This window comes from Enterobacter sp. PL_is379 (assembly GCF_055817355.1).
Map to the genome: position 1 here is coordinate 1 of NZ_JBVPGT010000027.1, position 57,671 is coordinate 57,671.

A 57,671-nucleotide genomic window follows, 5' to 3' on the forward strand; every position below is an offset into this window, starting at 1 on the left:
AGCAAAAAGCCTGCTTTAAAAGCAGGCTTTTCAAATTTGGCTCCTCTGACTGGACTCGAACCAGTGACATACGGATTAACAGTCCGCCGTTCTACCGACTGAACTACAGAGGAATCGTGTGAACGGGGCGCATATTATCGACCTGCGTTCACCTTGTCAAAGGGTGGATCGCCGCCTTTCGATCGTTTGCTGACAAAATCGGCAAAGTGATGTTTTTGGCAGCGGAATGCACCGTCATGGTGCGGGTATACCCCTAATGGGGCAGATCATAAACTGCTGTTTCGGTAATTAAATCCCCCTCTGTAATTAGGATTCCTTATTTTCAGACGCTTAGCGAACAATTCAGACCGCCTGGTAAAAGTGGCATTCATATTGCAAAACCTGTTCAACAACGACAGCCGGTTCCGGCACAGCATTTCGAACAGGGGGCAAAATGAACTTAAGACGACTGAAATACTTCGTAAAAATCGTCGATATCGGCAGCCTGACTCAAGCGGCAGAAGTGCTGCATATCGCGCAGCCTGCGCTGAGCCAGCAGGTGGCTACTCTGGAAGGCGAGATGGATCAGCAATTGTTGATCCGCACCAAACGCGGCGTCACGCCAACGGAAGCCGGTAAGATCCTGTATACCCATGCGCGCACCATTCTTCGCCAGTGTGAACAGGCACAGCTGGCGGTGAATAACGTGGGCCAGACCCTGAGCGGGCACGTTTCTATCGGTCTGGCGCCGGGAACGGCCGCGTCCTCTATTACCATGCCGCTACTGCAGGCCGTTCGCGCTGAGCTGCCTGAAGTGCTGGTATACCTGCATGAAAACAGCGGTTCCGTACTGAATGACAAACTGCTCAGCGGCCAGCTGGATATGGCGGTCCTTTACGATCGCTCCCCGGTCGCCGGCATCACCAGCCAGCCGCTGCTGAAAGAAGATCTCTACCTCGTGGGCACCCGCGACTGCCCGGGCCAGAGCGTCGACCTTGCCGCCGTGGCAGAGATGAACCTCTATCTGCCGCGCGACTACAGCGCCGTGCGCGTACGCGTGGATGAAGCGTTCTCCCTGCGCCGTCTGACGGCCAAAATCATCGGCGAAATCGACTCGATCTCCACGCTGACCGCAGCCATTGCCAGCGGCATGGGGGTGACCGTTCTGCCGGAATCCGCAGCCCGCTCGCTGTGCAGTGCGGCAAACGGCTGGATGGCGCGGATCACCACGCCTTCGATGAGCCTGCCGCTGTCGCTGAACATGTCTGCACGCGGTTCGCTGTCGCCACAGGCGCAGGCGGTAAAAGAGATTTTGATGTCGCTGGTCAGCAAGCCATCGCTTGAGAACCGTGAACTCCAGCTCGTGAGCTGATATTCCATAAAAGAATAAGATGCTGGTTTTTATTATTTGTTCTGCAGCTCGGCTGACTCTAACAATAGAGCTATGTCAGATGCGCCGGAGTGAATCGTGAATTTCCAGCAACTTAAAATTATCCGTGAGGCGGCCAGGCGGGACTACAACCTGACCGAGGTCGCCAATATGCTTTATACCTCTCAGTCCGGCGTCAGCCGCCATATCCGCGAGCTGGAAGAGGAACTGGGCATAGAGATCTTTATCCGTCGCGGCAAGCGGCTGCTCGGCATGACGGAGCCGGGTAAGGCTTTGCTCACCATTGCAGAGCGGATCCTCAACGAGGCCAGCAACGTGCGTCGTCTGGCGGATCTCTTCACCAATGACGCCTCGGGCGTGCTCACCATTGCCACCACCCACACCCAGGCGCGCTACAGCCTGCCGCCGGTGATTAAAGCGTTCCGCGAACTTTTCCCTGACGTCCGTCTGGAGCTCATCCAGGGCACGCCGCAGGAAATTGAAGTGCTGCTGCAAAACGGTGGGGCGGATATCGGCATTGCCAGCGAACGCCTGAGCAACGACCCGCTGCTGGTGGCTTTCCCCTGGTTCCGCTGGTACCACAGCTTATTACTTCCGGTCGATCATCCGCTGAATCAGGTCTCTCCCCTGACGCTGGAAGACGTTGCCAAATGGCCGTTGATCACATACCGCCAGGGCATAACCGGACGTTCGCGCATAGACGAGGCCTTCAACCGCAAAGGGCTAACGCCGGACGTGGTGCTGAGCGCGCAGGATTCTGATGTGATTAAAACCTACGTCGAGCTGGGTCTGGGCATTGGCCTGGTGGCGGAACAGTCCAGCGGAGAACGCGAGGACGGGAACCTGGTGCGTCTTGATACGCGTCATTTGTTTGATGCCAATACCGTATGGCTTGGCCTGAAGCGCGGGCAGCTGCAGCGCAACTATGTGTGGCGCTTTATCGAGCTGTGCAATGCCGGGCTGTCGGTGGATGAGATTAAACGCCAGGTGATGGAGCCGGAAGAAGTAGCGATTGATTATCAGATTTAAGTGTTGGTTTGCCCGGTGGCGAGTGCTTACCGGGCTCATCACTTAGCTGAAAGGGTATTTTCTGAAGACCGCCTGTGATTCGAATGATTCGGCAAACGCCTGAATCTCTCTAAAATCCGCTGCGTTAACGACGTGCGGGATCATCGACTGAATAAACGTCCAGACCACAGTGCTCGTGACGGCAACCTGATCGGGAGTTGCAGTCGCCGGACGCGTCTCCAGTAAGGCATTCCATTCCCTGCAGGCCGCCAGCAGCTGAATTGTAATGCGCTCGACCCATAAGGCGTGCTGTTTTTCCGCCGGACGCTGGTTGTGCTCATACACATTTTGCACCGCTTTTTCAGCGGCGGCGAGGATAAAGCCCAGCGCCTGAAGATCCTTTGCCAGCGCATCCGGCGCGACGGGCAGGAGTTTCCGCTCGGGGGCAGCCTGAGCCTCAAAATAGTTCAGTATCAGCGAGGAGTCCATCAGCCGTATTCCGTTATCCAGAACCAGCGTCGGGGCTTTTACCGCGGGGTTGATCCGGGAGAACGCGTCGAAGGTGCTAAAGACTGACAGCGGCTGGCTTTCAAACTCAACGCCATAAAGCTCAAGGGAGATCGCCACGCGCCGTACATAAGGTGAATCCATCATGCCAACAAGCTTAATCATCGTTCCCGTTTTCCTGTCTCTGTGAAATAACGCGTCATTGAAGAGGATGACCAGACATTACAATACAATTTGCATGGCGAATATCTTCAGTATCTTACCGTAAAGGTTAGTATTACTGACATATGGTCAGGTTGCCGCTGTATATCCAGCGCAGATAAGGAAGTGCTTTCATGTCGGATTTTCCACCCATTGCCAGTTTGCGAAGCTTTGAAGCCGTCGCCCGTCTCGGCAGCGTGACGCTGGCGGCGAAAGAACTCCACGTTACCCATTCCGCTATCAGTCAGCAGATCAAAACGCTGGAGGAGATGGTGGGCGTAAAGCTGTTTATCCGTCAGGGGCGAGGAGTGCAGATCAACGAAGAAGGGCGGCTCTATGCCTTACAGGTACGCGAGGCGTTGAACCATATTGCGGATGCCACCCGGCTCGTACAGGTGAAGCCGAGAAAGCAGGAGCTGACGCTGGCGATGGTGCCGTCATTTGGATGCCACTGGTTATTACCGCGTCTGGCTCGTTTTCGGGCGAAATATCCGCTTATTACCCTGCGGATCAAGGCCAGCCTGACGGTCACCAGCCTGCTGCAGGAAGGGATAGACATCGCGATACGGATGGGGCAGGGGAACTGGGAAGGGAGTGAAAGCCATTACCTTTTTTCCGATGAGCTTATTGTGGTGGCCGCACCGGGCTTTAACGGGGGCGTGCTGCCCGCTACGCCAGCGGAGATTGCAAAGAGTCATATTATTTTCTCTATGGAGTCGTGGAAAACGTGGTGCATGAATGCGGGTCTTGAGAAAGAGATCGTGCCTGACGGTTTATGCATTAACGACTCCAATATCATTATCGAAGCCGTTCGACTCGGGAAAGGTATCGCGCTGGAGCGCCGCTCTCTGGTTCAGGATGCCATCACCCGAGGTGAACTGGTCCAGCTAACCTCCATCACCGCACCTTATCCCTGGCCTTACTGGTTGGTAACGGCGCAGTCAACGGAGGCGAAGCCGGAGGTGACACTCTTTAAGGCATGGCTGGAGGAGGAAGTGGCGGCCTGGCGGCGAGCGGTGAGTGCTGTGGAAAGTAACCAACCCTAATGAGCGAATCAGGGGCTGGGAGGGAGTGACTTATTATTGGAATTAGGGACATGCTTCTGCATCAATTCAACGATCCAATCAATAAAAACGCGCAGTCTGGCGTTGACATGGCGGTTAGGCGGAAATGCCAGGTACAGGGGCATTGGCTTAATCCGCCATGGTTCAAATAGCGGAATCAAGGAGCCACAGGCCTGATGTGCTTCCGCCATATAGACGGGTAGCGCAATCACGCCTAACCCGGCTAATCCAGCTTCGAGGTAAGCATTGCCATCATCCACGGCAAGTACATAGTTGCCCGTGATTTCAATATGTTCATTCTCACCGTGCAGTACCAGAGGATCAATCTTACCGGTGCGTGAGGACAAGAATCCCACTATGCGATGGTCGGTGTTTTCCAGCTCTCGCGGATGCGCAGGGGTGCCGAGGCGTTCCACATAGCTCGGTGCGACGTAAACACCGATTTGCAAATCGCCGACATGGCGTGCGATCAGGGACTGGTCGTTGATTTCGCCACCGCGCAGGACGCAATCCACATTGTCGCCGATCAGATCCACCACCCGGTCGCTCACGCCCATGTCGAACTGGATATCAGGGTAGCGTGCATGAAAAGCCGGTAGCGCGGGCACCAGAACAAAGCGGGCAAGAGGAGTGGGCACATCTATCCGCAGGCGTCCCCTGGGGGTCATCGTCGCACTGGAGAGGCTGTTTTCAGCATCCTCCATGTCCGCCAGCAGACGGATTACGCGCTCGTAGTAGACCGCGCCATCAGGAGTCACACCGAGCCTGCGGGTAGTGCGATGGAGCAGCCTGACGCGCAGGCGTGCTTCCAGCTGCTGAATAAGCTGCGTCACCGTGGTTTTGCTCATATGAAGCGTCTGGGCAGCCTTTGTGAAACTGCCTGCCTCCACCACGCGAGCAAAGGCGCGCATCGCATCGAAACGATCCATCCCTTGTCCTCTCTTTTCACCAATTGTTTGGATATTACAAACAATGATGGACAAAGTCGCTTGTTTATCCGTCCGATGTGGCACCTGTAAAGTGCCTTTATATTCACCGGGCAGATTTCGCCCTATTGCAAAGGTACAAACATGACAACACGCGAAGCCGTTTTTCCCTTCGGACGCCAGGCGCTCTATGAGCGCAATCGGTATTCACCCGCCATTAAATCTAACGGCTTCCTGTTTGTTTCGGGGCAGGTGGGTAGCCGGGAGGATGGTTCGCCTGAAGAGGATCTCAACGCGCAGGTCCGGCTGGCATTCGATAACCTTAATGCTGTTCTGACGGCTGCGGGCTGCACGTTCAGTGACGTGGTTGACGTGACCCTCTTTGTCGTCGATCCCGAGTCAAACCTCGACGCTATCTGGAGTATCCTGCCAGAATATTGGGGGGAAGCGCCTTACCCTACGTTGACGGGGATCGGCGTGACGTGGCTGTACGGATTCCAGTTTGAGATTAAGGTGATTGCCCGGCTGCCCACGAGTCATGATAAGACAGAGGTAAATCGATGAAAGCAGCGGTTTATGATGTGGAAGGCGCTCCCGGCGTCCTGCGATATATCGATGTCCCGGATCCGGTCGCAGGGCCTGACGACGTCCTGATTTCTGTCGAGGCTATCTCGATTGAAGGGGGAGATTTGATCAACCGCCGCTCAACTCCGCCGCCTGGCCCTTCATGGGTCGTCGGCTACGCGGCCGCGGGCACAGTGGTTGCTGTCGGATCGAAAGTCCGTAGCCGTAAGGTTGGAGACAGAGTGGCTGCTTTTAGCATGCAGGGATCGCATGCGGAACGTTGGGCTGTGCCGGCGGAACGTACCTAGCTTATACCGGATGGGGTGGATGCAGCAGACGCGGCGGTGGTACCGATCTCTTTTGGAACCGCGCATCATTGCCTTTTCACACGAGGGATGCTCCGGCATGGAGAAACCGTCCTGATTCAGGCAGCGGCGGGGGGCGTGGGGCTCGCGGCCGTTCAGCTTGCCTCACAAGCAGGCGCGACGGTCATCGCCGTGGCAAGCGGAACGCAGCGAATAAACCGGCTGCTGGAACTTGGCGCCGATCACGTTGTGGATCGTGCAAAGAATAACGTTGTGGACAGTGTCCGACAGTTCACCCATGGCACCGGTGTTAACCTCGCCATCGATCCGGTAGGGACGACGTTGCCAGCTTCGCTTTCTGCACTCGCTCCGGAAGGACGTCTCGTCTTCGTCGGTAATGCGGGCGGCGGTAGCCTGACCGTCGACCTGTGGCCGCCAATGCAGTCTAACCAGACGCTCATGGGGGTATTTATGGGGCCTCTTTTTGAAAGGCCTGGCGTTCGGACAAGCGTGGACGACATGTTGCAGGCTGTGGCTGCAGGGCACATCAGGGTTGTCATTGACCGTGTCTTCCCCCTGGCTAACGCCGCCGCGGCCCATGAATACGCTGAGACAGCGAAACCGCTTGGTCGTATCGTTATGAGGCCATGAACGGGGGACCTCATCATGACTTCGTAATTCTTTTGATGTGGAGGAGAAAAATAAAAAAGCCTGCTTCAAAAGCAGGCTTTTCAAATTTGTCTCATCAGACTGGGAGCATTCAATGAGTCTGTTATTCCAGCCGCAACCTCTCCCTAAGCTCCCTCACCAGCGATGCATCATCCAGCTCTGCACTGATCTCATGACGAATCGCATTAGTGAACTGTTTACTGCGCTCGCAGCTATGGTGATAACCATGAGATAGCCAGTTCCAACTCCCGAGAACAATGTAGCGGCCATCGATCATCATTACCTTTTCATGTGTCCCTTCCGTCAACCGGATAATATTCTCTTTTCCTAGTTGTTCGCGGTACTCGGCAACCAGAGTCTCATCATTATCTTCCGCACGATCCATGCACTGGTGATAGTAGCCGTAATAAACTTTAACCCTGACACCACGCCGCTGCGTGGCTACCAACTGCGCCAGCTCCGGCCTCTGATAATTCTTACCTCCTCGACGGATCCACGGAGCGATGATAACCAGCTCCTGTTCACACTGGCTGGCCAGAGCGCTAAATGCGGCAATATGTTCGCAGTCGCGATAATAACGCTGTAGACGGGGAGTCTGGCTTAGACTGGCAAAATTCGGATGCTGGCTACCCTGTTCAAGCAGGAAGCTTTCGGCAACGCTATCTGCAAGGACTTTCAGGTATCCACCTGCTTGCCGCAATCGATGATGGTTACCTACGACGATAAATTGCTGCTTTGCGCGTGAAACCACGACATTCAGCATGTTTGGTGCGTCGTTTTGAAAATTCGGATTATCAAGAGGATGAAAAATAACCGGACTATAAATGATGACCTCAAAGCCTACGCCCTGAAACTGATGCACTGTACCAATGCAGTTTTTCTGCCAGTGATTCATTCGTTGCGCAAGACGTTTAATCAACAATGACTTCTGATTGCTATAGGGAGTGACGATACCAACATCGGCAGTCAGATCGTAACCAGCTTCTTCCAGCTTATCCAGCAATAGCTCGATAGCATCAACTTCATCCAGATTAGTGTTAACCATATCGCCTTTCTGGCCTTCTACGCTGTAGAACATCAAATGATGCCCGCCTGATTTCTCAAACGCGCTGGCAATACGGCTGGAAGGGGGGGCAGTTTCCACGCTGACGCCATGGTAGTTCGCCAGTCGGATGAAAAGGTCGGCAATAGGTTGCTGGCACCGGCGATGCTCATCGAGAATGATGCCATTACCCGTATCGTCTACCTTGCCGGAAAGCGTACCAGCAGCACGGTGCCAGCCCGTGACGCTTGCAGGTGAAACACGCTCATACAACGTATTGTTGCTGGCGAAATGACGCTCACGCAACTGTGTTTGCATGTTTTCTGACAGGTTTCTAATGGGTTCAATTTGCAGAGGATCGCCAACAATCATCGCTTTCTCACTGCGACTCAAAAGGGGCACAAGGGATTCAAGCGAAATCATGCCCGCTTCGTCGCACAGTGCCAGGTGCCATGGTTTATGCCCCTTGAGTTCATCGAGCTTACGATAACCAGCAACCTTCCACGCGGAAACCAGCGTGGTCGCCATTACCGGATATACAAGAGACAGTGCGCGATAGAAATCATCTAGCTTATCCAGCCAGCGATAGTAGCCCGCACTGCGACGCTTACTCATCAGGGCCCGCCAGTGAGTAAGCACCTCTTCAAGCTCAATTTTCCGTTTCAGTTGTTCCTGCCAGAGATAACCGATAGCGGCTTCGAACATTTCCCGGTGTTGCCTGATAAAGCGTTTACGCAAAATGTCGCACCAGTTACCTTCCGGATAACGCTGTTGATACTGTACCGTTAGCTGTTGCGCCCGGATGACCTGACGCCATTGTGCCTGCAATTCTTCTACTTCAGTATTAAGAGTCAGCAGGTCAACTTCCTGTTGAGCTTCGGGTTCCGCATGCAGGAGCAGCGCCAGTAGCGCCAGGCTATCTACCTGCTGTGAAAGCATTTCCCCAGCATCAGCCAGAGCAGCCAGCTGACGATGGGGAAGGGAAGAAAGCCTGAATTTGAGAAAGTCCTCCGGTGCAGCCAGGCTCATCTGTTGCAACCTTGCTGGATATTTCCTCTCGAAAAAACGAGCCAGATAACGCTTTATCCCTTTACGCGGATAGTCGCGGTAATGCAGCTCCAGGGCTGGGCGTAGCGGTGAATCCATCCAGCTAAGTATCTGCTCCAGACTATGCTGCTGCGGCCATGTCGCCTGCAACGTCTGGTAAATTCTGCTGGCCTGTAGACGCTGCGTTTTTATCTCCCTAATTTCCTGCAGGCGCTGTTCTAACTGACAGGCTAAGGTATCCAGGTCGTCGGGGTGATGAAGCGAAACATCAATTCCGAGTACCTGTGCATGAGCGGCGAGCGAGGGAATTTTTTCCATGAAACGAGCTGGTAGCTCTTTTGCTAGTTGGGTGTCCAGACCACAATCCACAACAGATTGTATCGCTACTGCCTTTTCATTCAGATACGCCCGGTAACAAGCGTTCATCTCGTCACGATGCTTGAGTAAAACCGCTAAAAAATCGTGCTGCTGCTGTTGGTCATAGCTTTCCTGTCGCCAACGACCAATCAGTTTCTCAAGCCGGGTAAGCTCATGCTGAACCTGTTCGTTCGAGCCGCTATGAAACCATAACCAGTCTAGATCCTCAGTTGCAGGGTCACTGCGCAGATCGTCAATGATATTCTCCACCGCTTTTATTGCCGTGGACGTGACCAGCATGCCGAAATTCTGGTCCTTTCCATCAGCAATCGCCAGTGCTCTGGCAACCAGTCGTTGTGCGATGAGTGACTTGAATAGCGTGGTTTTACCCGTACCAGGCGCACCTTGTACAGCAACCAGGCGCTCATCCTGATTAATCGCCTGTATTGCCGCCATCTGCCCATGGCCCAGAGGATATTGTGTTTCAAACAAACCGCCAGTCACCACTTCGTGAATATGTGGGGCCTTCTCGTCACTATGGATATAGCTGAGATACTGCTCCAGTAACGGGAAATCACCAACTGCGTTATTACACAGCCAGGTGAAATCTTCCGCATCACGCTTGAGGTTGTAATCCTCATTATGCAGCGGAGCCACCAGGGCATTAAACGCAGTTTCCAGCCCCTGATATTTACTGTTTGATTGTTGAGTGCCCCATTTCTGAAGAGCCTTAAACGCCTCAAGGAACGTGTCATATTTACATCCCGTGAGCGCGCTAACGATACTCATCATATGACGGTTTTCACCGAGCTCATCCAGTTGAATACCAAACATTTCGCGAAAAGCGAAGGGGAATGCGCTAACAAGTTGTCCATCTTTGACGGGAACTAGCAGAGTGTTTTCGTTCTGTTCAAAAAATGATTTGGGGAGGGGGAAAGAGAACAGCGGAAGGTATTTTACATTGGCCTTACCTCGCTCGTTTTCGATACAGCGCAGTACCGGAAAAAGCAGGTTAACAGGCTCAATATGGGTAATTCTACCCTTTTCGTCATATTCGACGAAACGCTGGCGCCAGTAGTTGCGCATTTCAGGCGTAACACGGAGTATTACCCCGCTCTGGTTTTCTTCACAGTTATTTATACCGAGCATGAGTTGTTGGTGCTCATGCACCTTGCTGGCCGGTATTTTACTCTTTTCTGCGCCACTGAATTTCACATAATCATGCCACGCAGAAAGGATATCCTTAGACGAGTGTTGCATCATGCTAAAAGAACCTTAACCTGAGTATCTCCCTGAAATTAATGGTTAGAGAATAACACAGAGGCAGATATTTTAACCCTACCAAAGGGGGCATCTTCGTATGGAAATACAATATGAGTAACAGCGGCTAATATGTTTTCCAGTTTTACTGAGAGGAATTAGCGTTCAAACAACTGGAACGCATTCTTATGGTGCTGCAAATGAAGGGTCTGCCTAACGAGAGGCTATCTTGAGCTAGCGTGGGAATAATGAAAAGCAAAAAGCCTGCTTTAAAAGCAGGCTTTTCAAATTTGGCTCCTCTGACTGGACTCGAACCAGTGACATACGGATTAACAGTCCGCCGTTCTACCGACTGAACTACAGAGGAATCGTGTGAACGAGGCGCATAGTAGCGACCTCGGTACGCCTTGTCAAAGGGTGAAAACGCACTTTTCGTTCGTTTGCCGACAATTTCAGCAAATTGCTGATTTTATGGCAAATTCGCGTTGAAATTACACAACAAAATGCGCCGCCCGCAGGCGGCGCGCAGGATCAGAACAGAACGGAGTAGTTCAGACCAAAGGTACGTCCGCGGCCTTTGTAGGTATACAGACCCGGTGCACCGTAGGTTGGGCTATACAGCCCCGGTGCGCGCTGGCCCCAGGCGGTGGTGTAGTCTTTGTCCAGCAGGTTTTCCACGCTGAAGCTGACTTTACCCACCGGCAGGGCGTAGCTGCCCAGGAAGTCGACCGTGTTATAGCCATCGATCTTCTTGCCGTCGGAGTCTGACACGTCAAAGGTCTGCGTGCTCTGCACGCGCAGGGTCCAGTCGCCCGGCGCCCAGTTGACCCACGCGCTGGCTTTCGACGGGCTGGCGCTGTCGACCGTCAGCTTCTCCCATTTCCCGTTTTCGCGGGTTTCAGACTTAATGGCGTTAAAGTTTGCGCCCGTGCTCCAGTCGCTGTCGGTGAAGAAATAGTCCACCTGACCTTCCACCCCGTAGATACGACGCTTGTCGTCTTCCAGGTTGATGGTCATGTCCGTCTTGTTGATGGTGATGGTTTTATCCGAGAGCGAGTAATACGCCGCAACCTGCGTGCGCAGGTTATCCCCGGTGTAGCGCCAGCCCAGCTCATAAGCGTTGACCTTGATACCGTCCAGCTTCGAGTCGTTCACGTTGACGCTGTTCAGCAGGCGATAGTGACCGTTGCTGAGCTGATAGGTGCCAGAGCCGTAGTACTTCGCCAGGTCCGGAATTTCGAAGCCCTGGGAGAAGTTAAACCATACCTGCTGCTGTTCGGTCAGGCGACCAAGGATCCCGGCGTTAAACAGGAAGTTGTTGTAATCGGTTTTCCCACCCGGCACCGCGTCGGCGGAGGTGGCTTTCCCGGTGGCGATGGCCTGCTGCTGGGTGTAACCGACAAAGTCGTCCACCTTGTTCTCGGTGTACTGGTAGCGCACGCCGCCGCTCAGGGTGATGGCGTCAATATCGTAGCTGGCCTGCAGGAACGGGGCGAGGTTGGTGATGCTGTAGCCCGGGTAGCGGCCCACGTTGTAGGCGTTATCCAGCTCCATGCCGCCGCTCGCTGCAGCTTTGCTCAGGTTAAAGAACTGCTGGTTGGCGTCGAAGGTTTCGTGGTCGGCATCCATACCCCAGGTCAGCGTTAAATCGTCCACCGGCTTGCTGTTTAGCGTCAGCTTGCCGCCGTAGAAATCTGTTTTCTGCTGCGACGCGCCGATGCTGCTCACCACGCCTTTGGTCAGGGTCGGGAACGGATAGTAGGTCAGGCTCTCGTCGCGATAGTAAATCTGCGCGACCAGATCTTGGCCCCAGAAGTTGGTGTTGGAGTACTGCAGGTTAATAAGATGGCGCTCGGTACCCGGCACGCGGTCAGAATCGAGGTTACCTTTGTTGTAGGCGGTCGCATCCCCCGTTACCGCCGAGAAGTTCTTCCCGAGATACAGCCCATGCTTGCCGTCGGACTCGCTCTTGTAGTACTGGGTCGTCAGCTGCAGCTGCTGGTGATCGTCAATATTGATGGTGCCTGTTCCCATCACATCGATACGGTCGGAATACTGGAGGCCGGTCTGGGTGTTATCAATGATTACCTCGTCGCCGTTGCCGTCATACCAGCCGCCGTAGCGCTGATACGACACCGACAGACGACCGGAAGCGTTGTCGTTGCCGCCGCTGACCGCTGCCGACACGTTCTCATCGTGGTCGTTGTGGCTGTTAAATCCGCTCTTTGTCCCGGTCTGGAACTCAACTTCGGTTTCCGGCTGGCCTTTTTTGGTTACGATGTTCACCAGGCCGCCGGTGCTGCCGCCGCCGTAAAGTGAGGTGGCACCGGAGATGACTTCGATACGGTCAATGTTGAACGGATCGATAGAGTCGAGCTGGCGGCTGTCGCTGCGGGACGAGTTCAGGCGCACGCCGTCCACCATCACCATCATGGAGCGGCCGCGCAGGTTCATACCGTAGTTGGTACGTCCCTGGCTGCTGACGTCCATGCCCGGGATCAGCTGCGCCAGCACTTCTTTAATCTCTTTCCCGCCCTGAACCTGTTGCTCAATTTCAGCCCGCTCAATGACCCAGGTGGTCTGCGCCATCTCCGCCACGCTGCGGTGCGCGCGGCTGGCGGAGACAACGATATTTTCTTCCTTTTGTTCTTCCGCCCACGCAGAGGTAGAAAGCATTGCAAGCAAACAAGGATTTAAAACCCAAAGATGAGAACGTTTCATTGTTATATTGACCCTGATTGTGTGTGTCAGTACTCGGTGGTTTTTGCTAATGATTTAAAAACCTGACTGTTCTCCGGGCTGGTGGTGCTTCGCCAGTGGATAACGCCAGGAGTGGTGGCCAGCTCAAACGGCTCGTCGGCGTGCGCGCGATTCAGAATTCGCGCCGCGCGCCAGGCCATCAGGCTGAGCTGGGGTTCGGCAATGCCGAGACGGTGCATCCCGGCATTCACGGCGAACAGGCGGTTGCTCTGCGGACCGTCCCATTCGAGAGTGAAATCGTTGTTGATGCAGAAGGCTTCGTCCGTATCCAGATGCAGGCGGTGTGACAGCGGCGCCAGGAACGCAGGCTGCACGGCGCGGTAGCCGGTGGCGAAGATCGTCACGTCGCTCTCCAGCTGCTCGCGACCGCCGTCGAGGCGATGCTGAATGCTCAGAAGATGCCCGTTTTCCTGGCGCGTCAGGGACGTCACCGAGCGGGACGGCAGGAGATGCGCCCAGGGTTTTTCACGCAGCACTTCGAAGCGGTGATACATGGCGCGGTAAATCGCCAGCAGGGACTCGGTGGTGATACCGTCGGAGGTCATCTTCTGCTCGTGCAGCATCTGACGACGGGCCTCTTCATCCAGCGTGGAGAAGCTGTCCACGTACTCCGGCGTGAAATACTCGTTAGCAAAGGCGGCTTCATCCAGCGCGTTGTAGTTGTTGCGGCGCGAGACCCAGTTCAGGCTCAGCGGCTGGCCCCATTCACCGCGGAAGATATTCAGGAACAGGTCGGCGCCGCTCTGGCCGCCGCCGACGACGGTGACGCGCTTGCCCGTAAGATCCGGCGTGCGCAGCATCATCTCGCTGGCGTGGAAGCAGGTATCGTCCTGCGTCGTGACGCAGTCGGGCAGGTTGACCTGCTTACCGATCCCTACGCAGACGTGCCGCGCCAGGAAGCGGTCGCGCTGGGTCACCACCTCAAACAGGCCGTTTTTCTCATCAAAGCTCACCTGCTGCACCTGCTGGCTAAAGGACAGGTTAGTGAGGTTGTCCGCCGCCCAGCACAGGTAATCGGCAAACTCTTCCCGCGAAACGGTGCGCTGCTCGGTGGTCAGGAAGCGATAGAATTTTTTGCGCTGCACCAGGTAGTTCAGGAAGCTGTGGCGGTTGGTCGGCTCCACGGCGCTGACCAGATCCTTCAGGAAGCTGGTCTGCATGTGGCAGTCCGGCACCATCATGCCGGGGTGCCAGGAGAAGTGCGGTTTACGCTCAAGAAACAGCGAGCTAAAGCCGTCCAGCCCTTCCGCCAGCGCGGCTATGCTGAGGTTAAACGGGCCGATACCAATGCCGATGAAATCATAGGTTTTCATTGCGCTGACTCCCGGGAGGCCAGAAAAAGAGGGTTATCAAGGTCGGTGACGTAGTTCGGCAGCATGCGGCTGCCGCCGTCGTGTTCGGAGAAGGTCAGTTTGACCGGGTTGAGGATCACGCGAATAATATGCGGCTTAAACAGGTCGAACTTCGCGAAGCGATCGGCAAGCTCGGGGTGCGCGGCCATATAGCGGTGCAGCACTCCGGCGAGGATCTGATAGAAACGCGTTTCGCTGACGCCGCTTTGCAGCGTGAGGCGTGAGATAAAACGCAGCACCGTCACAAAGTTACCGGTTTGCAGGTCGTGAATAATGTAATCCGCGCTCAGGCGCGCCGTGACGGCCTTCACCTGCTCCGGCAGGCTCTGGGCCTGCGGGAAATCTTCATCCACCAGGCGCATATCGCCCTGGAAATCTTTCAGCAGAATGCGCTGCGGAATAGAGTCCTTCATCACCAGCGTCACGTTCTGGCCGTGGGCGATCAGCGCCACGCCGTAGCGGCAGAGCAGGTGATAGAACGGGATCACCGATGCCTCAAACAGCTTTTCCAGCCACGCTTCGGCGCTTAAGCCCGAGCGTTTAATCCACGCGTCGATCAGCGGGCGCCCGGCGTTGTCGGTTTCCATCAGCGCCGCCATCAGCACCGCCTGTTCACCGTCTTCTAAATAACAGGACGGGTTCTCGCGCCAGATCACCCCCAGCATCTCCTGATAGCGGTAGGGCGCTTTCGGCAGCGCCGCATAGCCGGGATGCGACAGATATCCGGCGGCGGGTTCGCCAAGCACCTGTGCGCCAGAGCGGGCAAGCGTGGCGTCGGTGGCGAACTGCTGCTGCAGCCAGCGCGAGGCCAGCGGTCCGGCGGCAATGTACTTGCCCGGAATACCGCGATAGCAGGATGTGTTGTAGATGGTCAGCGGGAGCTTGATGTCAAACGGCGCGCGACGGCTGGCGTTGGTGAGCGTGCGCAGAGACTGCTGCGCCAGGTACTCATCGCCAAACTCGCCCAGCTCAACCATCTCACCGCGCGCCAGCTGCGCCAGGAAATGAATGGCGATCTTCTGCTGCCACTGCCACGGGTGCAGCGGCACGGGCAGCCAGCCGTCGTCAAGACCCAGCGCCTGCCAGAGGGCGTCAAAGCGGGCGCACTCGGCCTCGTCCATGGCGCTAGCCAGCAGGGTGCTGATATCGCAATCGCCGTCGCTGCTCCAGACCAGATGCTCCCGCTGAACGGCAACCCAGTGCAGACGAAAACGTCCGCGATACTCAGGCGCGTACTGACGCAGCGCGTCCAGACCCCAGCCGCGGCGGCCTTTGTTGAAAATAAACTTCGGGTGACCGCGCATCAGGCACTGTAATTCGTCCGGGTCGAGATGGATCAGCGCGTCCGCGTCCAGCGCGTCACGCGCCTGCAGCAGCTGTATGTCGCCGCGCAGCGTGGCGTAGAGATCTTCCATGTGCTCTGCCGTTTGCGCGTCGCTCATCTCCAGCACCGCAGCCAGCTGCAGCAGCGCGCTTTCCGCTTCGATGGCATCGCCGCTGGCGGTGGTCAGGCTGTCCGGGTCGATATGCAGCCAGCCCCAGATCCCGCGCGCGGCGCGAAACTGCCAGGACTCGTTGCCCATGGTGATGCGCCAGCCGTCCGACGAAACCGGCTCGGCGCGCAGGGTGCGTTCATACTCCAGCTCGGCGAGGATCTTCGCCACCATCTCACGGTTCACTTTTTCCCAGAGCGCGTTCACAGGCCCACCTCGCTGAAGAAGCGGTGACGCTGGCTCATAATGAGGCGCGAGCGTTTATGCGGGAAGTCGAACTCTTTCACCGTGTCGAAACCGGCAGAGTCCAGATGGCGGAACAGGCGCTGGTTGTCGAAGCGTGGCTCGGCAACAATCCGTGTGGTGCGCGGTTCATCCAGATACAGATAGTGGCTCAGACCGCGCAGCCAGCTGCGGATATACTGCGCACCGCGCCAGTTCTCTTCGCCCACCAGCATGTGTAGGCCGCGGTCAAACGGCTGCCAGCGGTAGTGGCGGCCAATGCGGTCTTCCGCCGCCCAGTAGAGTTCAAAATAGCCGAACGGCTGGTCGTCGAAGCAGCCGATAACCGGGTAACAGTAGGTCGAGTCAAGCTGACGACGCAGGTAGCTTTCCTGCTCGGCCTGCGGACCCGCCATCTCCCAGAAGGCGTTTACGCGCGGGTTGTTCATCCAGCGGGTAAAACGTTCGCCGTCCAGCGCCACGTCGGCGACGCGGAAGCTGAGGGTGCGCTTAATTTGCGGATCGTAACGGCGGTACACTTCGCCCTGCGGACGGCGAGGGCGCAGCGGGAAGTACAGCTGACGGCTCTCGTTATACTGCATCCCGCCGCTGGCCTGCGGACGTTCGCCTTTCAGCCACAGCGGCAGCTGCCAGAAGGTTTCACGCGCCAGATAATCCCCGCTTGCCAGACGAAACAGCGCCTGCGCCTGGGGTTCATCCTGCCAGGTCGCCCAGGGTAACGTAATGCCGGTCAGCGCGGGGGCGGCCACAAACAGCTGATCCAGGGCTTCCACCAGCCAGCCGTCCGGGAACCCCTTCAGACGCTCCAGCACCGCGCTGCCGTCGAGACCCAACGCCAGCGGCAGGGTGCTATCCGTTGCGGTGCAGTGAAAGCCGTAGCCGGAATGGACGATATTCGCGATAGCCATCACGCCTTCTCCTTGTAGAACGGGTTGCTAAAGTCGAAATAGATCACCGCCGGATCGGCGATGGTGTTTTCATTGCGATCGTGCAGGTAGCAGAAGAAGTTGCCTTTGCAGTTCCAGATCGGGCTGTCGAGCACGTAGTCGAGGCAGCGGGTCTGCGCTACCGTCTTGCGCAGTTCGGCCAGCGCGTCGCGCACCCGGGACATCAGGCTCTCCTCGCTGTCAAAGCCGGCGGCAGCAAGGGCGGCGGTAACGGCAAGGGTAGAATTCAGCAGCAGGTAATAAGGGAAGTAGCGCAGCAGCTGGCTCTCACCGAAGCGGTTTTCCACCTCAGTTTCACCCGCCTCTTTCAGCCACGCGTCGGCGCCTTCGGTCCACGCGCTGCCCTGGCAGTCGCGATAGATCAGCCCGACCGGGAAATCCTGCTGCATCTCAACGAGGATATTTTGCTGGTGCGCCAGCAGGACCAGACCGTAGTCCGCCTCGGCGCTGAACAGCGGAAGCAATACGCGGTTGCAGTAGGCGTCCAGCCAGCAGCGGGCGGCCTGGGCGAGCGGTAAATCAAGACGCTGACTCAGACGGCGCACTGCCGCGGCGAGCAGGCTGTCACCGCCGTCCGGCGCGGCCTGCGTCAGGCTCACCAGCACGTTGGTCTGGGTGTCTGGCGTATCGAACAGCAGATTAACGCGCAGGGCCATCAGGCTCTCTTCCTGAACGACGCCGCTGTCATCGCGCAGTCCCGCCCAGCCGTCTTCCTGCATCACGCGCATGGTCGGGTAGCGCGCCTGCAAATCTTGCCAGCGTTCCGTTTTCGCAAGGCGCGCCAGGCGCATGCCTCGCTTCACCTCTTTCACCGACAGCGTGCGCACGGAGTTCGTCAGGCGCACGCTGAGGGAGAACTTAATCATGTCGCTGTTGGTCTCGCTGTACAGCGAGCGGGAGGAGCTGGTGGGCAGCCACTGTGCGCCCGCCTCACCCAGGTCCTGCAGTGAACCGTCTTCCGCCAGACGCTGGCACCACTCCTGCTCCAGCAGATAGTCGGCCTGCCACGGATGCATCGGCAGCAGCCAGCGGGTGTCCGTGAAGTGGCCGAGCAGCTCAGGCGCGCTCTGGGCCGCGAAGCGCAGCAGACGCTCACGCAGGGAGACGTTCAGGCTGTCGCCGGCAACGAGCGTGCTCTCAACGGCAAACCAGCGCAGCGGGAAGCGGGAGGCGAAATCGGGCAGATAGCGACGCGCCTCGGTTTCGTTGAACGGCTCGTGCGACTTCGGTGCCGGGTGAAACGCATGGCCGACCAGCAGCGCCTGTTCCGCTTCGGCAAACGTCAGCGGCTTATCGCGCAGGGTTGCCCAGCCGTGGCGCAGATCGATCGCCTGCCAGGTGTGCACATGGCTTTCGAGAACGCGCTGCTTAAAACGCGCCAGCGTATTGGCATCCAGCGAGCCTTTTACGGACGGTTTTTCAAGAATTAAATCAACCAGTTGACCGAATGTGACGGCGTCACCGTTATCACTGTTGTTCTGAATAAGCGTTGCCGGGAAACGGTACTGATGATGCTGGGTGGGAGAGAAATAGCGTACCGGCACCCGAAGCGCCTGGGTTTGGGAAAGCGGGATATGGATCTCAGATAGCGCATCCGCATCGGTAGCGGGGAGATAGCGCCAGTCCTTCGTTTCGCGCAACAGGGCGTTTAAAAAACACTGGGCTGCAACGTCTGTACCGGCGGCGCGGAGCAGAGCACGCATAGATGTACCTCATTCCATGATTGATAATGATTCTCGTTATGATATTCATTCTGTTTACAGTCGCAACCATTTTTGCAATATTTGTTTTCATAAACTTCATAATTTCCACACATTTATTAACACTATGTTCACATTCTCATGCGCACTGACTCTGAAATATTGACCGAAAACGTCACCTCAAAAGCTAACTGGCCCCTGGCGCTATCTGCGGGTTTACTGGGCATCGGTCAAAACGGCCTGCTGGTGATGCTCCCGCAGCTGGTCACCCAGACCGGGCTGTCGCTCTCGGTCTGGGCCGGACTGTTGATGTTTGGATCCATGCTCTTTTTACCGGCATCGCCCTGGTGGGGACGCCAGAGCGAGCGGCGGGGGTGTAAGGCCGTCATGGTGGCCTCACTGAGCGGCTATCTGGCCAGTTTTGCCGTGATGGCGCTGGTGGTCTGGGCGATGGCGGCCGGAAGGCTGGATACGGTCTGGGGGCTGGCGGGGCTTATATTCTCGCGCCTGCTCTACGGACTAACGGTCTCGGGGCTGGTGCCTGCGGCCCAGACGTGGGCGATTCAGCGTGCAGGGCTGGAGAAAAGAATGGCGGCGCTGGCGACGATAAGCTCCGGCCTCAGCTGCGGGCGTTTGCTCGGCCCACCGCTGGCGGCGCTGATGCTCAGCGTTAATCCGGTGGCGCCGCTCTGGCTGATGGCGGTTGCGCCGCTTATCGCTCTGCTGCTGGTGCTTCGCGAAGTCGCGGACCCGCCGCTGCCGCCGGTAGCCCACCAGGCAACCCGCCTGCAGGCCTCCATGCTGCCGTTCCTGCTGCTGGCGCTGCTGCTGGCGGCGCTGGTGAGCCTGATGCAGATTGGCCTGTCACCGCATCTTAGCCCGTTGCTGGACGGTAACGCCCGGGAGATCAGCCATCATGTCGCGCTCCTGCTGAGCCTGGCCGCGCTGGCCACGCTCGCGGCACAGTTTCTGGTGGTCCGCCCGCAGCATTTCAGCCCGGTGACGTTGCTCTGTATCGCGGCGGTGCTGATGGTGGCCGGGCTTGGGCTGATGTCTGTCTCCGGTTTAGCGTTGTTCTACGTAGGGATTGTTATCACGTCACTCGGGGCGGCGATGGCCACGCCGGGCTACCAGCTTCTGCTGAACGATCGGCTGACGACGGGGAAAGGCGCGGGCGTCATCGCCACCAGCCACACGTTAGGCTACGGCGTCAGCGCGCTGCTGGTGCCTGTGGTGACGCGTTTTTACGGGGAGCAGTCTTTAACGGTGGCCGCATGGGGAATGGCGGTGCTGTTTTTAGCCCTGAGCATAGGGGTACGGTCAACCGAGCGGACCCCTGTTGAAAAAGCTTAATGAACCTGGCGGGAGGAATGCCCGCCAGACGCCTCATTCTGCCGCAGGCGCTGGAGCGGATCCTGCTGATAAAACTGGCAGAAACGTTGCCACAGGGCCGGGAAACGGGGTGCGAAAAGCTCTGGTGCGCTGAAGAAATACTCGGAGAGCACCGCAAAGCACTCAGCGGGGTCGGTTGCCGCATAGGCGTCAATGCTGGCCGCGCTCTCGCCCACAAGGTCTATTTCATCCTGAATGTTATCCATCGCCGCGTGGAGGTCGTGCTCCCATCCCGCGACCTCGCGAAGCGGGATCAGCGGAACGCCGCTGGCGCGATCGCCGTTGCGGGTATCCAGCTTGTGCGCCACCTCATGGATAATCAGATTAAAACCGGAGGCGTCGAACGAGTCCTGAATATCGAGCCAGTTGAGGATTATCGGCCCTTGCTGCCAGCTTTGTCCGGACTGCACCACGCGCTGGTTATGCACCAGCCCGATGTCGTCCTGCCATTCGTCATCCACCACGAACGGCGCGGGATAGATAAGCACTTCGTGGAAACCGTCCAGCCACTCAATGCCGAGTGCAAGCACCGGCAGACAGAACAGCAGGGCGATGCGGGCGTTTTTCAGAGGATCGAGTTCAAACCCCTGCAGTGGCACCAGGCGTTTTTGCTGCAAAAAACGATCCGCCAGTTGAACCAGTTTCGATTGTTCATCCGGGTTTAGATTAGCCAGAACAGGGATCGTCAGCGCGTCATCCCATGGCAGCGCCACATCCCGGCCAGCCTCATTCGTTTTCCAGGGCCACTTTATCATCGCTTTGCTCGCAAACTCGTCACTTGAACAAAAATGGGAAAGTCAGGTTCGGTTAAGATGCCAGAAAATCGCTCACTGCGACAAATCCAGCCTGAATAAACTATCATTTCGTACGTAGCGGTGGGTAGCGGTTTGCGGGCATCACCTTCATTTTGTGAAGTCTGTCGTGGCCTTTATCCGCAGGTGGGGTGAATTAATCAGTGCGGTATTGAAAAGATGAGCGATTTCAAAGGTAACAAGCAGGACCTGCCCAGTCGACTGTGTGTGCACTGCCAGCGGCCCATGACGTGGCGCAAGAAATGGGCGAAATGCTGGAATGAGGTTAAATACTGTTCTGAGCGTTGCCGCAGGAGCCACCGTTGACCGAGCTGCGTCTGATCCTGGGCGATCAGCTTAATCCGCATCACAGCTGGTTTGATACCTCCAGTCCGAACATCATTTACGTGATGCTGGAACTCCGGGCCGAAACCGCCTATGTGCTTCATCACGCCCAGAAAGTTATCGCTATCTTCGCCGCCATGCGCGCGTTTGCCTCTGCATTAAAGGAGAAGGGGCATCGGGTGAGGTATGTCCGACTTTCTGACAGCTCAAACCGCGGCGCGCTGGAAGACAATCTCAACGCGCTTGTCGCGCATTACGGCGCTGGCAGAGTGACATGGCAGGAGCCCGACGAATGGCGTCTTGATACGCAGCTGCAGGCGTGGGCGAAAACGGTCTCCGTTGAAACGGCCTGCGTCAGCAGCGAGCATTTTTTCACCACTCGGGAACAGGTTAGCGCGTTCTTTGCGTCACGCAAAAGCTGGCGAATGGAGTACTTTTACCGGGAAATGCGTCGTCAGCACGGCGTACTGCTGACCTCAGCAGGCGAGCCGGAAGGGGGGAAATGGAATTTCGATGCTGAAAACCGCAAGCGCTGGTCCGGCGAGCCTCCCGCGCCGGTGGACGCGCGTCCCTGCCACGATCGTTCCGCCTTATGGGCTGAGATCCAACGCTGCGGCGTAAAGACCTTCGGCGAACCGCAGGCCGACAATTTTCGCTGGCCGCTCAACCGTGCGGAAGCCAAAGCCAGGCTGGATGATTTTATCACGCACGTGCTCCCGCAGTTTGGAAACTGGCAGGACGCGATGCACGCGGAGAAACCTTTTCTTTTCCACTCGTTAATTTCATTTGCGCTGAACGCTAAAATGCTGAATCCGCGGGAAGTGGTCGCGGCCGCCCAGCAGGCGTGGCGTTCGGGCCACGCGCCGCTGCCTGCCGTAGAAGGGTTTATCCGACAAATTCTCGGCTGGCGGGAGTATGTGCGCGGGATCTACTGGTCGCAGATGCCGGGCTATCGGGAGCTTAATGCCTTAGATCAGCATGCCCCGCTGCCGGACTGGTTCTGGACGGGCAAGACGCAGATGCGCTGCCTGGCGCATGCCGTTGGGCAGTCGCTCACCGAGGCTTACGCCCACCATATCCAGCGCCTGATGGTCATTGGCAACTTTAGCCTGCTCAGCGGCCTGTCGCCGCAGGCGGTCCATGAATGGTATCTGGGAGTCTATATTGATGCCTTTGAATGGGTGGAGCTGCCCAACACCCTCGGCATGAGCCAGTTTGGCGATGGCGGGTTACTCGCGAGTAAACCCTACGTCTCGAGCGCGTCATATATTCATAAGATGAGTAATTACTGTCAGGGGTGCCGGTATCAACACAACCAGCGTACCGGAGAGCAGGCCTGCCCCTTCAATGCCCTTTACTGGGACTTCTTTGCGCGCAATAAGGCGCGTCTCGGTAACAATCCCCGCCTGGGCATTGTCTTTAAACAGCTAGCGGACATGACGGAAGAGGATCGGCAGTCCATTGCAGACCGCGCCGGGTACGTCCGCCTGCATCTCAACGACCTCTGAGCGGTATTTCAACGCCTGGGCGGTTGCGGCAGGTCAATAAGACGCTATTATTTTTGACTTTGTTGCGTATTCCCTGACAGGACATCCAGACGCTATGCCCGTGAATTTTGACCTTAACGATCTTTATGCTTTCAGAGCGTTAGTGGAATACGGTAACTTCCGTGTCGCCGCTGAATCTATCTGTTTATCCCAGTCGGCGCTGAGCCGCAGGATTGAAAAGCTGGAAGCCGCGCTGGGAAACAGGCTGTTCGATCGCACCACCCGCCGCGTGGCGCTGACGCTCTACGGACAAAACTTTGCCGAGCGCTCCGCGCAGCTGCTCGACAGCGTTGAGTCAATGCTCGCGGATGTCGATAAGGCCAGCGAAGAGCGGACGGGGCTGATCTCGGTTGCCACGGTCCCTTCCGCGGCCTGTTACTTTATGCCTGACGTGATCCGGCGTTTTCAGTCTCGCTATCCGCGTGTTCGCATTAAGCTCATCGACAGCAGCGCGGGCAATGTGATTGACGCCGTGGCCCGCAGCCAGGCGGATTTTGGTATCTGCTTTGCAGGAAACCTGCCGTCTGAAATCGAATTTTTCCCGCTGGTGGAGGATGTCTACGTCGCGGCGTGCCGAAAGGATCACCCCGTGGCGCAGAAGAGTCACCTGACGTGGAAGACGTTTTACCAGCAGGATTATATCTCCCTCGATAAAACGTCAGGCAACCGCAATCTGCTCGATCGGATGCTGGGGGATATAGTTCCCGAGCGGCCCAGCGTCTGCGAAACACGTCACGTTACCACGATGCTCGGTATGGTTGAGGCGGGGATCGGCATCGCTGCCGTCCCTGCCATGTCAATGCCGACCTCAGAGCACACGCTGTTGACGCATCTGCCGCTGATGGCGCCGGAAGTGAAACGCACCGTGGGGCTTATCCGGCGCCGGGGGCGCATCCAGTCTTACATTGCGGCTGAACTGGAAAAGCAGATCACCGAGCAGTATCGCCGGACGTAACGGGGATCATCCCCGTCTCCGTGATGACGGCCCTTGAGGGCGGTGAGGCAAGATAGGTCAACAGCGCTTTCCCCTCCTCGGGATGTTCTGCATGGCGGGTAACCGCGCCCGCGAAGCGCGTGATGTATTGCAGACTATCAGGGATTTTGCCGACAAAGGTGACGCCCTGAACCGGCAGCAGTTCGCTGACCTGCTGGAAGCCCACGGCGTATTTTCCTTTCGCCACTTCTGAGGCGACCGGAATACGCTCGACCTTTGTCGCTTTACCCGCCACCTCTTTTTCTATTCCCAACTTTTTGAATAATGCCTGGCTGACGTACCTGCCGCTGGCGCTGTCAGAGTAGGCGATGGAGCTGGCCTGCAGCAGCGTTTCACGCAGTTTCGCGTCGCTGCTGATATCCGGTACTTTCGCTCCTTTTTTTACCACCATGCCAACGGGAGAATCCGCGAGTTCCGTTCGCGAACCCGGCTGGGTCTGGCTGGCTTTTTCGAGCTTCTCCAGCGCATCGCCCACCATAATCACCACGTCGGCCTTCTCGCCGCGCGCCAGTCGCTTTGGGATCGCCTGCGGCGTATTGCCCATTGAGGGGCCGGGGATGATCACAATTTTATCCCCGGTCCGGTGTTCATATTCCGGGGCCAGCTTTTCAAGGGCGGCTTTAAAACCGCCTGAGATCATCACCTTCACGTCCTGGGCAAAGGCATTGACGCTCAGGAACGTCAGCGCCAGCGCGCTGGCGGTATAGCGATAAGTGCGTTTCATACTGCCCCCTCTGACTTGACGGTGTTTTGCAGCGATACCGCGCGGCGGCGGTAGAGGTAGAGCGTTGCCAGCAGGGCACATACCGCAGCGAAGCTCATCCAGTAGCCCGGCGAGGCTTTGTCACCGGTGTATTCAATCAGCGCGGTGGACATGACCGGGGTAAAGCCGCCAAAGACCGCCGTTGCCAGGCTGTAAGCCAGCGAGAAGCCCGCCACGCGCACTTCAGCCGGCATAATTTCCGTCAGAGCCGGGATCATTGCGCCGTTATAGAGGCCGTAGAGGAAGGAGAGCCACAGCAGCACGCTCAGCATCATCGAGAAGCTGGGCGCGCTCGCCAGCAGCGTCAGGGCCGGGTAGCTGGTCGCCAGCGCCAGCAGGGTCATGGCAATCAGCACCGGCTTGCGCCCGAAACGGTCCGACAGGGCACCGCCCACCGGCAGCCAGATGAAGTTAGAGATCGCCACCAGCAGCGTGACCAGCAGGCTGTCCGAGGCGCTCAGCATCAGCACCTTTTTGCCAAAGGTGGGTGCGTAGACGGTGATCAGATAGAACGCGGTGGTGGTCATCGCCACCATCAGCATGCCCGCGACCACCACTTGCCAGTTCGCGAGCAGCGTTTTAAAGACCTGGCGCATCTCCAGGTGATGGCGGCGCGCGCTGAACTCTTCCGTCTCCTCCAGCTTGCGGCGCAGGAAAAAGATAAACGGCACGATTAAACAGCCGAACAGGAACGGGATGCGCCAGCCCCATTCGCGGATGGCGCTCTCTTCTAGCACCGCGTTCAGCGCAAAGCCCATTGCGGCGGCGACCATAATGGCGACCTGCTGGCTACCGGACTGCCAGCTGGTGTAAAACCCCTTGCGGCCCGGCGTGGCGATTTCGGCCAGATAGACCGACACGCCCCCAAGCTCCGCGCCGGCGGAAAAGCCCTGCAGCAGACGCCCCGTCAGCACCAGCAGCGGCGCCCACAGGCCGATGCTTTGATAAGACGGAATAAGCACAATCAGGAATGTCCCCGCCGCCATGATGGACAGCGTGACGATCAGCCCCTTTCTGCGCCCCACTTTGTCGATATACGCGCCAAGCACGATTGCACCGATTGGACGCATTAAAAAGCCCGCGCCGAAGACGGCGAAGGTCATCATCAGCGACGCAAATTCACTGCTCGCCGGGAAGAACGTGTGGGCGATGTAGGTGGCATAGAAGCCGAACAGAAAGAAATCGAACTGCTCAAGAAAGTTGCCGGACGTCACGCGAAGTATCGCGCCCGCCTTCGAACGTACGGTTGCAGGTGAGGTTGAGGAAAACATGGTTATCTCCAGTTTATTGTTGACGTTTTACGCGTCTGTTTCTGAAAACTGGATCAGGAAGGGAAAATTAATAAGCGCAAATTGTACATAAGCTGATGCGTGACATGCATCAATGTTAAGTGGTGCAACTGGATAGTTTTTATTTACAATAACTTAACATCTGTTTAATTAACCGGTTACTGCAGGAGGGCTGCATTTTACTCTTACGGTTATGTGACATTGCGCATAGGGCCCCGGGCGGCTTGAACAGACGAGACCTGCACCGCATGGATTTTTTTCTCCGGCCAGTAAAACCCCTGAGCAAGATCGGCACCCGCCAGCGATGCCGTTCTGACGTCATTCTGACTCTCAACTCCTTCTGCAAGGACCACCGTTCCGAAACGCCGTGCTTCAGCAATCAGTTGTGCTAAACCCGCGCAATCGTTGCGATATTGCTGGAAAGCAGCGCAGTCGAGTTTCACCCCATCAAACACCAGCCCGCTATCGGCAAGCGTACTGTCATAGTCGCTGAGATAATCATCGAGCCAGACCTCCATACCGGCATGCTGAAGCCGCCGGAGATTCTCATCCAGTAATGCGAGCCTGGAGGCGTCAAGACGGGCGATTGCCATTGGGTCCTGAAGTTCAATGACCCCCGGTAAAGGGTCTTGCAGAAGCGCCGCGGCTCCCTCTTCGCTGGCGAGAATGGTCGTGGTGAGGTTAACAAAGAGCTTTACAGGGATTCTTTGTCTTGCAAGGGTGTTGAGCTGCCACTTTCTCAACTGCAGAAGCTGGGCGGAAGAGCACTGTTCAAACCACTCTGCAATATTGACCTCAGCGGGAGGCTCAGACAGTACCTCATATCCATGAAGTTGGCCGGTAGTGAGTGTCATTATGGGTTGCAGTCGAATTGTAAAACGTTTCATGACGAGGCTGGTGTGTGATTTTATTGGTGGTTAATTCTATATCTCGCTCTCCATTTAATGGGATTAAACTTTGCAATCGGCGTAAAAATAGTTTTTTGTGCTGGTTTTGGGGCTTTTATCGGCTCGCTTAATGTTTTTCTGCGAGTGTTTATACCCTGTTCATCATATGTAGTTTTTTGGTTAAGATGGTCAGTCTGCTAATTAATGTAATTAAAAAAGTCAGAATGAATTGTAAATATTTAACCGGCCATGTAAGCACAGGTGCGCTGTTTTTAATCGCCTTAACCACACGAGCTTAAAACGCTAAAAGATAGAGTAATGTTGGTGGGTATACAGGCGAGGGAGGAAGGCAAAACGGAATGATATGGGTGTACCAGACTGATTTTTCAACAGCTTTTTTGAGGCGGGGGAGCACTGAGTTATCTGAAATGTATTTTTGTTGTGAATTTTAAGCTTAAATCTCATTAAAACTTGATTTAGATCAATTCTGTTCTGTGTTTTCAGTTTTTTCTCATCTTGAATGTTACTTATGTTACATTTCAAAGCAACCATTATTTCATTTAACTTGTTGTTTATTAATGTTTTTATATGTGCCGACAGGCGGTATTGAGTATGTATTGAGCATTTCAGATGAGTCCCTTTCTTAATTTAATAATCCTGATTATTCCTGATTAGTCAAAGAGAGTTGGGTAAGTTGGTTCAAATTTATTATTAATTTTCAAGATTAAAATATTAAATTTTTGTCTTTTTAAGTAAATGATGCGATTTTTTGCCTGTGATACAGTGCAAAATTCTGACTATGTGGCCTGCATTGTGTAATGTATCCTGGACTTCGCAAAAAAAATAAACTTCACAAGATGAAAATATTAAAAATGATCTGCGTCACGTACCAAAACAAGGTAACGCAACCAGGTGCCATTTCGCGTATGCCCACGCCCGGAGGAAAACTTACTTAACAAGAGTATATGTATATGAAATTTATAATGAATAAGCAGATAATTTTTGACTCAGATATGTGTACGTTGGGCCTCGAAGATTCTCAGGATGAGTCGATTCAAATTTCGAATCCTACAAAGCGACTTTTATTGTTGCTGATCGCCCATAAGGGAGAGGCAATAAAAAGGGAGGTTATATTTAAGAAAGTCTGGGACGACTATGGCATGGTTTCCAGCAACAATAATCTTAATCAGTGCGTAAGCAAGTTACGCAAGATTATGAAGAACCTTGGCATGGATGAGGAGGTGATTGTTACCGTTCCAAAAATAGGCTTTATGCTGCATCAGCAGGTTGATGTCGAAAAATGCTCAGAGTCGGTTGACGTCATCGAGGATGTCCCTTCTGAAACCGAAACCGCTTATATTGCCGACGGGCGTTTACTAAAAGGCAAAATTGCCGAACGCAGCACGGGCGAAGTATCATGCTGGTGCACTATGAAAACAGGAATATTAAATCAGCTGGTGCTTTTTTTCTCTGTTATGGCGCTGGGCGGGGCTGCAGGATTCTGGTTTGCCAGTAAGCCCGTGGAACGTAATGAGATTTACATAGGAAATGCTGGCTCCTGTAAGGTCATGATGTCTGAACAGGCGCTGAACAGTATAACCAATCCTGACGTAAAGAAAGGCGTGATGGATTTTGCGATAAAGCTAAATCCCGTCTGTAAGAGTAATGAGTATGTCCTGATCATCAAAAGCAGTTCGTTTAAAACGTATTCTTCCAATCTCTCGCGTCTCTACTTCATGCGCTGCGGCATAATGAGTGACGGCAAAGCAGAGATATGCTGGGGGTTATTGCCACCACGCTGAGTGCATTATCCTTTTATTTTCCCGGTATTCACCGGGAATTTCTCCTTCCTTCTGGATTACCGGTTTATTTCACCCAGACAGTCAACAGCCTTGTCTCACTCATCATCTTGCGAAAAGCATAATTCCTTTTCGTCTCCCTCACAGGCGCATAAGTAATCACTGCAATTATGATGTGGTCGATATAAAAAGCTTAATCCAATATTAAATATCCTTAAATTCCAGGATTATAATCTTAAGATTTGCGATTTAATAGTTAATTGTTTTTGCAGTAAGAATTTTCGTATAGATTTGTTTCTGCAACTTACCGGGCAGGGTTTACGCGTTCGCCTTTATTTGGCGTTCAATTTTATATGACCGGTTTGTCTGTAAAAAAAGGAAGTTTTCATTATCGGTTTAATTGATAAAACAGGAATAAGCGTTATGAACAAGAAAAATATTATTGCGTTAGTACTGGGATCATCTTTGGTCTCTGGTGGGGCTTTTGCTGCGTCTGACAACACCATCACGTTCCAGGGGGAAGTCACGGATGAAACCTGTTCAGTTGCCGTAAACGGTAACAGTGCCTCTCCGGTGGTGTTATTGCCAACGGTCAGCGCCTCTGATCTTGCCGCCAGCGGTGATACTGCGGGACCGGTCACGTTTGATATCGGGATCAGCGGTTGTACGGGTAACGCCAGTGGGGAAACGAAAATCTCAACGGTGTTTGTCGGCAACCAGGTAACGTCTAACGGTAATCTCGGCAATACCGGTACTGCGAAGAACGTTGAAGTCCAGATCCTGGATACCGCAAACGCCGTCGTGAACCTGAGCAATGGTTTCACCGGTAATGGCGACCTCAAGCTGGCAGCGAACCAGACGGAGGCCTCCGCGACCTATACCGCGCAGTATTATGCCAACGCAGCGGCGACGGCGGGTACGGTAGAGGCCACGTTGCAATACGCCGTTTCCTATCAGTAACAGGCCGCACTGGAACTAACGTGTGCACGTTTTGCAGGATGCAAACGTGCATATTCCACTCAGCTCATTGCAGTCAGGGTCTCGCCACACCAGGTTCATTCGGCCCGGGAGTTGTTAATAATGATAAGCGCATATCTTAAGCGTATCGCTCAGTACCTGCTTTATTTGCCATGTGTCCTGATGCTGACAAACACCGTATCCGCAAGCGTCACAATACTGGGTAGCCGGATTATTTATCCTGCCGGGGCCTTATCCGTCGACGTGCAGCTCAAGAACAATGACGACATTCCTTACGTGATTCAAACCTGGTTTGACGAAGGTGATATTAACGCGACGCCAGCTCAGGGCTCGAAAATCCCCTTTCTGACGACCCCACCCGTGTTTCGAATTCAGGCGAAAGCGGGACAAGTTATCCGCGTGACCCACACAGGCGCGCGCGATTTACCGCAGGATCGGGAATCCCTGTACTGGTTTAATGCGCTCCAGGTTCCACCCTCAAATCTCGAGAGTGAAAAAGGGCAGAACAAAATGCTGGTCATGCTGCGTACCCGGGTAAAAGTTATTTACCGGCCTGCTGGCATTGGCTCCCCAAAAAATCAGCTGAATGGGCTGCGGGTCAACGCCACTTTCGATGCGCAAAAGGGGTATGGAATTTCGATAGAGAACCCTCAGCCGTGGTATGCGTCATTGACCCTCATTGAGGCTGAGGTGGGGGGGAAAAAGCATACCCTCACAGCTGATACGGTAGCGCCTTTCGATCGTCAGACGTTTTGGTTTAACAACTGGAAAACCAAAACCGCGGGAAACGGTACGGTGAGGGTTTGGCTTGTCAACGATCAGGGAGCACGGATCAATGGGCAATATCCTGTCTCGTACCCCTGAGTTTCGACGCAATCTGCTGGCGCTGTGTATCTCATTGAACTGCACGGGTCTGGTGGAGGCGAAAGAATATGTTTTTGACTCTTCACTGCTGCAGGGCTCGTCCTGGGGCATGGATCTGGAGCAGTTCAACCGACATCAGGTCGCACCCGGACGCTATCTGGTTGATGTATATGTCAACAATACGCTGGTGAAAAGCGAAGAAAAGGTCATTTTTCGCGCTAAAACAGACGGCCAGGATCCTGAACCCTGTCTGGGCAAATCGCTCATGCAGGCCGCAAAACTGAAAGCAGCAAACCACAGTAATGAGACAGCGTGTCGCCTTTTGAGTGAGTGGGCGGAACATGCTACCTGGCAGTTTGACCAGGCTTCATTGCGCCTTCAACTGGCTATCCCGATGACGGCGCTCCAGCATATGCCTCGCGGTTATATTCCGGTCAGTGAATGGGACGCGGGTATGGCGGCGATTTTTTTGCGGCATAACACCCGCTACACGTGGACGGAAAATACGGATACGCACTATCGCTATCACTATTTGTGGAGCGGTATCAATGCCGGAACCAACCTTGGACTGTGGCAGGTTCGACACCAGGGAAACCTGCGCTATGCGGACAGCAGCATAAGCGGAAGCGATTCGAGTTATAACGTCGTTCGAACCTGGGTACAACGTCCCATCGAACCGATCGATAGTGTGCTGGCGCTGGGGGATAACTATACCGATGGCAGCCTCTTTGGCAGCCTCTCGTTCAATGGGATGAAACTGGCAACCGATGAACGCATGTGGCCACAGGGGAAGAGGGGCTACGCTCCGGAAGTGAGGGGCGTGGCATCCAGCAGCGCGCACGTAGTGATTAAGCAGCTAAATAATGTCATTTATGAAACCAACGTTCCACCGGGACCATTCGTCATCAATGACTTATATAACACCCGCAGCCAGGGGGATCTTGAGGTTGAGGTCATTGAGGCTAGCGGGAAAACATCCCGTTTTACCGTGCCTTATTCCGCTGTGCCTGATTCCGTGCGCCCGGGCAACTGGCAATATGGTCTCTCATTCGGACGCGTTCGTCAGTACTACAGTATCGAAAACACCTTCATGGAAGGTGTGTTACAGCGAGGGCTGAGTAATGAAGTCACCAGCAACCTTGGCCTGCGTGTGTCTAAGGATTACACGGCTTTTCTGGTAGGAGGCGTACTGGCGACAGATATCGGCGCCATTGGTCTGAATGCCACCTGGTCTGATGCCCTGGTTGAAAATGATGAGCGGCAACAGGGCTGGCGTGCAGAAATCAGTTACAGCAAGACGTTCACGGCAGGCACTAACCTTGTGCTTGCCGCATACCGCTATTCGACGAGCGGTTATCGCGATCTGGAGGATGTGCTGGGCGTTCGTCGCCAGCAGAAAAACGGTACGGAGTACTATTCGGACACCCTGCATCAGCGCAATAGACTGACGGCGACGGTCAGCCAGCCGATGGGAAGCTGGGGGGTACTTAATCTGAGTGCCAGCACGGCGGATTACTATAGCAATCAGTCGCGTATGACCCAGCTGCAGCTGGGCTACAGCAATCAGTGGCGACGAATTAGCTACGGGGTGAACGTTGCCAGACAACGGACGAGCTGGGACTACGGACGCTTTTATACCAGCACCCGCGAGCCGGTTGATGACAGTTCAAAAGAGAAATACACCGAAAATACTGTCTCTTTCAACGTGTCGATCCCTCTCGACTGGGGCAACAACCTGGCATCGGCGGCATACAACTACAACCAGTCGCGGGCCAGCCGATCCTCGACCGTATCGTTAACCGGCACGGCAGGGGACGGTCGAGACAGATCGTACTCCGTATACGGCGGATATGAACGTTATCGGAATGGGAGCGGTGATAACGCCACGACGTTTGGCGGAAACGTTCAGGAAAATACCCGCGTGGGGTCCGTGCAAGCCAGCTATGACCAGGGGGATAACTACCGGCAGGCAGGGCTCGGCGCATCCGGAACACTGGTGCTACATCCTGGAGGATTAACGCTCGGGCCGTATACCAGTGACACGTTCGCACTGGTACACGCCGATGGCGCCCAGGGGGCGCGTGTACAGAACGGGCAGGGGGCAATTATTGACGCGTTCGGCTACGCCATTCTACCGTCGCTTTCCCCTTACCGTAGCAACACCGTCAGCCTGGACTCGCGCAATATGATGGCGGATGCCGAACTGAAAGGTGGAAATCAGCGCGTCGTGCCCTATGCGGGGGCCGTGGTCCGGGTGGACTTTGCCACGCTGAAAGGCAAAGCCGTTCTCATCACCCTCAACAACGGGGATGGGGAACTACCGCCAATGGGGGCGGAGGTGCGGGATGCCGAGGGAACATTGATTGGCATGGTGGGTCAGGGCGGCCAAATTTATGCCCGAGTCCCGGAGGCCTCCGGCGTATTGCGCGTGAAATGGGGCAAAGAGCGCGACCAGAACTGCCGTGTGCCGTATCAAATTACCGGGCGAAACGCAGAGCCGTTGGTTTACCTGAGCCAGATATGTGAAAAGGAGAATTAAAATGCAGGACTGGTTAAAACATTTTCTGGTACTGGGGCTGTTTTTGCTAATAAGCCAGCCCGCGTGGGCAAACTGCATCAGGGTCACCAGCACGTCATCACTTTCCAGCATGGCCATCGCGGCAGGGTATACCGCCGCTGACTGGACGGGTGCCTGTGATACCTGCCATGGCAATATTGGGCTGCCGGCGGTAATCAACATTAACAGCGGCACTAACTTTCAGCCGTCGGGGACGTTGCTTGCCAGCGCGGTGGGCAATTTTTTAACGGCAGCGACCAATAAAACCTATACCAGTAAGCAAATTCTATTTCGCTGTTCCATGTCTGACGCCGGCAGTTTATATGAAATGTATGCCACCAACGGTGACAACGCCTATACCGGCATGTATGCCTCCGCTGAAATTGAGGGTGCGTATTATGATGTCGCAAAAAACGTCGCGGTAAGAATGACCAATCTCAGCACCGGGGAATATTACAGCCGCTACTGGAAGCAAAGACAAATCACCTCGGCAGACTGGTATCAGGATGGAACCTATATTTACATTCCAGCCAGCGCATTCAGCAATGTGCTGTATGAAATGTATAAGATTTCATCCACTACCTATTATCTTAACGCCAGCAATTACTATAAAGATGCCTATACCCAACCGCGAGGTTATATTGCCTTTAAAGGTCCTGGGCTGGCATCAAATTCCATCGTGGTGGGCCAGGATAGCGCGGCTTATTATTATGGCTGGTATGCAAACTGGCCCGGTGCATGGAGTACCTACAATGCCGTGAGCTATGTCCGTGGCGCACTGTGTCAGGTTAAAGACTATCCCGCCGTTGTGCTTTTACCCACCAGCAGCTCCGCGGTGTTGCAGGCCGGTGGTAACAGTCAGGCACCATTCTCGGTCAGCCTTGAGTGTGAGTCAGGTGCGGTTTCCGGTACCGCCGCGTCCACGGCCAGCAAGGCAAACGTAGCCATGGGATTTTTGGTCAACCAGCCCGTAGCTGTCAGAGCTGCGCAGGCGCTGGGGCTGGTAACCAGCGGTGGAGGGCTAACCTGGTTACTGGATTCGCATTACGGCAACAGCGGCGTGGCTTCTGGCGTAGGTATAAAAATCCTTAACCGGAGCGGGAAGGCAATCAATTTGTTACCCGACAGAAGCACAACCGGCACGGGAAACTCGCGCGGCTGGTACGCGTATCAGGATCTTACCAACCTGACGTCGACGGGGGAGGTAAACACCTATACCGGTGACTTTACCGCATCATTAGAGGCCCTCAGTGGGCAGACTGTGACGCCGGGTACGGTTAATGCGCAATTACAAGTCGTTGTTAATTTCCAGTAGGCTTGCTCTGGCAGGCTTGCTGATGATGAGCCTCATTGGTGAGGCATTCGGCGTGGTTAATGTCGATCGGACTCGCGTGATTTTCAGCGCAGGCGAAATGGCCCAGTCGCTGAATCTCTCTAACGATGGTGAAACGCCAGCCATGATTCAGGTCTGGACAGACATGGGCGACCCGCTGGTGCCGCCGGATAAGGTCAGCACGCCGATTGTGGCTACACCTCCGGTTTTCAAAATGTTGCCGAAGGAAATTCGTTCGTTGCGTTTGCTACTTACGGCACGTCAGGGGCTGCCGAACGATCGGGAAAGCGTCTTCTGGCTGAATATTTTTCAGTTCCAGCCTGAGAGCGACCTGACCCGGCAGAAAAAGCAAAAGTTAATTCTGCCGTTACGCTTAAGGATGAAAGTCTTTATTCGTCCTGCCGGCATTGGCGACCCTGATGCGCTTCAGTATCAGACACTCCAGTTCAGGGCCCAGGATACCCGGTTAATCATTACTAACCCGACGCCCTGGAATATCAGCCTCAACGTTGAGATACCCGGGCAAAGGTCGCTGACCAATATTATGGTTTCGCCACGGACGGAACAGGCAGTGTCGCCTGATAAGCCCCTATTGCCGGGAATAAATTTAACCTATCGTGTGATTACTGATGACGGTAATTATCGTGACTATCAGACCGTAGTTCGAAAATAGTTTGCGGCGTTAGCATATATGGAAAAACTAAATATCGTTGTGGTAACAAACAACCGCTATTTTTCTCAAGGGATAATGTCCCTTTTAACCCAGGACGAGCAAGAGAGCTGCACTGTCTGGACGCCCGCGCAGGTGGGCGTAAATATCAATAAACATAAAGACGCTGATGCGGGAAGATGCTGGATTGTTGATGTCGATAACTATTTCAACAATACGCTCTTGTTTTTAGATCTTTTAACCGCGCTGGTGGATCTAAAGACCACCTTAAACCGGCGTCTGCGGGTCTTGCTTTGCTATAACAAATACATTTGCATGCCTTCGCGGGACTGTTATGCGTCTTTTTCAGTGGTTAATGCGGCTCGCGGTATAAAGAGCGTCGAGCATAAGTTCAGGTCCCTCTCCGGGCACGATCGGAAAGATGGAGAGGTAACGAAATCAGGGAATAAAACGGCGCTAACTCGCCAGGAATATCTCGTGTTAAATGCCTTGTCTCAGGGGCTAAACGTCAGTCAGGTGGCCGAAAGATATCACATCACACCAAAACGGGTCAGCCACCATAAATGTAACGGGCTGGCTAAAATGAAGAAAAAGCGTTTGTATGGCGTGTATGGAGAATAAGAAAACTATTCTCCATACAGGGCAGCGACAAGCGCGAGTTGATTAACGATACGCTGTCGCTGCTGGCAGCATTATGGGAAATCTCAGCGCTGTGAACAGCCTTTACACTGCTGGTTCTGGATCTGCTGGAAGAAATCGTTGCCTTTGTCATCCACCAGGATAAACGCCGGGAAGTTCTCGACTTCAATTTTCCAGATGGCCTCCATTCCCAGCTCAGGATACGCGACGCACTCCAGGCTCTTAATGCTGTTTTGCGCCAGCACCGCCGCCGGGCCGCCGATGCTGCCCAGGTAGAAGCCGCCGTGCTTATGGCAGGCGTCTGTCACCTGCTGGCTGCGGTTGCCTTTCGCCAGCATGATCATGCTGGCGCCGTGGGACTGCAGTAAGTCCACATACGAGTCCATACGTCCCGCCGTGGTCGGGCCGAGTGAGCCAGACGCGTAGCCTTCCGGCGTTTTGGCCGGGCCTGCGTAGTAGATCGGATGATCTTTGACGTACTGCGGCAGTTCCTCACCGTTATCCAGCAACTCTTTCAGCTTCGCGTGGGCGATGTCGCGCGCCACGATGATGGTACCGTTCAGCGACAGGCGGGTAGAGACCGGGTGAGCGGAGAGCTGCGCCAGGATCTCATTCATCGGTTTGTCCAGATTGATGCTCACCACGTCGCCTTCACCCTGCTGGCGCAGTGATTCAGGAATGTACTGGCCCGGGTTGTGCTCCAGTTTTTCAATCCAGATCCCGTCGCGGTTGATTTTCGCTTTGATGTTGCGATCTGCGGAACAGGAGACGCCCATGCCGATCGGACAGGAGGCGCCGTGGCGCGGCAGGCGGATCACGCGGATATCGTGGGCGAAGTATTTACCGCCAAACTGCGCGCCGAGGCCGAGGTTCTGGGCTTCCTGGAGCAGCTCTTGTTCGAGCTGAACATCGCGGAATGCCTGGCCGTGTTCGTTACCTTCGGTTGGCAGCGCGTCGTAGTAGCGCGTGGAGGCCAGCTTCACGGTTTTCAGCGTGCTTTCCGCTGACGTACCGCCAATCACAAACGCTATATGGTAAGGCGGGCAGGCCGCAGTTCCCAGAGTGCGCATCTTCTCAACCAGATAGTTTTTCAGCTTTGCCGGGGTGATCAGCGCTTTGGTTTCCTGGTACAGATAGGTTTTGTTGGCAGAACCGCCGCCTTTTGCCATGCACAGGAATTTGTATTCGTCCCCGTCCACGCTGTAGAGATCGATCTGCGCCGGCAGGTTGGTTCCGGTATTCACCTCTTTATACATGTCCAGCGCCGCATTCTGCGAGTAGCGCAGGTTATCTTCAATGTAGGTGTTATACACGCCCTGGCTCAGGGCCGCTTCGTCACCGCCGCCGGTCCAGACGCGCTCGCCTTTTTTACCCATGATGATAGCGGTGCCGGTATCCTGACAGGTTGGCAGCACGCCTTTTGCGGCAATTTCAGAGTTGCGCAGGAACTGCAGGGCAACGTACTTGTCGTTCTGGCTGGCTTCCGGGTCGTTGAGGATGGCGGCAACCTGCTTCTGGTGGGAAGGACGCAGCATAAATGCGGCGTCGTGGAAGGCCTGCTGCGCCAGCAGGGTCAGCGCTTCCGGCTCCACTTTCAGGATCTCCTGGCCTTCGAATTCGGCAACGGAGACGTGCTCTTTGGTCAGCAGGTAGTATTCGGTGTCGTCATGCGAAAGAGGGAAGGGGTTCTGGTAGATAAACGGTTTTTTTGACATAGCGTATTGCTCCACAAAAATAAAACCGCCGGAGGAGAAGTCCGGCGGTCAGGAATCAGAACATCATGGACATCCACGGATAACCAATCAGCAGCAGGGCCGCCAGGAAGATGGCACCGAAGATGGTGCCGAGGCGCCAGTAGTCTTTGGTTGGCAGGTAGCCGCTACCGTAGTAAATCGGGCTTGGGCCAGTACCGTACGGGGTGATGATCCCCATCACGCCCAGCGAGGTCACCATCAGCAGAACAAACACTTCCATATTCATGCCCGGAATGGTGGAGGCGATGGTCAGCATCGCTGGCAGCAGCGCCGTGGTGTGCGCGGTGGTGCTGGCAAACAGGTAGTGCAGCAGGTAGAACGCCAGCAGCAGGACGATGGTCGCCACGCCCGGAGAGATACCGCTCATCAACAGACCGCCTTCTTTGCCTAACCAGCTGATAAAGCCGGTAGAGGAGAGGCCATCCGCCAGCGCAACCAGGGTCGCGAACCAGACGAAGGTGTTCCATGCGGCTTTGTTACCGGTGATATCGTTCCACTCCAGCACGCCGGTCCACAGCATCAGGCCCACAATGAGCAGGGCAGCCATAGCGGGTTCAATCCACGCGGCGGCGAAGATCCACATCAGCAGCGCGCAGCACACGAACACCAGCAGCAGGATTTCATTGCGGGACAGTTTGCCGAGTTTTTCCAGCTCACGGGTCGCCCACAGCGGCACTTCGTTGTTCACCTTCACTTCTGGTGGGTAGAACCAGTAGGCCAGCAGCGGCATGGCCAGAATCAGCAGGATACCCAGCGGCAGGAAGGCGAGGAACCAGGTGCCCCAGGAGATGTCGATACCAACCGTACTTTTCACCAGCGCCAGGGCCAGCAGGTTCGGCGCGAGGGCGGAGAGGAACATTGAACTGGTGATACAGGCCGCGGTGATCGCCACCCACATCAGGTAAGAACCAATCTTACGCGCGCTTGGGTCGTTCGGTTTAGAACCGTACAGCGGCGGCAGGTTAGCGATAATCGGGTAGATGGTCCCGCCGCTGCGCGCGGTGTTGGATGGGGTGAACGGTGCCAGCAGCAGGTCAGCAAACGTAATCGCGTAACCGAGCGTCAGGCTGCGACGGCCAAGGTATTTCACCAGAATCAGCGCCAGACGGCGGCCGAAGCGGGTTTTGTCATAGCCTGCGGCGAACATAAAGGCACCGAAAATCAGCCAGACGGTAGAGTTACCAAACCCGCTCACCGCCCACTTAAAGGAGGCGCCTGCCAGCTTGAATTTCGGGTCAGCCAGCTGCTCAGGGCTGAACAGCACCCACTGGCTGCACAGGGCAATGGCGACCACGCCGGTCAGACCGATCACCGCACCCGGCAGGGGTTCGAAGATCAAACCGACGATCACGCCGACGAAGATGGCGAAGTAGTGCCATGCGTAAGGAGGCAGTCCTTCCGGTACCGGAACAAACAGCAGCAGTACGGCGACGATGATGGGTAACGCCATCATCAGCAATCGTTTTGCGTTTCCATTTGATGCCTGGTTCGCCACAGGGGGCGTTACAGCAGTTTTTGTATTCATAGTTTCACGTCTTAAGTTGTCAAAAATTCGGCTGCACTGAAAAACAAAATCACTTTCTTAAGTTTCTTTGCTTTTTTTAGTTATTAAAGATGCTGTTTTGTATTTTCAGTAATAGCAATTTAACGCTTTTATTGAGGCGCTAAATTAAAAAATGATGATGTTTTTATATTGCGCTTTTGGATGCCATAACTATTGATCGGGATCAAAAAAACAGAATTGCAGCGTTATTTTTATGCTTTTATTAATAACCACTCAGGCGTATATGGGTATTACGTATTTTATGAGTAAATTTTATCATTCTTGTAACATGTTTACCTTTTGTTATTTTTCATTCTATTGATTTTAAACGGTTTTTATGTGTTATGGTGAAATGGTTTTACCATTAATCATTTAACGAATTTTAAATTATTGTGAATGACTGAATTACATTCTCTAACACCAATGTGTTATTTGTGTTATTGCAGGGATTAAATAGTTTTTTAACTAACGTAATAACTTTAGAAGCTAAAAAAATCATTATATTAATATCATGACATCGGCAAATAACGACGAACTAAAAAACCAATCCGATAACGAATTCTTAATTTTTAAAGTTTGGAGTTTCTATTATGAGCACTAACGAACGCATTCTTAGCCCCTTCACATTACCGAATGGTACTGAACTGAAAAACCGTTTGTTAATGGCCCCTATGACCACCTGTACCGGCTATTACGACGGCACCGTTACCAGTGAACTGGTGGAGTACTATCGTGCCCGTTCCGGCAGTATCGGCACCATCATTGTGGAGTGCTGCTTCGTCGACGATCTCGGCCTCGCCTTCCCGGGCGCAATCGGTATTGATAATGACGAGAAAATTGCCGGGCTGGCGAAAATCGCAGAGGCCATTAAGTCCAAAGGCTCTAAGGCGCTGCTGCAGATCTACCACGGCGGCCGCATGGTTGACCCGAAACTGATTGGCGGTCGTACCCCGGTTGGCCCGAGCGCCGTAGCTGCGCCGCGTGAAGGTGCCGCAACGCCAGTAGCTCTGACCGCTGAAGAAGTGGAAGGCATGATCGGCAAGTTTGGTGAGGCCGTGCGCCGCGCCATCCAGGCCGGTTTCGACGGCGTGGAAATCCACGGGGCGAATACCTATCTGATTCAGCAGTTTTACTCACCGAATTCAAACCAGCGCGATGACGAGTGGGGCGGCAGCCGCGATAACCGCGCGAAGTTCCCGCTGGCGGTGCTGGATATCACCCATAAGATGGTGCGCCAGTACGCGGACGACGCGTTTATTATTGGCTACCGCTTCTCCCCTGAAGAGATGGAAATCCCGGGCATCCGCTTTGACGACACCATGTACCTGCTGGAAAAGCTGGCGGCACGCGGCGTGGACTACCTGCACTTCTCCGTCGGCGCGACCCTGCGTCCTTCCATTGTCGACACCCAGGATCCCACCCCGCTTATCGAAAAATACTGCGCGATGCGTTCTGAAACGCTGGCGCAGGTTCCGGTCATGGGCGTGGGCGGCGTGGTGAATGCTTCAGACGTGAATGAAGCGCTTGACCACGGTTACGACCTGATTGCCGTGGGCCGCGCCACCATCGCTTATCCGGACTGGACAGACCGTATCGCGGCTGGCGAAAGCCTTGAGCTGTTTATGGACAGCACCAAACGCGAGGCGCTGAGCATTCCTGAACCGCTGTGGCGCTTCTCGCTGGTAGAAGCGATGATCCGCGACATGAGCATGGGCGAATCCAAATTCAAACCGGGTACCTTTGCTGAGAAAGTGCAGGATGACGCTAACGAACTGGTGATTAACGTCAGCCTGGAAACCGACCGCATTGCGGACATCGAGCTGGCCTCCGGCCCGAGTGAAGACGTTGAGTTTGTGACCAGCTTTGAAGAGATCCGTTCCCGCATTCTGGACGCTAATACCCCGCACGTGGATGCCATCACCGGCGCAACCAGCCAGAGTGAAGCAGTGAAGAAAGCGGTCTCTAAAGCGATGCTAAAATCCAGCAAAGCGCTGGCAGCGGAAGAGGGCGTTGACCCGAATGAAACCCGCAGCGTGGATGTGGTGGTTGTCGGCAGCGGCGGCGCCGGTCTGGCGGCGGCGATTCAGGCGCACGACGAAGGTGCGAGCGTGCTGATTGTCGAGAAAATGCCAACCATCGGCGGGAACACCATTAAAGCCTCCGCCGGTATGAACGCCGCTGAAACCCGCTTCCAGCGCGTGAAGGGCATTCAGGACAGCAAAGAGCTGTTCTACCAGGAAAGCCTGAAAGGCGGCGGCAACAAGAACAACCCTGAACTGCTGCGTCGCTTTGTCGAGAATGCGCCGCAGGCAATTGAGTGGCTGGCAACCCGCGGCATTATGCTAAACGACATCACCACCACCGGCGGGATGAGCATCGACCGTACTCACCGTCCAAAAGACGGTTCTGCGGTGGGCGGTTACCTGATTAGCGGCCTGGTGCGTAACGTTAACAAACGCAACATCGAGGTGATGCTGGATACCTCCGTCAGCGACATCCTCTTCGAAAACGGTGAAGTCACCGGCGTGCGCCTGACCACCGAAGAGAATGAAACCATCACCGTGGCAGCGAAAAGCGTGATTGTGGCAACCGGCGGCTTCAGCGCCAACAGCCAGATGGTTGTGAAATACCGTCCGGATCTGGAAGGGTTCGTCACCACCAACCACAAAGGGGCTACCGGCGGCGGCATCGCGCTGCTGGAGCGTATCGGGGCGGGCACTGTGGATATGGGCGAAATCCAAATTCACCCAACCGTCGAGCAGAAAACCTCGTACCTGATTTCCGAATCCATCCGCGGCGGCGGGGCGATTCTGGTCAATCAGAAAGGGGAGCGCTTCTACAACGAAATGTCGACCCGCGATAAAGTCTCGGCGTCAATCATCGCGCTGCCGGAGAAATACGCTTACATCGTCTTTGACGAGCATGTACGCGCCAAAAATAAAGCCGCGGATGAGTACATTGCCAAAGGTTTCGTGACCAGCGCTAGCTCGCCGAAAGCCCTGGCGGAAGCGCTCGGCATGGATTACCACGCTTTCCTCGCGACTCTGGAACGTTACAACGGTTTCGTTGAGAAACAGCACGATGACGATTTTGGTCGTACCACCGCGCTGCGTGCACCGATCAACGAAGGGCCGTTCTACGCCATTCAGATTGCGCCGGGCGTGCACCACACCATGGGCGGCGTGACCATCAACACCGAAACCTGCGTGCTGGACAGCAACCACAACGTGCTGCCAGGGGCGTTTGCGGCCGGTGAAGTGGTCGGCGGGATCCACGGCGGTAACCGTATCGGCGGTAACGCGGTGGCAGATATCATTATTTTTGGTACCCTTGCAGGACATCAGGCGGCTATGCGTTCGAAAAAGAGGTAAGGCACCTGCTATGTAGGCCGGATGCGCGCAGCGCTATCCGGCATTTTCCCCGGCGGCGCGGTGCTTGCCGGGGCTACATCTGAGGACTCATACCATGCCTGATAGCCATCGCGTTTACAGCTACTCCGCCGTCCTGATGGGCTCACCCATCCTCCTGAAGCTCTTCTCCCATGACGAAGCCCTCGCGTCCCGCGTGTTTCGCCTGATCAAACAGTACGAAGACCTGCTCACCGTCAACCGAGCGCACTCGCAGGTGATGGACATCAATCACGCGGCCGGTCAGCATCCGGTTACCGTCAGCCGACCGGTGTTTGAGCTGATCCGCTGTGCAAAAGCGGCAAGCCTGCTCAAGGACAGCGCCTTTAATCTGGCGATCGGTCCGCTGGTGAAGCGCTGGAAGATTGGTTTTCAGGGGGACAGCGTTCCGCCTGCCGATGAAATCGCGTCGCTGCTGGCGATGACCCGCCCAGAGGATGTTCTCCTTGATGAGGCCAGCAGCAGCGTGTTTCTGACCCGGGCGGGGATGGAGATCGATCTGGGGGCCATCGCCAAAGGCTATATCGCCGACAGGGTGCGTGATTACCTTCGTAAAGAGGGGGCTGAGCTGGGGCTGATCAACCTTGGCGGAAACATCCAGACGTTAGGCTCGCCGGAAGGCGGCTGGGGCGTGGGGCTGAAAAAACCGTTCGCCGGTGACGCGCTGATCGGCACGATGACCGTAGAGAACCTGTCCGTCGTGACGTCGGGAACGTACGAGCGCTACTTCGAACAAAACGGCAGGCGCTATCACCACATTCTCGATCCGCGCACCGGGTATCCGCTGGACAACGAACTGGACAGCGTGACGATTATTTCGAAAGACTCCATCGACGGCGATATCTGGACCACGTTGATGTACGGCATGGGCGTGGAGAAGGGCTGTGCCGCCCTGCGCGCGCGCCCCGATATTGAAGCCATCTTTGTGACCAAAACAAAAGAAGTGGTGATCTCCTCGATGCACCACTTCCGCTTTACTCTGCTGGATAACGACTACCGCGTTACTGACAGTATTGCTTGAGCAGGCCGGTTTGCTCCGGCTGGAGACGGTAGCGATACACCGGCCGGCCGGTGGCGCCGTAATGAATGCTGGTGAACAGAATATTGATTTGCGCGAGCCAAATCAGGTACTTACGGCAGGACACGCGGGAAATATTGACGGCGTTTGCCAGGTCATCGGTAGAAAACTCCGTCTCCGGGTGAGCGTCAATCCACTGGCAAATCGTGCGCAGCGTTTGCGGCGTTAACCCCTTCGGCAGCTTTTTACTGTCGGCCAGTTCCGGCGCCCCGCCGTGGATCAGCCGGTCGACGTCGGCCTGCTCATAATACTGGTGCGAACCCATCAGATTGTGCTTTGCCTTCCAGCCGTTCAGCGCCTCTTCAAAGCGGGGGAACTGGAACGGCTTGATCAGATAATCCACCACGCCGTAATGAATGGAGGTCTGGATCGTGGCGGCGTCGGCAGCGGACGAGATCATAATCACATCGATTGGGCGACCGGATGCGCGAATAACGGGCAGCAGATCCAGACCGTTATCCTGCTGCATATAGACATCCAGCAGCACCAGATCGACAGGCTGCCCGGGGTTATTAATGATGGCCTCGGCCTGGTTTAGCGTGGAGGCGACGCCGCAGCAGCTAAAACCTTCAACACGGTTGACATACAGACGGTTGAGGTCGGCTACCATGGCGTCATCATCGACAATTAATACATTTATCACGCGATATTCCTCTCGCTATCCCAGGGGATGTGAACAAAAAATTGGGTAAATACGCCTGGCTCAGACTCGACGGTGATATCGCCGCCGAGGTTCTGGATTTGCTGGCGAGCAAGGAACAGCCCAACGCCGCGGTTTTCACCTTTTGTTGAGAAGCCCTTGGTAAAAATAGACTCCAGCTGAGCGGGATCAATGCCGGGGCCATCGTCGCTGACTTCACAGCTTAGCCAGCCATTCTGATAATGCAGCAGCAGGCCGATCTCACCTTCCTGCTGTCCTTCCATCGCGTCAAGCGCGTTTTCAATGAGGTTACCCAGCGCGGTGATCAGCACCGCGACCTGCTCTTCACTCGCTGTATCCGGTATCTGGCATTCATCTGCCAGCGTCAGGGTGACGCCCGCTTCTTTCGCCCGGTTGATTTTACCCAGCAGGAACCCGGCGATAACCGGGGATTTTACCTTGCTCTGTATCGTACCGATATCCGTCTGGTAATTTTGTGCCGTCTGCAGGATGTACTCTTCCAGCTTGTCGTAGCGCTTCATGTGCAGCAGGCCCAGGATCACATGCAGTTTATTCATAAACTCGTGCGTATGGCTGCGCAGGGCGTCGACATAGTTGACCATGCCATCAATACGCTGCATCAGCTGGCTGATTTCCGTTTTATCACGGAAGGTGGTGATGGCGCCGATCACCCGATCCTGACTTTTAACGGGCACCATATTGCACAGCAACAGACGCCCGTTACAGCTGATCTCCTGATCCTGGCGCGCGACGCCCGTCTTTGAGACTTCACGCAGGCTGGCCAGCAGGGGCGCGCTGGCGTTTTCGGTCTGCTTGCCGGAGGGGAGAAGCAATATTTCTCTGGCGGTCTGGTTGATCATCGTCACCCGTCCGTGAATATCGACGGCCAGCACCCCCTCCCGAAGCGACTGTAGCATCGCCTGACGTTGTTCGAACAGGGCGGAAATTTCGTAAGGTTCGAGTCCGAACAGGATGCGTTTCAGTACCCGCACCAGGCCCCAAATTGCCATGGAGCTCATAAAAATACTGAATAAAATGGTCCAGACGGCGTTTAGCCGCCCGCGGGCAATCTGCTCTTCAACCTTATTCAGGGAGATACCGACCACCACCACGCCGATCTGCTCGTGCTGGCCGTCGTAGACGGGCGTAAAAACGCGCAGCGCTTCGGCGAGCGCGCCCCGGTTAACCGATACGTTCTCTTTGCCTTCCAGCGCGGGGGTTAAATCATCGCCGATAAAATGCAGCCCCAGCAGCGCCTCGTTCGGGTGTGAATAGCGGATCCCGCGCATATCGGTGACCACGGTGAACAGCAGATCGTTTCGTTTTGTCACCGCCTGGGCGATGGGCTGAATAATATTCTCCTGCGGTGCCTGCATCAGGCCGCGCTGTATCTCGGGGCTGTCGGCGAGGGTGCGGGCAATGCCGAGCGCAGTGTCTTTAACATCATCGCGGGTCGCCCGGGTGATTTGTACGGAGTAAAGCGCAAAGACCACCAGCAGCACAGAGGCAATAATCGCGCACACCATCAACGTGACCAGCGTGTTCAGTTTCATGGGGCGCTTGCGCGTCGAAAGGAAAGGCTGCAAATCGCTCATCAACACTCCGCGATGATTAAGAAAGGGGTAATTATCGCCGATGACGCGCTTTTCTTAAAGCCATGTAAAGGCGTGGATTTGGTCCTCTTTTCGTGACCCTCCTCGCAGGTCATCTATATAAAACACTTTATAGTGTGTGGGTACTCATAATAAGGAGGCTGTTTATGAGCATTATGCTTACCGGTTCGGTCAAGGAAAGACGGCACGCCAGCACGATGAATATTGATAGATTGTCCACGCTGGACATGCTGAAAGTCATTCACCAGGATGATGCACTCATTTCTGCTGCGATTACCCCCTGTTTACCTACTCTCGCCCGCGTGGTGGACAACGCCGCTGCGACGCTCAGCCACGGCGGTCGACTGGTCATCGTTGGCGCTGGGCCGTCAGGGCGCATTGCGCAACAGGTTGCCGATGATTATGCGCCGGGCAAAACCCCGGTGGTGGCCGTTACGGCACAAGAGGGGGAAGGGAGCTACGAGAATGGCGTTGCCGATTTGCAGGCCATCAAGTTTGGTGAACACGATATGATGCTGGCCGTGACCGTCAGCGGAAAAACGCCGTGGGTCTGGGGGGCAATGCGCCATGCGTGGTCGCTGGGTTCACCGGTCGCCATTATTACCGGTGATGCGCAAAGTGAAGCTGCACAGCTGGCGAGCATGGTTATCGCTCCGGAGCTGGGGGCCGACGTCGTCGCAGGCTATCTCAACACCAAAGCGGGGATTGCGCAGAAAATGATCCTCTCGATGATCGCCACCGGGCTGGCCGTCCGAACCGGACGGGTTTACAGCAACTTGCGGGTGGATCTTGAGGCAGGCACAACCAAATGGGCTGAACGACAAATCGCGATTGTGATGGAAGCGGGGGGATGCAGCAGGACGGAGGCAAAAGCCGCGCTGGAGAGCTGTAACCATCACTGTAAGACGGCGGTATTAATGGTGCTGACAGGGCTGGATGCGTGGAAAGCCCATGAACTGCTGGCGCAGAATAACGGGTTTATCCGCGTGGCGCTGCAGGAAGCGCCGTAATATAAAGTGAAGATATAAAAAAGGCCGCAATTGCGGCCTTTGATATTTTTGGAGATTAGAACTGGTAGGTCATGCCTACGCCAACGATGTCATCGGTGGAAATACCATTGGCTTCGTAGAAGCTATCATCGTTGTCCAGCATGTTGATTTTGTAGTCAACATAGGTAGAGAAATTCTTGTTAAAGCTGTAGGTCATACCCAGGTCGATATAGTTAACCAGGTCCATGTCGCCATGTTGACCCTGAGGGTTGCTGGCGTTGCCTGGATAAGTCATGTCCTTGCCCCTGGAGTAAACCCATGCCAGGGATGGACGCAGGCCGAAGTCGAACTGGTACTGTGCTACCGCTTCGAAGTTCTGAGTCTGATCTGCAATACCATAATCACCGTATGGCGTCATGTTGCGGGTTTCAGCATACATCATCGCCAGGTAGACGTTATTGGCATCATATTTCGCACCAATGGTCCATGCTTCTGCTGTTTTACCGCTGGCAAAGCGCGCATTATTCACCCCCGCAGCTTCTTGTGCGTTAGTACGGTCAGAAGACGAGTACGCAGCACCCAGGCTCAGGCCGGAGAGATCGCCAGAGAAGTCATAAGAGGTAGACATGCCGAAGCCGTCGCCGTTCTGGAAGCGTACGTCTTTATGACCGTTTTTCGTGCCTTCCTGATCTTCTGTTGCATCCTGGCCTTCGTTCGCGCCCTGATACTGCAGCGCGAAATTCAGCCCCTCAACCAGACCGAAGAAATCCTGGTTACGGTAGGTTGCCAGACCGTTAGCACGACCGTTCATAAAGTTATCGGTCCAGGTGTAAGAGTCACCGCCAAATACCGGCAGCATATCGGTCCAGGCTTCTACGTCATACACGACACCGTAATTACGGCCATAATCAAATAAACCGTATTCGCCATATTTCAGGCCAGCGTATGCCAGACGGTTAAAGGATTTGTCACCCGCGCCTTCGGTATCGTTAGCGTAGGTTTTGTATTCCCACTGGCCGTAACCGATCAGGTCGTTAGCGATCTGGGTTTCGCCTTTGAAACCAATCTGCACATAGGTTTCGTCACCGTCGTCGCCAGGGTTGTCAGAGAAGGTGTGACGCGCATCGACTTTGCCGTACAGGTCAACTTTGTTGCCGTTTTTGTTGTACATCTCAGCCGCATTTGCTGCGCCTGCCATTAATAACGCGGGTACCAGAATTGCCAGAACTTTTCTTTTCATTATATATTCCCTTAAAAGATAATTTATATGAATATATGTAATCACTCTCCGTAATTACAGGGTCGATACTATTCCAGAAGATGTTATTTAGTTTCAAAAATAAATGTAATTAAATTCGATGAAATATTGCTAAATATTTCTATTAATCTCTTTATTATTCAAGTGAATTAATTCATTGAATTTATATGGTGTAATTATTGTTAAGTATTTCGGAATTCTATTTTTAAATTGTTTTAATTCAGCTATTTTATATTTCACTCTCATTAAACAAACAGGACATGACGATGGAACTTGCCCGGTGGCAGCACAGATTTGAGCGCTGGCTCGAGGAAAACCACAGCACCGACGATACCGCACATGACATTTCGCATTTTCGACGGGTCTGGATGACGGCGCAAAAAATCATGGTTCACCACACGGTGGAGCCGCTGGTGATCCTGACCGCATGCTATTTTCACGATATTGTCAGCCTGCCGAAGAACCATCCCGAACGCAGCCGGTCATCAGAGCTGGCAGCACGCAAGACGGGTGACATTCTGCGCCGCGACTTCCCGGACTTTCCGCCAGAGCACGCTGCCGCCGTTGCGCACGCGATTGAGGCACACAGCTTCAGCGCCGGCATTGCGCCGCAAAGTATAGAAGCCAAAATTGTGCAGGACGCTGACCGGCTGGAAGCGTTAGGCGCTATTGGCCTGGCGCGCGTCTTTGCCATCTCGGGCGCGCTGGGCGTGCCGCTTTTTGACGCCGACGATCCCTTTGCCGATGCGCGTCCCCTCGACGACCGTGCGTTTGCCCTCGACCATTTTCAGACCAAGCTGTTGAGATTGCCTGATACAATGCAAACGGAAATGGGCCGCGAGCTGGCACGTCACAATGCCGATTTCCTGATCCAGTTTATGGCGAAACTCAGCGCCGAATTACACGGCGACTGCATCGGGCTGGATAGCCAGGTGTTGAACCGCTTCCGTCGCAGTTTGCGCAACTGAACTGTGGTAATCTGTTCCCAGTCTTTATTCTCCGGTTAAAAGAATGCAGGAAAATCGATCAGTGACAGAGCCCGCGCCCGCGCAGGCTGAGAAATCAACGGCAACGGTGCAGGCCTTACTGCGCCAGCTGTTGGATATCTATGATGCTAAAACGCTGGCCAGTCTGCTGGTGGCGCACGGCGAGAGCCACTGGAGCCCGGCGATCCTTAAACGTCTGCTGACCAGCGACCGCGCAGGGCGTCGCCTGAGCGAAGGCGAATTTCGTTATCTGCAAAACCTGCTTCCGCGTCCTTCTGCCGCGCACCCGAACTATGCCTTCCGCTTTATCGATCTGTTTGCCGGTATCGGCGGCATTCGGCACGGTTTTGAAGCCATCGGCGGCCAGTGCGTGTTTACCAGCGAGTGGAACAAACACGCCGTGCGTACCTACAAGGCGAACTGGTACTGCGATCCGCACGAGCATCATTTCAACGCGGATATCCGCGATGTCACCCTGAGCCATAAAAGCGGCGTGAGCGATGAACAGGCCGCCGAACACATTCGTCAGACGATCCCGGCGCATGATGTGCTGCTGGCCGGCTTCCCGTGTCAGCCTTTCTCGCTGGCCGGCGTCTCCAAAAAGAATGCGCTTGGACGCGCCCACGGTTTCGCCTGTGATACCCAGGGAACGCTGTTTTTTGACGTGGCGCGCATTATTGACGCCCGTCGTCCGGCCATTTTTGTACTGGAAAACGTCAAAAACTTAAAAAGCCACGACGGCGGGAAAACCTTCCGCATTATCATGCAAACGCTGGATGAGCTGGGTTATGACGTGGCCGATTCACAGGACATGGGCGCGGACGATCCCAAAATCATTGATGGGAAACATTTCCTGCCCCAGCACCGCGAACGTATCGTGCTGGTGGGTTTCCGCCGCGATCTCAATCTCAAGGGGGATTTCACCCTGCGGGATATCCCGTCTTTGTATCCCGAGCGGCGTCCTACGGTGGCCGACCTGCTGGAACCCGTCGTTGACGCGAAATTTATCCTCACCCCGGTGCTGTGGAAATACCTCTACCGCTATGCCAAGAAACATCAGGCAAAGGGTAACGGCTTCGGTTTTGGGATGGTAAACCCGAACGATCCGCACAGCGTGACCCGCACGCTGTCTGCTCGCTACTACAAAGACGGCGCGGAAATCCTGATCGACAGAGGGTGGGACAAGGCGCTGGGGGAAAAAGATTTCGACGATCCGCATAATCAGCGTCACCGTCCGCGACGCTTAACGCCGCGGGAATGCGCCCGGCTGATGGGATTTGAGACCCCGCAGGGTTATCGCTTCCGCATTCCGGTCTCGGATACCCAGGCGTACCGCCAGTTTGGTAATTCGGTGGTGGTTCCCGCGTTCGCCGCTGTGGCCAAACTGCTGGCCTCGCGCATCAGACAGGCGGTGGCGCTCCGTCAGGGTGAGGCCGTCAATGACGGATGTTCACGATAAGGCGACGCGCAGCAAAAACATGCGTGCCATCGGCACGCGTGATACCGCCATCGAAAAGCGACTGGCCGGGCTGCTGACGCAGGCGGGGTTTGATTTCCGCGTGCAGGATCCCGCGCTTGCGGGTCGCCCCGATTTCGTCATCGACGCCTGGCAGTGCATCATCTTTACCCACGGCTGTTTCTGGCACCACCACGACTGCTACCTGTTTAAAGTCCCGGCGACGCGCACTGATTTCTGGCTGGATAAGATTGGCAAGAACGTCGAGCGCGACAGGCGGGATCTGACCACGCTGCTGGCGCAGGGCTGGCGGGTGCTGATCGTCTGGGAGTGTGCGCTGAGAGGCAGATTAAAGCTGAACGATGCCGATCTGAGCGAACGGCTGGAAGAGTGGATCTGCGGCGGCGGCCAGACCGCGCAGATCGACACGCAGGGCATTCACCTGCTTACGGTTTCTCCACCTCGCAAGGGGTGACGACCGGTTTTGCCGGCAGCAGATATTTGCCCAGCGTGACCAGCACGACGGCAAACACGATGATCCCAAGAGCAATCCATTCCACAGGTGAGAGCGTTTCTCCCCCCAGTCCCGTCCCGAGCAGCACGGCCACGACCGGGTTGACGTAGGCGTAGCTGGTGGCGACAGCCGGGGAGACGTTGCGGATCAGGAACATATAGGCATTAATGGCGATGATAGAGCCAAACAGCGCCAGATACCCTACCGCGAGAAAGCCCGACAGGTCCGGCAGTGCGGTCAGCTTTTCTCCCGTCAGCGCGGAGGCCAGCAGCAGGACAATCCCCGCGGCGAGCATCTCTATCGCGCCTGCCATCATGCCGGTCGGCAGTTCGATACGCGAACCGTAGACGGAACCAAACGCCCAGCTCATCGAGCCAATCAGGATAATCACCGCGCCCCACGGATTCCCGCTCAGGTTACCGCCGCTGTTGAGCAGAACAATGCCGGCCAGGCCAATACCGATCCCCAGCCATTCCAGCTTGCGGGTGCGGATACCGAAAAGGCGGCTAAAGCAGAGGGTAAACAGCGGTACGGTGGCAACGACCACGGCGGCGATCCCGGACGGGACCTTCTGGTGCTCGGCAATCGTCACAAACCCGTTACCCACCGCCAGCAGCAGCAGGCCGATCAGGGCGGCGTTCAGCATCGGGCGCAGCGGGGGAAGCTTATGCCCGCGCAGCAGCAGGAAAGCCAGCAGCAGGATGCCCGCCGAGAGGAAGCGAATGCCCGCCATCATCAGCGGCGGCCAGCTTTCCACGCCGATGCGAATGACAAAGTAGGTTGAACCCCAGATGATGTACAGCGAAAAGAGTGCCCCGATGAGCGGTAGCAGTTGCCGGAAACGCATAATCCCTCACGACGAAATAAAAAGTTCGCTGATAGTAAACGCGAAAACTATCGCGCTGGCGAGCCCTTTAATTGTGTAGCGGATGTGAATTTTTTGTTGACGTCAGGTGCCTGTTTCCGGGTCGGCGCTTTTGCTCCATACTATTCACTTAATTACCAAAAAATGAAGGATTAAGATTTTGGCAGGAAGTAGCTTATTAACATTGCTGGATGATATTGCCACCTTACTGGACGACATTTCAGTGATGGGGAAACTGGCGGCGAAGAAAACCGCAGGCGTGCTGGGAGATGATTTATCGCTTAACGCCCAGCAGGTGAGTGGGGTAAGGGCAAACCGTGAACTGCCGGTGGTGTGGGGCGTAGCAAAAGGCTCCTTCCTGAATAAGGTGATTCTGGTGCCGCTGGCGCTGCTGATCAGCGCATTCATTCCCTGGGCCATCACGCCGTTACTGATGATTGGCGGGGCATTTCTCTGCTTCGAGGGCGTTGAGAAGGTTCTGCACTCCTTTAGCGCGCGTAAGCAGAGCGATACGCCGGAGGTGCGCCAGCAGCGTCTTGAAGCGCTGGCCGCGCAGGATCCGAAAACCTTCGAGCGCGATAAGGTCAAAGGTGCCATTCGGACCGATTTTATCCTGTCCGCGGAGATTGTCGCCATTACGCTGGGCATCGTGTCCGACGCACCGCTCCTGAATCAGGTGCTGATCCTCTCCGGCATCGCGATTCTGGTCACCGTGGGCGTGTACGGTCTGGTGGGGCTGATCGTCAAGCTGGATGATATTGGCTACTGGCTGGAGGAAAAATCGAGCGCGGTAGCAAGAGGCATCGGCAAAAGCCTGCTGGTGCTGGCCCCGTGGCTGATGAAGAGTTTGTCGGTGGTGGGCACGCTGGCGATGTTCCTCGTGGGTGGCGGAATTGTGGTTCACGGCATTGCGCCGCTGCACCATGCCGTCGAACATTTCTCCTCCACGCAGGGGGCCGTTATCGCGGCGATTCTGCCTTCGCTGCTGAATCTTGTGCTGGGCTTTATCATTGGCGCTATCGTCGTCGCGGCGGTGAAGCTGGTTGAGAAAATTCGCGGCACGTCGCACTAATTGTTACCCGCGGCAGGATGCAAAAAGACCATTCCTCGTCTAAATTGAAACAGTTTCACCCTGATACAGGAGGCAGGTATGGTCTTTTTGGTCAGTGATGAAGTTAAGCCTAAGAAGGGCGGCCCACGTATGATTGTCACCGGGTATTCCAGCGGAATGGTGGAATGTCGGTGGCACGATGGCTATAGCATCAAGCGGGAAGCATTTCGTGAAGATGAGCTTCAGCCGGGGGACGGGCAGCACAAGCGGGACAAGGCTTAATCACATAACGCCCGGCTTTGCCGGGCGTTTTTATCTCACGTACCGGGTGTAAGGCCGTCATCATGGAGTGTGTGTGCAGCGCGATACCTTTGTTGTAAGACAATCATTTTTGCAATGGCTGCATAAGCGTAGCAATCCGGGGTTGATTGTTAATCTCTGTTTTCTGGTCGTTTTGGTGTTTTCCACGCTTCTGACCTGGCGTGAGGTGGTGGTCCTCGAAGAGGCGTATATCTCCAGCCAGCGCAACCATCTGGATACGGTGGCCAGTTCGCTGGACAGGCAGTTACAGAACAGCGTGGACAGGATGCTGTTGTTCCGTCAGGGCATGCGTGATGCAATCCAGACACCGCTGGCATTTGATGCATTACAGAACGCGGTGTCACGCTTTAACACCGTCCGCACGCTCCCCACCTGGCAGCTTGCCGTTGATAAAAAACGCACCCTTCCCATTAATGGCGTTTCGGACGCGTTCGTCGAAAAAACCACGCTTCTGAATCGTGACGCCGAGCGCATCAGCCACGAAATTTCTGCCGCGCTCGAAGTGGGGTATCTGCTCAGGCTGGCGTCATCGAGAGCGCAAACGGAAGCGCGCGTGATTTACGTGTCCCGCGCCGGATTTTTCGTTTCCACGGATACACCTGACCAGGCGGGTGATATCACCTCCCGCTATTATCATCTGGTCACGCAGTCCTGGTTTACCCAGCAGTCGGAACGGAACAATCGCGCTCGCGCGGTGCGCTGGTTTATCTCTACCCCTTCATCCTGGACCAATGATGAACGTACGATCACCGCCAGCGTTCCCATCTATTTCGATCATTACTGGTACGGCGTCGTGGCGATGGATTTTACGTTGAGCACGATGCAGCGTCTGCTGGCCGATGCGACGGAAGATCGAACGGAGGGGGAGTATCAGCTGTACGATACCCGGCTCAATATGATTGCCACCTCAGCCCACGCGGAAAACGCGGTTAACCATTTTGACGAACGCGAAACGGCGCAGATTGCGCAGGCGATTGAGCACGCTACCGGCGGCGGGATCCGCCTCGGTAGCCGTTTTGTTAGCTGGGAGCGGCTCGATCACTTCGATGGCGTTGTCCTGCGGATCCACACCCTGCACGAAGGAGTGCAGGACGACTTCGGCAGCATCAGTATTGTTCTGGCGCTGCTGTGGGCGCTCTTTACCGCCATGCTGTTGATCTCATGGTTGGTGATACGTCGGATGGTGAGTAACATGTACACGCTTCAGCACTCGCTCCAGTGGCAGGCCTGGCATGACCCGCTTACCCGGCTGAATAACCGCGGCGCGCTGTTCGATCGCGCCAAATTGCTGGCGGAAACCTGTCGCCAGCTGTCGCTGCCGTTCTCGGTGATTCAGATCGATCTCGACCATTTTAAGAACATCAACGACCGCTTCGGCCATCAGGCCGGTGATAAGGTGCTATCGCATACAGCAGGACTGATTGCCAGCGCGCTACGCAAAAATGATGTGGCAGGGCGTGTAGGCGGGGAAGAGTTTTGCATCGTCCTGCCAGGGATTGGTCTGGAAGAGGCGAGAGGCGTCGCCGAGCGCATTCGCTGCCGGATCGACAGCAAGGAGATCCTGGTGAAGAAGAGCACGACTCTGCGCATCAGCGCATCGCTGGGGGTCAGCAGCGCGGATGAAGCGGGTAACTACGAGTTCGAACAGCTGCAGTCCGTGGCGGACGCCCGGCTGTACCAGGCCAAACAGTGCGGCCGTAACCGGGTCGTCTGGCGGGATTAGGACAGGAAGTGATCCAGTCCCTCCTGCCAGCCCACGGGGCCGGGCTGCCGGGTGTGATAAACCCGCCCGGGGTTATCGTCCCGTAGCGTGATGCCCTGGCGGTTAATACCCTTGATGACCACCGCGAAGTCAACGCTGTCGAGCAACGGTGCATCATTAGGGCCGTCGCCGAGCCCCAGCGTGGTGGGCTCGATCTCTTCCTGCTCGCGGTACTGCGCAATCAGCCAGTTAACCGCCACGTCCTTACCGCAGCGGGCGTCCAGAATATGCCAGAAGCGCGCTCCCTGCAGGCATTTCAGACCGCTGTGCGCCAGCTGCTCTTCAAACTGAACCAGTTTCTCGTCGGTATCGCGCCAGATGAGCGTGACGGATGCTTCATGCTTGCGGGCAAGCGCCGAACGGTAGCGCGTCAGTCCGGTCCACTCGCTAATAACGCGATCGTCCACGTCGTCAAAGGTGGTGAACTTAAAGCCCGTCTGCAGGCGAATGTGTTCGACCCGCGGGCGAATATCCCGGTGCGTCATCCCCCTGATCTGGCGCTGAACCTTCTCCCAACGCACGTCAGGCTGAATTACCGCGCCGTTCTCGGCAATAAACGGCAAGCCTTCCAGGCCCAGATCCTGCTGGATATCCAGCATCTCTGCCGCGGTCTTGCTGCAGCAGAGAATAACCGGTATCTGATTATCCAGTAGCCTGTCCAGCCAGGGCATTGCTGGCTGCCACTCATAGGTATGAATATCCAGCAACGAGCCATCCAGGTCAGAAAAAATCAGCAAGGTATCCCGCAGTGAAGGCATAGTGACTCCCGTGATAGCTGCGTTGCGCTCTAAGAAAATTCCTAAAAAATGACCGAAGTGTTAACAGGAGAAATGGGAACAGTCCCTGGCAAACCCGCATTCGGCGTATGTTATTGCTCATAACAAAAAGCATTATGTTAAAAATATTATATTCATCATAAGAATATATGCTTGTCAGACAAATTCGTTGGGGATAGTGTGGCGTGTACATCAGATTTCCTGGTGTAACGAATTTTCAAGTGCTTCTTGCATAAGCAAGTTTTGATCCCGGTCATCCCCATGACCGGGATTTTTTTCGCCTTACCGATTGGCTTCAGACACGCTAAAGTCGTGAATATCAAGCTCGAAGGCCTCGGCCAGCTCACGATAGGTGTGATAATCCCTTCCGTTAACAATGACGTGGTCCGAATTGTCGTCCGTCCTGCGGACTTCTGACTCACTGATCTCATTGATGGCGGCCAGCAGGGCATCGACATCCACCTCGACTTCGCGCTTGATGGTGTCGCTGTACTCTTTATCGGTCTTCATTGCGGGGTTCCTCATTCAGCCGGGTCCATCGCTAAGTATAGACTGTAGATAAAAACGCCATTCACGCCGGGCGGCGATGTGCGTTTTTGCGTTTTGTTCTACACTGGCTCAAAACCAGAGGAGGAATGTATGAAGGTCAACGATCGGGTAACGGTTAAAACGGACGGTGGGCCACGCCGCCCGGGCGTGGTGCTGGCAATTGAAGAGTTTAGCGAAGGTACAATGTACCTGGTATCACTGGAAGACTACCCGCTCGGCATTTGGTTTTTTAACGAACTGGGGCATCCGGACGGTATTTTTGTTGAGAAGGCAGACTAGCACGGCGTCGGGTAGCACAGCGCGTGCCCGACAACCTCATAGAAGCAAAAATCTCTGGCCAGGCCAGAGATCAAAGGTAGGGTGCACAGGGTCTTAAGCGACTAACGCATGTTGACGAAAATCCCGTTCGTCACATTATCGGTCAGGCGTACCACGTGGTAGATCACTTGCTTATTATGCGTTTTAATTTTCCGTTTAATATTTCCTTTGTGTGACGAAACGGTTTTCGCTTTAATATTCATCTGGTCCGAGATCTGAATAGTTCCTTGTCCCGCCATCCACATTCGCAGCATACTTGATTCAGTCCTGCTTAATGATAGGGTGGGTAAGTTAACCGCTCCTACATTCTTAACTTCTTTATTCAAATAATCACCCAAAATGTCATCCAGCGACTCGGGTTTAATCGATTTAGAACTGATCAATAAATTTTTACGGACCAACAAATACTCATCGAAATGGATATTCGCGATCGCCATAAAAACAATAAACAGAGTTTTAGGATGCTGATTAATGATTTGCTTAATGTGCTGACTGTTGGCTGGATCGTGAATGAAACAGTCCTCATTAATAAACACCACGCCTGGTTTTAGTTCGTCACAAGCGGCTGCGAGTTCGTCAACGGTGTGTGCATCGTTGATGTCTCTCTTTCTTACCCCTCTGCTTGCCAGGTACCCGGTTAACCCTAGCCGGGTGTAGCTGCATAAATCCATAATGATCGTTGACATGGCATACCCTCACTCAATGCGTAACGATAATTCACCATCTGCCTGAGAGCTCAAAACAGCCATACGGGATGGAAAAAAATAATAAACCTGTGAGCATGACAAAGACTTTCAGGCGGACTCACTATCCCGTAAAGTTACGTATAATTTGCCAGGAATCTTCTTAAAGTAAAGTAAATATTAAGTATTGTGAGATGGTTAGAAACAATTAAACCGCGTCAGATATATCCTGGAAGATGTTTTTCGTGTTTTATTTTAGGAATATCCTCAGAAAGACAGTAGCAACAGTGCGGGCTATTATTTACGAGGCAGTTCGCTGACAATATCCGCTAACAGGTTGAATATCTCGCCGAATAAATGTTCACAGAAGGGAGCGATAAGTGGCATCAGTAATGACATTAATAAAATTCCAACCGTCAGCGTCA

General features: G+C 55.0%; 48 protein-coding genes, 2 tRNA genes and 1 pseudogene (1 of these 51 running past the window's edge). 27 read left to right on the plus strand and 24 right to left on the minus strand.

Annotation, left to right across the window (positions count from 1 at the left end; all coding sequences use genetic code 11):
* Window positions 1-37: 37 nt before the first annotated feature.
* Window positions 38-113, minus strand: a tRNA-Asn gene (locus AC0TOY_RS09400).
* A 320-nt stretch (window positions 114-433) separates the two neighbouring features.
* On the opposite strand from AC0TOY_RS09400, the gene nac reads away from it, so the two are divergent.
* Window positions 434-1,351: a nitrogen assimilation transcriptional regulator NAC gene (gene nac / locus AC0TOY_RS09405; protein WP_024908060.1), complete on the plus strand. Its 918-nt coding sequence runs from the start codon at window positions 434-436 to the stop codon at window positions 1,349-1,351.
* Between the two features lie 96 nt (window positions 1,352-1,447).
* Window positions 1,448-2,398: an HTH-type transcriptional regulator Cbl gene (gene cbl / locus AC0TOY_RS09410; RefSeq protein WP_023336219.1), complete on the plus strand. Its 951-nt coding sequence runs from the start codon at window positions 1,448-1,450 to the stop codon at window positions 2,396-2,398.
* A gap of 42 nt (window positions 2,399-2,440) precedes the next feature.
* On the opposite strand, the gene AC0TOY_RS09415 is transcribed toward cbl, so the two are convergent.
* On the minus strand, window positions 2,441-3,049 hold the full coding sequence (locus AC0TOY_RS09415) for a glutathione S-transferase family protein (RefSeq protein ID WP_081112030.1): 609 nt from the start codon (window positions 3,047-3,049) through the stop codon (window positions 2,441-2,443).
* 170 nt (window positions 3,050-3,219) lie between these two features.
* Here AC0TOY_RS09415 and gcvA point away from each other — a divergent pair, with 170 nt between their 5' ends.
* Window positions 3,220-4,131, plus strand: a complete 912-nt coding sequence (gcvA, locus tag AC0TOY_RS09420; RefSeq protein ID WP_473721758.1) for a transcriptional regulator GcvA — start codon at window positions 3,220-3,222, stop codon at window positions 4,129-4,131.
* An 8-nt stretch (window positions 4,132-4,139) separates the two neighbouring features.
* Here gcvA and AC0TOY_RS09425 read toward each other — a convergent pair whose 3' ends face one another.
* On the minus strand, window positions 4,140-5,078 hold the full coding sequence (locus AC0TOY_RS09425) for a LysR family transcriptional regulator (RefSeq protein WP_473721759.1): 939 nt from the start codon (window positions 5,076-5,078) through the stop codon (window positions 4,140-4,142).
* Window positions 5,079-5,219: 141 nt separating this feature from the next.
* On the opposite strand from AC0TOY_RS09425, the gene AC0TOY_RS09430 reads away from it, so the two are divergent.
* The 3 genes from AC0TOY_RS09430 to AC0TOY_RS09440 all read left to right on the plus strand — a co-directional run bounded on the left by AC0TOY_RS09430 (window position 5,220) and on the right by AC0TOY_RS09440 (window position 6,595).
* Complete coding sequence (locus AC0TOY_RS09430) at window positions 5,220-5,639, plus strand: RidA family protein (RefSeq protein ID WP_248272591.1); 420 nt, start codon at window positions 5,220-5,222, stop codon at window positions 5,637-5,639.
* Window positions 5,636-5,947, plus strand: a complete 312-nt coding sequence (locus tag AC0TOY_RS09435) for an alcohol dehydrogenase catalytic domain-containing protein (RefSeq protein WP_473721760.1) — start codon at window positions 5,636-5,638, stop codon at window positions 5,945-5,947. The genes AC0TOY_RS09430 and AC0TOY_RS09435 overlap by 4 nt, the downstream gene beginning before the upstream one ends.
* Window positions 5,948-6,034: 87 nt before the next feature.
* Entirely contained in the window at window positions 6,035-6,595 is a 561-nt protein-coding gene (locus AC0TOY_RS09440) for a quinone oxidoreductase family protein (RefSeq protein WP_473721761.1), read from the plus strand.
* Window positions 6,596-6,716: 121 nt separating this feature from the next.
* On the opposite strand, the gene AC0TOY_RS09445 is transcribed toward AC0TOY_RS09440, so the two are convergent.
* The 7 genes from AC0TOY_RS09445 to AC0TOY_RS09475 form a co-directional block, all read right to left on the minus strand.
* Window positions 6,717-10,322, minus strand: a complete 3,606-nt coding sequence (locus AC0TOY_RS09445) for an AAA domain-containing protein (protein WP_473721762.1) — start codon at window positions 10,320-10,322, stop codon at window positions 6,717-6,719.
* 288 nt (window positions 10,323-10,610) lie between these two features.
* Window positions 10,611-10,686: transfer RNA gene (locus tag AC0TOY_RS09450), tRNA-Asn, on the minus strand.
* 164 nt (window positions 10,687-10,850) lie between these two features.
* Complete coding sequence (locus AC0TOY_RS09455) at window positions 10,851-13,040, minus strand: TonB-dependent siderophore receptor (protein ID WP_473721763.1); 2,190 nt, start codon at window positions 13,038-13,040, stop codon at window positions 10,851-10,853.
* Between the two features lie 26 nt (window positions 13,041-13,066).
* Window positions 13,067-14,392 (minus strand): lysine N(6)-hydroxylase/L-ornithine N(5)-oxygenase family protein, encoded by a 1,326-nt coding sequence (locus tag AC0TOY_RS09460; protein ID WP_473721764.1) that lies wholly within the window; start codon window positions 14,390-14,392, stop codon window positions 13,067-13,069.
* On the minus strand, window positions 14,389-16,131 hold the full coding sequence (gene iucC / locus AC0TOY_RS09465) for an aerobactin synthase IucC (protein ID WP_473721765.1): 1,743 nt from the start codon (window positions 16,129-16,131) through the stop codon (window positions 14,389-14,391). The genes AC0TOY_RS09460 and iucC overlap by 4 nt, the downstream gene beginning before the upstream one ends.
* Window positions 16,128-17,075 carry a GNAT family N-acetyltransferase gene (locus tag AC0TOY_RS09470; protein WP_473721766.1) on the minus strand — a complete coding sequence of 316 codons (948 nt, stop codon included), beginning with the start codon at window positions 17,073-17,075 and terminating at the stop codon, window positions 16,128-16,130. Before AC0TOY_RS09470 ends, iucC begins: the two co-directional genes overlap by 4 nt.
* Window positions 17,075-18,817, minus strand: a complete 1,743-nt coding sequence (locus tag AC0TOY_RS09475; RefSeq protein ID WP_148768696.1) for an IucA/IucC family protein — start codon at window positions 18,815-18,817, stop codon at window positions 17,075-17,077. Before AC0TOY_RS09475 ends, AC0TOY_RS09470 begins: the two co-directional genes overlap by 1 nt.
* Before the next feature lie 138 nt (window positions 18,818-18,955).
* Between AC0TOY_RS09475 and AC0TOY_RS09480 the strand changes: the two genes are divergently transcribed.
* Window positions 18,956-20,167: an MFS transporter gene (locus AC0TOY_RS09480; RefSeq protein WP_473721767.1), complete on the plus strand. Its 1,212-nt coding sequence runs from the start codon at window positions 18,956-18,958 to the stop codon at window positions 20,165-20,167.
* On the opposite strand, the gene mtfA is transcribed toward AC0TOY_RS09480, so the two are convergent.
* Window positions 20,164-20,961 (minus strand): DgsA anti-repressor MtfA, encoded by a 798-nt coding sequence (mtfA, locus tag AC0TOY_RS09485; protein ID WP_048029376.1) that lies wholly within the window; start codon window positions 20,959-20,961, stop codon window positions 20,164-20,166. The two genes, AC0TOY_RS09480 and mtfA, sit on opposite strands and share 4 nt — an antisense overlap.
* A 216-nt stretch (window positions 20,962-21,177) precedes the next feature.
* Here mtfA and AC0TOY_RS09490 point away from each other — a divergent pair, with 216 nt between their 5' ends.
* The 3 genes from AC0TOY_RS09490 to psrA all read left to right on the plus strand — a co-directional run bounded on the left by AC0TOY_RS09490 (window position 21,178) and on the right by psrA (window position 23,844).
* Window positions 21,178-21,324 carry a DUF2256 domain-containing protein gene (locus tag AC0TOY_RS09490; protein WP_071530926.1) on the plus strand — a complete coding sequence of 49 codons (147 nt, stop codon included), beginning with the start codon at window positions 21,178-21,180 and terminating at the stop codon, window positions 21,322-21,324.
* Entirely contained in the window at window positions 21,321-22,850 is a 1,530-nt protein-coding gene (locus tag AC0TOY_RS09495; RefSeq protein ID WP_148769014.1) for a cryptochrome/photolyase family protein, read from the plus strand. Before AC0TOY_RS09490 ends, AC0TOY_RS09495 begins: the two co-directional genes overlap by 4 nt.
* 94 nt (window positions 22,851-22,944) lie before the next feature.
* On the plus strand, window positions 22,945-23,844 hold the full coding sequence (gene psrA, locus AC0TOY_RS09500; protein ID WP_473721768.1) for an L-proline-binding transcription factor PsrA: 900 nt from the start codon (window positions 22,945-22,947) through the stop codon (window positions 23,842-23,844).
* On the opposite strand, the gene AC0TOY_RS09505 is transcribed toward psrA, so the two are convergent.
* The 3 genes from AC0TOY_RS09505 to AC0TOY_RS09515 form a co-directional block, all read right to left on the minus strand.
* Window positions 23,819-24,607: a substrate-binding domain-containing protein gene (locus AC0TOY_RS09505; protein ID WP_473721769.1), complete on the minus strand. Its 789-nt coding sequence runs from the start codon at window positions 24,605-24,607 to the stop codon at window positions 23,819-23,821. The two genes, psrA and AC0TOY_RS09505, sit on opposite strands and share 26 nt — an antisense overlap.
* On the minus strand, window positions 24,604-25,917 hold the full coding sequence (gene tcuC / locus AC0TOY_RS09510; protein WP_473721770.1) for a tricarballylate/proton symporter TcuC: 1,314 nt from the start codon (window positions 25,915-25,917) through the stop codon (window positions 24,604-24,606). The genes AC0TOY_RS09505 and tcuC overlap by 4 nt, the downstream gene beginning before the upstream one ends.
* 209 nt (window positions 25,918-26,126) lie before the next feature.
* Window positions 26,127-26,822, minus strand: coding sequence for an EAL domain-containing protein (locus AC0TOY_RS09515; protein WP_148769011.1), 696 nt, complete (start codon window positions 26,820-26,822; stop codon window positions 26,127-26,129).
* Window positions 26,823-27,805: 983 nt separating this feature from the next.
* On the opposite strand from AC0TOY_RS09515, the gene AC0TOY_RS09520 reads away from it, so the two are divergent.
* The 7 genes from AC0TOY_RS09520 to AC0TOY_RS09550 all read left to right on the plus strand — a co-directional run bounded on the left by AC0TOY_RS09520 (window position 27,806) and on the right by AC0TOY_RS09550 (window position 35,644).
* A complete protein-coding gene (locus tag AC0TOY_RS09520; RefSeq protein WP_194266128.1) occupies window positions 27,806-28,624 on the plus strand; it encodes a winged helix-turn-helix domain-containing protein in 819 nt (272 codons plus the stop codon).
* 420 nt (window positions 28,625-29,044) lie between these two features.
* On the plus strand, window positions 29,045-29,581 hold the full coding sequence (locus AC0TOY_RS09525; RefSeq protein WP_024909755.1) for a fimbrial protein: 537 nt from the start codon (window positions 29,045-29,047) through the stop codon (window positions 29,579-29,581).
* 180 nt (window positions 29,582-29,761) lie between these two features.
* Window positions 29,762-30,463: a fimbria/pilus periplasmic chaperone gene (locus tag AC0TOY_RS09530; protein ID WP_228117507.1), complete on the plus strand. Its 702-nt coding sequence runs from the start codon at window positions 29,762-29,764 to the stop codon at window positions 30,461-30,463.
* A complete protein-coding gene (locus tag AC0TOY_RS09535; RefSeq protein WP_429865010.1) occupies window positions 30,447-33,002 on the plus strand; it encodes a fimbrial outer membrane usher protein in 2,556 nt (851 codons plus the stop codon). Before AC0TOY_RS09530 ends, AC0TOY_RS09535 begins: the two co-directional genes overlap by 17 nt.
* 1 nt (window position 33,003) lies before the next feature.
* A complete protein-coding gene (gene stbD, locus AC0TOY_RS09540) occupies window positions 33,004-34,335 on the plus strand; it encodes a fimbrial usher protein StbD (RefSeq protein ID WP_148769008.1) in 1,332 nt (443 codons plus the stop codon).
* Window positions 34,336-34,357: 22 nt separating this feature from the next.
* Window positions 34,358-35,026: a fimbria/pilus periplasmic chaperone gene (locus AC0TOY_RS09545; protein ID WP_473713374.1), complete on the plus strand. Its 669-nt coding sequence runs from the start codon at window positions 34,358-34,360 to the stop codon at window positions 35,024-35,026.
* Between the two features lie 18 nt (window positions 35,027-35,044).
* Window positions 35,045-35,644, plus strand: coding sequence for a LuxR C-terminal-related transcriptional regulator (locus AC0TOY_RS09550; protein WP_080690935.1), 600 nt, complete (start codon window positions 35,045-35,047; stop codon window positions 35,642-35,644).
* Window positions 35,645-35,727: 83 nt separating this feature from the next.
* On the opposite strand, the gene fumA is transcribed toward AC0TOY_RS09550, so the two are convergent.
* Window positions 35,728-37,377, minus strand: a complete 1,650-nt coding sequence (gene fumA, locus AC0TOY_RS09555; RefSeq protein ID WP_473721771.1) for a class I fumarate hydratase FumA — start codon at window positions 37,375-37,377, stop codon at window positions 35,728-35,730.
* Window positions 37,378-37,432: 55 nt separating this feature from the next.
* Window positions 37,433-38,941 (minus strand): anion permease, encoded by a 1,509-nt coding sequence (locus tag AC0TOY_RS09560; RefSeq protein ID WP_075201615.1) that lies wholly within the window; start codon window positions 38,939-38,941, stop codon window positions 37,433-37,435.
* 608 nt (window positions 38,942-39,549) lie between these two features.
* Between AC0TOY_RS09560 and AC0TOY_RS09565 the strand changes: the two genes are divergently transcribed.
* Together AC0TOY_RS09565 and AC0TOY_RS09570 are read left to right on the plus strand one after the other, a co-directional pair.
* The gene (locus AC0TOY_RS09565) at window positions 39,550-42,330 is read left to right on the plus strand and encodes a flavocytochrome c (protein ID WP_473721772.1); all 2,781 of its coding nucleotides are present in this window, start codon (window positions 39,550-39,552) and stop codon (window positions 42,328-42,330) included.
* A gap of 94 nt (window positions 42,331-42,424) precedes the next feature.
* Window positions 42,425-43,387, plus strand: a complete 963-nt coding sequence (locus AC0TOY_RS09570; RefSeq protein ID WP_148769017.1) for an FAD:protein FMN transferase — start codon at window positions 42,425-42,427, stop codon at window positions 43,385-43,387.
* Here the strand turns inward: AC0TOY_RS09570 and dcuR are convergent.
* On the minus strand, window positions 43,368-44,087 hold the full coding sequence (dcuR, locus tag AC0TOY_RS09575; protein ID WP_023336197.1) for a two-component system response regulator DcuR: 720 nt from the start codon (window positions 44,085-44,087) through the stop codon (window positions 43,368-43,370). The two genes, AC0TOY_RS09570 and dcuR, sit on opposite strands and share 20 nt — an antisense overlap.
* Window positions 44,084-45,700 carry a sensor histidine kinase gene (locus AC0TOY_RS09580; RefSeq protein ID WP_048990629.1) on the minus strand — a complete coding sequence of 539 codons (1,617 nt, stop codon included), beginning with the start codon at window positions 45,698-45,700 and terminating at the stop codon, window positions 44,084-44,086. The genes dcuR and AC0TOY_RS09580 overlap by 4 nt, the downstream gene beginning before the upstream one ends.
* A 164-nt stretch (window positions 45,701-45,864) precedes the next feature.
* On the opposite strand from AC0TOY_RS09580, the gene AC0TOY_RS09585 reads away from it, so the two are divergent.
* Window positions 45,865-46,728, plus strand: coding sequence for an N-acetylmuramic acid 6-phosphate etherase (locus AC0TOY_RS09585; protein ID WP_473701861.1), 864 nt, complete (start codon window positions 45,865-45,867; stop codon window positions 46,726-46,728).
* Window positions 46,729-46,783: 55 nt separating this feature from the next.
* Here AC0TOY_RS09585 and ompC read toward each other — a convergent pair whose 3' ends face one another.
* A complete protein-coding gene (gene ompC, locus AC0TOY_RS09590) occupies window positions 46,784-47,947 on the minus strand; it encodes a porin OmpC (RefSeq protein WP_473721773.1) in 1,164 nt (387 codons plus the stop codon).
* 284 nt (window positions 47,948-48,231) lie between these two features.
* Here ompC and AC0TOY_RS09595 point away from each other — a divergent pair, with 284 nt between their 5' ends.
* From AC0TOY_RS09595 to AC0TOY_RS09605, 3 genes are all read left to right on the plus strand, one after another.
* Window positions 48,232-48,933 (plus strand): phosphohydrolase, encoded by a 702-nt coding sequence (locus AC0TOY_RS09595; protein WP_048990627.1) that lies wholly within the window; start codon window positions 48,232-48,234, stop codon window positions 48,931-48,933.
* Window positions 48,934-48,994: 61 nt separating this feature from the next.
* On the plus strand, window positions 48,995-50,410 hold the full coding sequence (locus AC0TOY_RS09600; protein WP_024909740.1) for a DNA cytosine methyltransferase: 1,416 nt from the start codon (window positions 48,995-48,997) through the stop codon (window positions 50,408-50,410).
* A complete protein-coding gene (locus AC0TOY_RS09605; RefSeq protein WP_248272605.1) occupies window positions 50,391-50,882 on the plus strand; it encodes a very short patch repair endonuclease in 492 nt (163 codons plus the stop codon). The genes AC0TOY_RS09600 and AC0TOY_RS09605 overlap by 20 nt, the downstream gene beginning before the upstream one ends.
* On the opposite strand, the gene yedA is transcribed toward AC0TOY_RS09605, so the two are convergent.
* A complete protein-coding gene (gene yedA, locus AC0TOY_RS09610) occupies window positions 50,854-51,768 on the minus strand; it encodes a drug/metabolite exporter YedA (RefSeq protein ID WP_090419716.1) in 915 nt (304 codons plus the stop codon). The genes AC0TOY_RS09605 and yedA overlap by 29 nt on opposite strands.
* Window positions 51,769-51,946: 178 nt before the next feature.
* On the opposite strand from yedA, the gene AC0TOY_RS09615 reads away from it, so the two are divergent.
* The 3 genes from AC0TOY_RS09615 (at window position 51,947) to dgcQ (ending at window position 54,881) form a co-directional block, all read left to right on the plus strand.
* Entirely contained in the window at window positions 51,947-52,858 is a 912-nt protein-coding gene (locus AC0TOY_RS09615) for a DUF808 domain-containing protein (protein ID WP_473721774.1), read from the plus strand.
* Between the two features lie 78 nt (window positions 52,859-52,936).
* Window positions 52,937-53,119 (plus strand): YodC family protein, encoded by a 183-nt coding sequence (locus tag AC0TOY_RS09620; RefSeq protein WP_008500307.1) that lies wholly within the window; start codon window positions 52,937-52,939, stop codon window positions 53,117-53,119.
* A 73-nt stretch (window positions 53,120-53,192) separates the two neighbouring features.
* Window positions 53,193-54,881, plus strand: a complete 1,689-nt coding sequence (gene dgcQ / locus AC0TOY_RS09625) for a cellulose biosynthesis regulator diguanylate cyclase DgcQ (protein WP_473721775.1) — start codon at window positions 53,193-53,195, stop codon at window positions 54,879-54,881.
* On the opposite strand, the gene AC0TOY_RS09630 is transcribed toward dgcQ, so the two are convergent.
* Window positions 54,878-55,678 (minus strand): mannosyl-3-phosphoglycerate phosphatase-related protein, encoded by an 801-nt coding sequence (locus AC0TOY_RS09630; protein WP_473721776.1) that lies wholly within the window; start codon window positions 55,676-55,678, stop codon window positions 54,878-54,880. The genes dgcQ and AC0TOY_RS09630 overlap by 4 nt on opposite strands.
* Before the next feature lie 300 nt (window positions 55,679-55,978).
* Window positions 55,979-56,206 carry a YodD family peroxide/acid resistance protein gene (gene yodD, locus AC0TOY_RS09635; protein ID WP_148769029.1) on the minus strand — a complete coding sequence of 76 codons (228 nt, stop codon included), beginning with the start codon at window positions 56,204-56,206 and terminating at the stop codon, window positions 55,979-55,981.
* Between the two features lie 129 nt (window positions 56,207-56,335).
* On the opposite strand from yodD, the gene dsrB reads away from it, so the two are divergent.
* A complete protein-coding gene (dsrB, locus tag AC0TOY_RS09640) occupies window positions 56,336-56,524 on the plus strand; it encodes a protein DsrB (RefSeq protein ID WP_008500312.1) in 189 nt (62 codons plus the stop codon).
* A 101-nt stretch (window positions 56,525-56,625) separates the two neighbouring features.
* Here the strand turns inward: dsrB and rcsA are convergent, their stop codons facing one another.
* Together rcsA and fliR are read right to left on the minus strand one after the other, a co-directional pair.
* Entirely contained in the window at window positions 56,626-57,249 is a 624-nt protein-coding gene (gene rcsA, locus AC0TOY_RS09645; RefSeq protein WP_008500313.1) for a transcriptional regulator RcsA, read from the minus strand.
* A 287-nt stretch (window positions 57,250-57,536) separates the two neighbouring features.
* Window positions 57,537-57,671: pseudogene (gene fliR / locus AC0TOY_RS09650) on the minus strand (flagellar biosynthetic protein FliR); its annotated part runs 658 nt beyond the window's last position; the annotation flags it as partial.

Excerpts from the sequence above, each read along its gene's own strand:
- nac (WP_024908060.1), top strand. The coding sequence starts at position 434 with ATGAACTTAAGACGACTGAAATACTTCGTAAAAATCGTCGATATCGGC.
- AC0TOY_RS09415 (WP_081112030.1), bottom strand. The coding sequence starts at position 3,049 with ATGATTAAGCTTGTTGGCATGATGGATTCACCTTATGTACGGCGCGTG.
- gcvA (WP_473721758.1), top strand. The coding sequence starts at position 3,220 with ATGTCGGATTTTCCACCCATTGCCAGTTTGCGAAGCTTTGAAGCCGTC.
- AC0TOY_RS09425 (WP_473721759.1), bottom strand. The coding sequence starts at position 5,078 with ATGGATCGTTTCGATGCGATGCGCGCCTTTGCTCGCGTGGTGGAGGCA.
- AC0TOY_RS09430 (WP_248272591.1), top strand. The coding sequence starts at position 5,220 with ATGACAACACGCGAAGCCGTTTTTCCCTTCGGACGCCAGGCGCTCTAT.
- AC0TOY_RS09435 (WP_473721760.1), top strand. The coding sequence starts at position 5,636 with ATGAAAGCAGCGGTTTATGATGTGGAAGGCGCTCCCGGCGTCCTGCGA.
- AC0TOY_RS09440 (WP_473721761.1), top strand. The coding sequence starts at position 6,035 with ATGCTCCGGCATGGAGAAACCGTCCTGATTCAGGCAGCGGCGGGGGGC.
- AC0TOY_RS09445 (WP_473721762.1), bottom strand. The coding sequence starts at position 10,322 with ATGATGCAACACTCGTCTAAGGATATCCTTTCTGCGTGGCATGATTAT.
- AC0TOY_RS09455 (WP_473721763.1), bottom strand. The coding sequence starts at position 13,040 with ATGAAACGTTCTCATCTTTGGGTTTTAAATCCTTGTTTGCTTGCAATG.
- AC0TOY_RS09460 (WP_473721764.1), bottom strand. The coding sequence starts at position 14,392 with ATGAAAACCTATGATTTCATCGGCATTGGTATCGGCCCGTTTAACCTC.
- AC0TOY_RS09470 (WP_473721766.1), bottom strand. The coding sequence starts at position 17,075 with ATGGCTATCGCGAATATCGTCCATTCCGGCTACGGCTTTCACTGCACC.
- AC0TOY_RS09475 (WP_148768696.1), bottom strand. The coding sequence starts at position 18,817 with ATGCGTGCTCTGCTCCGCGCCGCCGGTACAGACGTTGCAGCCCAGTGT.
- AC0TOY_RS09480 (WP_473721767.1), top strand. The coding sequence starts at position 18,956 with ATGCGCACTGACTCTGAAATATTGACCGAAAACGTCACCTCAAAAGCT.
- mtfA (WP_048029376.1), bottom strand. The coding sequence starts at position 20,961 with ATGATAAAGTGGCCCTGGAAAACGAATGAGGCTGGCCGGGATGTGGCG.
- AC0TOY_RS09490 (WP_071530926.1), top strand. The coding sequence starts at position 21,178 with ATGAGCGATTTCAAAGGTAACAAGCAGGACCTGCCCAGTCGACTGTGT.
- psrA (WP_473721768.1), top strand. The coding sequence starts at position 22,945 with ATGCCCGTGAATTTTGACCTTAACGATCTTTATGCTTTCAGAGCGTTA.
- AC0TOY_RS09505 (WP_473721769.1), bottom strand. The coding sequence starts at position 24,607 with ATGAAACGCACTTATCGCTATACCGCCAGCGCGCTGGCGCTGACGTTC.
- tcuC (WP_473721770.1), bottom strand. The coding sequence starts at position 25,917 with ATGTTTTCCTCAACCTCACCTGCAACCGTACGTTCGAAGGCGGGCGCG.
- AC0TOY_RS09515 (WP_148769011.1), bottom strand. The coding sequence starts at position 26,822 with ATGAAACGTTTTACAATTCGACTGCAACCCATAATGACACTCACTACC.
- AC0TOY_RS09520 (WP_194266128.1), top strand. The coding sequence starts at position 27,806 with ATGAATAAGCAGATAATTTTTGACTCAGATATGTGTACGTTGGGCCTC.
- AC0TOY_RS09525 (WP_024909755.1), top strand. The coding sequence starts at position 29,045 with ATGAACAAGAAAAATATTATTGCGTTAGTACTGGGATCATCTTTGGTC.
- AC0TOY_RS09530 (WP_228117507.1), top strand. The coding sequence starts at position 29,762 with ATGCTGACAAACACCGTATCCGCAAGCGTCACAATACTGGGTAGCCGG.
- stbD (WP_148769008.1), top strand. The coding sequence starts at position 33,004 with ATGCAGGACTGGTTAAAACATTTTCTGGTACTGGGGCTGTTTTTGCTA.
- AC0TOY_RS09545 (WP_473713374.1), top strand. The coding sequence starts at position 34,358 with ATGATGAGCCTCATTGGTGAGGCATTCGGCGTGGTTAATGTCGATCGG.
- AC0TOY_RS09550 (WP_080690935.1), top strand. The coding sequence starts at position 35,045 with ATGGAAAAACTAAATATCGTTGTGGTAACAAACAACCGCTATTTTTCT.
- fumA (WP_473721771.1), bottom strand. The coding sequence starts at position 37,377 with ATGTCAAAAAAACCGTTTATCTACCAGAACCCCTTCCCTCTTTCGCAT.
- AC0TOY_RS09560 (WP_075201615.1), bottom strand. The coding sequence starts at position 38,941 with ATGAATACAAAAACTGCTGTAACGCCCCCTGTGGCGAACCAGGCATCA.
- AC0TOY_RS09565 (WP_473721772.1), top strand. The coding sequence starts at position 39,550 with ATGAGCACTAACGAACGCATTCTTAGCCCCTTCACATTACCGAATGGT.
- AC0TOY_RS09570 (WP_148769017.1), top strand. The coding sequence starts at position 42,425 with ATGCCTGATAGCCATCGCGTTTACAGCTACTCCGCCGTCCTGATGGGC.
- AC0TOY_RS09580 (WP_048990629.1), bottom strand. The coding sequence starts at position 45,700 with ATGAGCGATTTGCAGCCTTTCCTTTCGACGCGCAAGCGCCCCATGAAA.
- AC0TOY_RS09585 (WP_473701861.1), top strand. The coding sequence starts at position 45,865 with ATGAGCATTATGCTTACCGGTTCGGTCAAGGAAAGACGGCACGCCAGC.
- ompC (WP_473721773.1), bottom strand. The coding sequence starts at position 47,947 with ATGAAAAGAAAAGTTCTGGCAATTCTGGTACCCGCGTTATTAATGGCA.
- AC0TOY_RS09595 (WP_048990627.1), top strand. The coding sequence starts at position 48,232 with ATGGAACTTGCCCGGTGGCAGCACAGATTTGAGCGCTGGCTCGAGGAA.
- AC0TOY_RS09605 (WP_248272605.1), top strand. The coding sequence starts at position 50,391 with ATGACGGATGTTCACGATAAGGCGACGCGCAGCAAAAACATGCGTGCC.
- yedA (WP_090419716.1), bottom strand. The coding sequence starts at position 51,768 with ATGCGTTTCCGGCAACTGCTACCGCTCATCGGGGCACTCTTTTCGCTG.
- AC0TOY_RS09620 (WP_008500307.1), top strand. The coding sequence starts at position 52,937 with ATGGTCTTTTTGGTCAGTGATGAAGTTAAGCCTAAGAAGGGCGGCCCA.
- AC0TOY_RS09630 (WP_473721776.1), bottom strand. The coding sequence starts at position 55,678 with ATGCCTTCACTGCGGGATACCTTGCTGATTTTTTCTGACCTGGATGGC.
- yodD (WP_148769029.1), bottom strand. The coding sequence starts at position 56,206 with ATGAAGACCGATAAAGAGTACAGCGACACCATCAAGCGCGAAGTCGAG.
- dsrB (WP_008500312.1), top strand. The coding sequence starts at position 56,336 with ATGAAGGTCAACGATCGGGTAACGGTTAAAACGGACGGTGGGCCACGC.
- rcsA (WP_008500313.1), bottom strand. The coding sequence starts at position 57,249 with ATGTCAACGATCATTATGGATTTATGCAGCTACACCCGGCTAGGGTTA.